The following is a 55,914-nucleotide window of genomic DNA, read 5'->3' as shown; positions in this document are numbered from 1 at the left end:
CGTTTCCGGCACCTGGGCCGCGGTCGAAAAATGGATGAATCCATCGCGCAGATCGTCCGCGCTGCCGCGGTAGACGCCCTGCCGCTCCGCCTCGCGCCAGGCCGAAGCTGAACAGATTTTGTAGATTTTGGGCACCTTCGCGCGGTCCTGGCTTGATCTTGAGTTTGCTGGTGTTTTCGGGAGGCGGCCGACCGTATCGGCAGGGGCCGGCGAACTCAAGCATCGATTGCCCTGAGGTGCCCGCAACCGGCCCGCGCAGGTTGCGTCGGTGTCATCGGGGATTCGCTGGGATGCAGACGGGTTCCTTAGCAAGGATTAACCTGATTCGGTTTCTCATGGTGCCCGCGATTCGCCCTCGCGCCGGACGCGCCGACGCGCCGCACCGATTGCATGCACCACCCTTGATTTTTGGAGATTGCCATGGACCGCCGCCACGTTTTGAAGGCTCTCGCGGGGCTCGCCCTCTGCCCCGTCTGCGCCACGCCGGGCTTCGCCGCGGAAGGCGCCCCGCATTGGAGCTATGAAGGCGGGACCGGACCGGAAAAATGGGGCGACCTCGACGCGGCCAACAAGGTCTGCGGCGTCGGCACGCAGCAATCCCCCATCGACATCGAACGGCCGACGCAGGCCCGGCTGCCGGACCTCAAGCTGTCCTGGGGCAGGACCGCCGACACCATCGTCAACAACGGTCATACGATCCAGCTCAACTTCGCCGACGGCAGCAGCACGCTGAAATTGGGCGACACCACCTACAAGCTGCTGCAGGTGCATTTCCACCGGCCGAGCGAGCATCAGATCGGCGGCAAGAACTTTCCGATGGAGGCGCATTTCGTCCACCGCGCCGCCTCGGGCGGGCTCGCCGTGGTCGGCGTCCTCATGACCACCGGCCGCCCCAATCCCGTGTTCTCCCAGATCGTATCGACGATGCCTGACAAGGAAGGTCCCGCCGTCAAGGCCGATGCGCGCATCAATCCCAATCTGATGCTGCCGGCGCGCCGCTCCTATTATCGCTACGCCGGCTCGCTGACCACGCCGCCCTGCTCGGAGGTGGTCGAATGGCTGCTGCTGAGCGAGCCGGTCTCGGTGGCGGAAGCCGACGTGGCGAAATTCGCCAAGCTGTATCCGATGAATGCCCGCCCGGTGCAGAAGCTCGACCGCCGCTTCGTGCTGCAGGGGGTGTGAGCCAAGCGGCTTCGCTCACGAAGGCCGGCCCAGTGCAGTTCGTTCGCTGCGCTGGCCGTCCTGACTTCCAGCTTGAGACGGCTCGAGTCACCGGACGGCGCCTGCGCGGCCGAGAGCACCAGCGACGATCCCGAGCCCGTCTCGGTCGCACCGCGCTGCACGCCGGTGATGTTGGCCGAAACCTGATGAGTGCCGCTCGCAGCCATGCGTCCGGTATCGATGCGAGCTTGCGTGCCCGTCATCGTGGTGGCTGCGCCAAGCAGCCGCCACCGGAGACTCATCAGAAGTTGCGGGCCCACGGCGGAGACGGCGAGAACGCGTCCTCGACGAACTGCGACAGCGCGCGGATGCGGGCCACCTGCATGCGCGCTTCGGGAATCAGCATCTTCACCCATCGCTCCGGCGGTTGATAGCTGTCCAGCACAGGCACCAGCTCGCCCGCGGCCAACTTCGGCGCCGTCAGATACTCGGACAGCAGAGCAATGCCGTTTCCGGCCAGTGCCGCGCGGAGCAGGACCTGCCCGTCATTGGCGCTGATCCTGGGATCGATCTCCACCGTGGTTGGTCCCTGCGGGCCGTTGAACGACCAGACCGATCCCGTCGGCGCGAAGTTCAGCGTATCATGTGCGATCAGGTCACGCGGATGCGCGGGCGCGCCGCGGCGAGCGACGTAGTCGGGCGATGCGCAGAGCATGGGTCGCAGCGGGCACAGTGGAATATCGACCACATCGCTGAAGGCCGCACCGAACGCCGCGATCGCAACGTCAAAACCTTCGTCCGCAGGGTTCACCGCCCGATCGGCCAGCACGATATCCATGCTGAGCTTGGGGTGCAGCGCCTGGAAGCGCGCCAGGATGTCGGCGAGATACAGCACGGTGAGCGTCGTCGGCGCCTTGACCCGGATCGGCCCCTCGAGGTCGTGCCCGGCGTCGGACACCTGCCGCATCGTGTCGTCAAAATCCGCCACCAGCGACCGGACCCGCTCGATCCAGCGCCGGCCGGCTTCGGTCAGCATCACCGTCCGGGTCGTTCGAACGAACAGCCTGGTCTTCACCGCGTGTTCGAGCTGATCGACCCGCTTGGTCAGCACCGAGGTCGCAAGTCCGCTCCGCCGGGCTGCGGCCGAAAAACTGCCGGTCTCGGCGACGGACAGGTAAGCGCGAAGATTCTGGAGCGCATCCATCGGCATCTTTCTCGAATCGCGAAAAGTGTGGCTGCACTTCGCACTATTCTTCGCAAATTGCGACTGAGCTAAGCTTGGGACAACAACAAAGCGCTCAGGGAGGCCCTCTTGGTCCATATGGCTGTTCGGGAACCGATCCGTGACACCAGCGTGCTCGGTTCCTACGATGTGGTGGTCGTAGGCGGAGGTCCTGCCGGTCTGGCCGCGGCCAGCTCGGCGGCCAGAGGTGGCGCCGACGTCCTGCTGGTGGAGCGCTACGGCTTCCTGGGGGGCATGGGCACCGCCGGCGGCGTCACCAACTTCGCCGGCCTGTTTGGCCTGGTGCATGGCGAAACCCGTCAGGTCGTGCACGGCGTGGTCGACGAACTGCTGGACCGGCTCGACCGGCTGGGCGGTCTGAACGAGCCGCAGCAGGGACTGCAGGGACGGATCACAGTCCGCTCCTACGACGTCTCCACCCTGAAATGCGCGGCCGACGATCTCCTGCTCGCCGCAGGCGTGAAGCTGTTGTTTCACGCTGTCGCCGTCGACGTCGCGATGGACGATGATCGTATCGCGGCGCTGGTCGTCGAGACCAAATCCGGCCGCCGCGCCATCCGGGCCAAGCTGTTCATCGACTGCTCCGGCGATGCCGACCTTGCAGCCCGCGCCGGCGTTCCCTTCGAGACCGGCGACGGTCATGGCGGCGGGCTGTTTCCAACCATGATGTTCCGGGTCGGCGGCGTCGATCCGGCCCGCGCGCTCGCGGCGATCGGCGAGTTCAAGGCGATCGACGGGCTGATGAGCGAGGCTGCCGGCCGCGGTTATCGGTTTCCGCGCGAAGGCGCCATCGTGCGGCCGCAGAAGAACCCGACCGAATGGCGCGTCAACGTGACCCAGATCCGCAACGCCCAAGGCAGCGTGATGGACGCCACCGACGCGCTGCAGCTCAGCGACGGAGAAATCGAAGGGCGCCGGCAGATCCAGGAATATTTTCGCTTCCTGAAGCACGAGGTCCCTGGCTTCGAGCACGCGCATATCGTCGAGATCGCCCCGCAGGTGGGCATCCGCGAGAGTCGGCGCATCGAAGGCATCTACCAGCTCTCCGGCCAGGACATCGTCGGCTGCGCAGATTTCGACGACACCATCGGCGTCAATTCCTGGCCGATGGAGCTGCATGTCGCGGGCAAGGTCGAGTGGGGCTTCTATCCCGACGGCAGCCGCGGCTTCTGCCAGCTGCCTTTTCGCATGCTGCTGCCGAAGGGCGTCTCCAATCTGCTCGTTGCCGGCCGCTGCGCCTCCATGACGCATGAAGGACAATCGGCGGCGCGCGCCAGCGGCGCCTGCTTTGCGATGGGTCAGGCCGCGGGCACCGCCGCAGCCATGGTCGCAAGCGAGTCAACCAACGCCGCGCTGCGCGAGCTCGATGTGAGCTCGCTGCAGACGAAGCTGACCGCGCAAGGCGCCTATCTCGGGACCGATTTGTAAAGCCATGGCCGCGAAAATCGAAACTGCCGAGGCACGCGCGCCGGCCGCATCCGAACATTATCGCTGGATCGTGCTGCTGATCGCATGGCTGAGCTTCCTGTTCAGCTTCATGGACCGACTGACCTGGGCGAACGTGGCCGTCTCGGCCGGCCAGTCGCTGGGCCTCTCACTGGCGCAGCTCGGCGTCTTCGTGACCGCGTTCTATGTCGGCTACGTCATCTGCAACGCGGTCGGCGGGGTCATGAGCGATGTCGTCGGCGGCCGCGCGACGCTGACGATCTCCATGCTGTCGCTCGGCGCGTCCACCTTCCTGTTCGGATTTACCTCGTCGCTGACCATGGGCATCGCCCTGCAGGCGGCGATGGGTCTCGCGGCCGGCGCCGACTACGCGTCGTGCATCAAGCTGATCGTCAACTGGTTCGATCGCCGCAGCCGCGGCCGCGCGATGGGACTGTTGCTCGTCGCCTCGTCGCTCGGCGTCACCGCCACCAATGCGATCGTGCCGACGCTGGCCGCCTGGGTCGGATGGCGCGGGGTCTACCAGGCGCTCGGCATCGCGACCGTGCTGGTCGGCGTGATCGCCTATGCTTTGTTGCGCGACCGTCCCAGCGACCAGCCGGTGGTCGCCGTCAAGCCTCCGCCGATCGGGCTACTGCTGCGCGACCGGAACGTGCTGCTGCTGACACTCAGCGGTTTCGGCGCCTTCTGGGGCACCTGGGGCTTTGCGTTCTGGGCCAACGCGCTGATGATCCGCGGCCATGGGCTGACGGCCGTGGAGGCCGGCTTGGTCATGTCGCTCGCAGGCATTGCCGCCATGATCGGAAAGCCGCTGATCGGCCTGATGGCCGACTGGCTGGGCGGAAAGGAAAAATGGCTGACGATCGGCACCCTGGCGTTATTCGCGGTGATGCTGCTGGTGTTCGGGACATTGCACGACAGGCTGGCCTTTCAGATCGCAGCGCCCCTGCTCGGCTTCGGCGCTTTTGTCTACAGCCCCCTGCTGGCCGTGATGGTCGCCGATGTCGCCGGCGCCGCTTCGGCCGGATCGGCGACGGGACTGACCGCCAGCGTCTGGCAGCTCGGAAGCACGATCGTGCCGGTCGTGGTCGGCGTGATCTATCAGGCGACCGGCTCGTTCATGGCCGCCTTCGCTACGCTTGCGGCCGGCCCTGCGCTGGCGATCCTCTGCCTGCTGTTCCTGAAGCTGCGCGAACGGACGTGAGATGCGCAACAGACGACGGCCGTCATTCCGGATCGACGCGCGTGAAGGGCGTCGATCCAGAATCTCGGGCCTATTGAGCGAATTTAGCAGCTCGAGATTCCCCGATGCGCAATTGAGCATCTGTGGTTTGCGGCGCTGCGCGCCGCGCCCCGGAATGACGGGGCGCGATCAGGCCGAACGCGCCAGCGCGCCGTCGATCATCGCGACCGCGTTGTTGACGCCGTAGACCGCGACGAAGGAGCCGAAGCGCGGGCCCTTCTCCTGGCCGAGCAGCACCTGGTAGAGCATGTTGAACCAGTCGAGCGAGACGCCGGGGCGGCCGTCCTTGCCCTTCTTGGCGTGGTCGAGGAACGGCTCGCGGCGGCCGATCTCATAGACGACGTTCTGGATGTCCTCGGCGGACGCTTCGGCAGGCAGGTTCGACAGCGCATCGCGCAGATCCTGCAGCGCCACGCGCTCGCCCTCGGTCGGCTCGCGGAACGTCTTCGTCGGCGCGACGAAATCGCGATAATAGTTGATGGCGTAGCCGACCATCGCGTCGAGCTTGGGATGCGTCTGTGGCGTCACGCCGGGACGGTAGCGGCCGATGAAGCCCCACAGCGTCTCGGCATTCTCGGCATTCGACGACGACACCAGGGTCAAGAGCAGCTGGAACGTCACCGGCATGTCGGCCTTCGGCGGCCGGCCTGAATGGATGTGCCAGACCGGGTTGCCGAGCTGCTGCTTGGGGTCCTGCTTCGGGAAGCCTTCCAGGAACTGCTGGTAGTCGTCGACGTTGCGCGGGATGACGTCGAAATACAGCCGCTTGGCCGCCTTCGGCTCGCGATACATGAACAGCGACAGCGATTCCGGCGAGGCATAGCGCAGCCATTCGTCGATGGTGAGCCCGTTGCCCTTGGACTTCGAGATCTTCTGGCCCTTCTCGTCGAGGAACAGCTCGTAGTTGAATCCCTCGGGCGGCGTGCCGCCGAGCGCCGCGCAGATCTTGCCCGACAGCTTGACCGAGTCGATCAGGTCCTTGCCGGCCATTTCATAGTCGACGCCGAGCGCGTGCCAGCGCATCGCCCAGTCCGGCTTCCATTGCAGCTTGCAATGACCGCCGGTGACCGGGACGGTCATGCGCTCCTTGGTCTCGGGATCGTCGTAGGAGATGGTGCCGGCCTTGGCATCGTGCTCGACAATCGGCACATAGAGCACGAGCCCGGTGCGCGGGCAGATCGGGAGGAACGGCGAGTAGCTCGCGGCGCGCTCCTCGCGCAGCGACGGCAGCATGATCGCCATCACCTTCTCCAGCCGCTCCAGCATGCGCAGCAGCGCGGCGTCGAACCGCCCCGATGTGTAGTACTCGGTCGAGGAGGCAAACTCGTAATCGAAGCCAAAGCGGTCGAGAAAGGCGCGCAGCCGGGCATTGTTGTGGGCCGCGAACGACGGATATTCGTTGGAGAACGGGTCGGGGACGCGCGACAGGGGCTTGCCGAGATGGGCCGCCAGCATGTCCTTGTTCGGCACGTTGTCCGGCACCTTGCGCAGGCCGTCCATGTCGTCGGAGAACGCCAGCAGGCGCGTCTTGATCTTGTCCTCGGTCAGCACGCGGAAGGCGTGGCGCACCATGGTGGTGCGCGCCACCTCGCCGAAGGTGCCGATATGCGGCAGGCCGGACGGGCCGTAGCCGGTCTCGAACAGCACCTCATCCTTCGGGTTCTTCTTCAGCCGGTTGACGATCGCTTTCGCCTGTTCGAACGGCCAGGCGTTGGATTGTTCGGCGAGCGCGCGCAGGTCGCTCGGGCTGGTCTGGACGAGATCGATCGTGGACATCTGACGTACCAATTCTTCGAAGGAGCAGAAAAACTAACACACGGCGTCATCGCGAGCGAAGCGATCCAGAATCCCGCTGCGGAAGCAGTCTGGATTGCGTCGTCGCCGCGCTCCTCGCAATGACGGTGGATGCGCAGCGATGGTGGGCACGGCGCGATGCGCCCTCGCCCACCCTACAGGTGAATTTCTAGAACGGGCTGATCGAGAAATAGCGCAGCCACAAATCAGTGTAGCGGCCTTTTTCCCAGACCCGGAACAGCGCCCAGTTCAGGGCCTGGCGCAGCAGGTCGTTGCCCTTGCGCACGCCGATCCCGACGCCCTCGCCGAAATAGCGGCTTTCGACAAAAGGTCCACCGGAAAAGGCGCAGCAATCGCCGGAATCGGTGCCATTGACCCAGAACGCCAGCGAAATGCCGTCGCCGAAGATGAAGTCGACCTCGCTGCGGCGGAGCGCCTGCCTCAGCGCTTCCTCGTTCGGATAGGTCTTGATCTCGGCGTCGGTGAACATCGCCTTGAGATAGGCCTCGTGCGCCGTCCCGGCGACGGCGCCGATCTTCTTGCCCTCGAGATATTCGGGGCGGATCTCGGTCATGACCGCATCGCGGCGGGACACGAAGCGGGCGGGCGCCCGGTAATAGGGGTCGGAGAAATCGAGCCGCGCCCGCATCTGCGGCGTGACCGCCATCGAGGCTATGATCGCATCGCCCTTGTTGGAGGACAGCGCGTCGAGCAGGGTCTCGAAGCGGCGCATCTGGACGGTGCAGGTTACCTTGATCTCGTCGCACAGGGCGCGCGCCAGGTCGACGTTGAAGCCAGCCGGATTGCCGTCGGGACCGGTGAAGTTGAACGGCGGGTAGTCGGTTTCGGTGAGGAAGCGAATCACGGTCAGGCGCGACAGGTCCGGGCGCTCGGGCCGGCGGCGCGGATCCCAGAAGCCGGGCACCGCCTGCGGCGCGGCTTCGACCGGCGGCTTCGCGGGGGTCTGGGCGCGCGCGTCCGAGCAGGCCGCAGCCAAGCCGAGGCAAACCAGCACGCCCGCGATCGCGCCGGCGGCCGATGAGAGGAATTTCACGTGCGATGACAAGGCGGTCGGCATCAGCGATCCCGATGGTCGAAAGGCCTTATAGACCATCCGACCGCAAATTCGAGGCCGGATTCGGCCCGCGCCCGAAGCCGTCCCAGGCGATCGTTAACGGGCTCAGAGATACCGTTTCAGCTCAGTGGCCGCTTCCTCGGGGGTCCGCTTCAGGTTGAACGGCGCGACGAACCGGCCATTGCGGTCCATCAGGTAGACCAGAGCAGTGTGGTCCATGGTGTAGTCGCCGTCCTTCAAAGGCACCTTCTTGGCGTAGACGCGGTATTCGGTCAGAACCTTCGCCAGCACCTCGGGATCGCCGGTCAGGCCCTTGAGATGGGGATCGAAGCTCGACAGGTAGTCCTTCATGGCGGCCGGATTGTCGCGCTCGGGATCGACCGAGATGAAATAGGCGTTCACCCCGTCGGCATCCTTGTCCATGGCGCGCAGCACCTCGGAAATCTCGAACAGCGAGGTCGGGCAAACGTCCGGACAATGGGTAAAGCCGAAGAAGATCAGGGTGGGCCGCCCCTCCAGGCTCTTCTCGGTGACGACGCCGCCGCTCTGGTCGGTGAGCTGAAACGGTCCGCCGATCGCGGCCGGTGCCGCGATGTTGCGCCCACCACCCATGATGAGGAACATCAGCGACAGCCCGACCACCAGGCTGGCGGCAAAAGCTCCAACGATCACCAGCGGACGGGTGGCATTTGACGGCATGCCGAATTCCTTCACTCTCTCTCAGAAGCAGGACCGGAGACCGGCGGCGATGGTCTCGAAGAACACCGCGGTCCCGTACTGCGCCCACAAGGTCACCGCGCCGGCCACGAGCGCAACGGCCGCAAGCCCGGCCGCCAACGCCGGCGCGGATACCGAACGACGGCCGGCGGAAGCGGACGGTATCTCTTGCGGCGCTGAAAGAGGCTGCATGATGGCGTGCTCATCCGGCGGGTGATGGCCGGGCGGCCGGCCCGCCCTCGCGCCTTCAGATAGGCCCCGCGGACGATGGAGGCAAGCGCGCCTGCCCCGAGCCGATCAAACCTATGCGAGCAGTCCGCGACGCCGTCAGTGAGAGGCGGAGGCCTTGGCGGCAGCCGGCGACATCGCCGGGGCATTCGGCGCCACCTGGGACGAGGCCGGCGAGGACGCCTGGGCGTCCATGTAGCAGGGCCTGTACATCGCCTGCAGTTCCTTGCCCTTCAGAAAGATCATCCGGGGGGTGAGACCGCCGCGCAAGGCGATCCAGCGGCGAATCTGCGAGGGGTACATCGAATACAGCATCTGGGTCGCCTCGGGATTGGTGACGGCCCGGCCGTTGGCGCCGAAGTCCCAGGCGGCGTGAAAGCCGAGATTGGCGTGCGAGGTGACGCAGATCTTGTCGTGAGGAACGGCCCCCAGCACGATCGTGCAGGCCGAGGCGCAGAGCCCGTCGATGATCACATACTCGCCAGCGGTTCGCAGGCCCTGGTACTTGTCGACATAGGTGCCGATCCGGCCGCCGCGGTCATCGGCGATCCGGACCACGGCCTGGCTGGCGCCGACCCCCGACAGCAAGAGAACGACCGTGAGCAACCCCGTCCAGAATTTCATGTCGAGCCCCAGTTCAAACCCGGCGAAACCGATCTGACCGACTGTGATGTGCTTCTTGTGATGCTTCGACTGCGGAGGACCTTGCAATCACGAGCCCTCCCCAGAACCGGAACGCGAAAGCCAAATCCAAATCGCAGGTGCAGCGTGTTGCGAGATCGTGTTTTTGTCCAGGACGGCGCAGCCGGGGAAACCAAATTCAGCGCGAGTGTTGCAAGCCCGCTGCACCATTGAGTCGCTACGACGAAAAAACGCCCAACCCTGGTTCCGGACATGGCAGCGCCGCCACGAGCAGGGCAGCAGCTCGGCATGATTCGCCCCGCCGCGCGACATCCGTGTCACGGCGGCGCGAAAAAAGCCCCGTGAAATCCCGGGGCTGTGGTGCGGCAGTATCCAGCCGGCGTCAGGCGCGCGCGTGGATGGTCACCTTGCGATTCGGCTCCGCGCTCCGCCTTGCGGGTGATGGTGGTGCGCTCGCGCGGCGCGTCTTCGCGCCGGATGACGTGATGCGGTCGCGATCGCAGGTGCGGGATTCGCCAACGGTCATACCGGCACCAACGGGTCCGAAGCCGAACTCCGATCCGCGCTTCATCCGCCTGTGCTGCCGGCACCAGCAGCCCCCACCCCGACGCTGCGGCCAACGCAACCTCAGGTTTTATGACGTTGTCCGTCGAAATCTTCCTGCTGCAAGAAATCGCATCGCGGCGGGCCAGTTCCGGCGCCGGCGCACAGCGCAGGGCCGGCCTCCCTTCATGGAGAGACGGAGCAGTGTCGTTCGGACCTGGGATGTCACAGCCGCAGGGGCGACCATCTGTCTTCGATGTCCTCCCGGCCACGTCGGTGATCTAATCGTCCGGCAGGCGAATGCGCGCGCCGAACGTGACGAGCGGCGCGTCGGTGGCGCCGAGCTGGATCTGGCGCTCCGGCACTTCCTGATAGCTGCCGTCTTCAGTCTTCCTTAACTTATATTGCCAGACCGTTAACGTCTCGCCGCGCACCAGCGCATCACGAATGCGGCTCGCGCCGCGTCCCGGCAGCTTGAGCAGATCAGCGCGCATCATGCCGATCATCGTCGGGCTCTCGCCGCGATGCAGCTCGAAGAAGACCATGCGATTGGGCTTGTCCTGCGGTTTCAGGACGGTGTCTGCCGTGAACAGGACGAGACAGATCGCGACCGCAATCCACTTCCAGGTATCGGACGTCATGCGACGCATTCCCCCGCACCGGCCCTGCGCGTTGGGTAATCCTCGCGCAAATGGTCGGCAACTTACAGTTTTGTCATGCCAAGTGAGATGACGTTCGACGTAATCGATTCGCTGCGCGGCAGGCGCAATCATCGGCTCCTCATCGTTCACAACTTGGAGAGCACCATGACCGACGCAACTGCAATCGCCGCCAGCTACATCGCACTGTGGAACGAACGCGACGCCACCGAGCGCCGCGCCCTGCTCGCACGGCACTGGACCGCCGACGCGATCTATGTCGATCCGCTGATGCGGGGCGAAGGACATCAGGCCATCGATGCCCTGGTCGCCGGCGTTCAGCAGCGCTTTCCCGACTACACGTTCCGACTGATCGGATCGGCGAACGGTCACGGCAACTACGTCCGCTTTTCCTGGGAGCTCGGCCCCGAAGGCGCTGATGGCCCGATCCAGGGCACGGATTTCGCCGAGCTGGCGGACGGCCGAATCCGGCACGTCACCGGGTTTCTCGACAGGGTGCCGAACGGCGCGTGATCCGCCGCTCACGACAGACAGCGCTCCGGTCCGGAGCGCTGTCTGTCGTGCACATCGCCGGCCAGTCGGGATGAAACCTTCCGATTGCCGGGCTCCCATGCCGAGACGGACGAGCCAGCGCCACCTGATTGCGCTACGTCAACGTCGGTCCCGATCCGCCGCGGCAAGACGCTCACATGGCGACGGAGCCCAGGACCGCCGGAGATGGGCGTGCAGCAATCAAATCCACCCGATCATCACATGAGCGCGGCCGATTCGCTGGCTGCGGTTTCGACGTTGCCGGAGCTGTGGCGCTGGCGGGTTGGGCTGAGCCCGGACAAGGCGGCCTATCGCCATTTCGACCCACAGCGCGGCGCATGGGCGAGCTTTTCCTGGCGCGAGATCGACGCCGTCGTTGATCGCTGGCGACGGGCGCTGGCGGCCGAGGGATTCGGCAGAGGTGAGCGCATCGCCATCCTGATGCCGAACGGTATAGCGCATCTCGCCATGGACCAGGCGACGCTGTCGCGCGGGCTGGTTCCAGTGCCGATGCATGCGGTCGATAATGCCGACAGCATCGCCTACATCCTCGCTGACTCCGGCGCCCGGCTGCTGCTCGTCGATTCCGACGAGCGCTGGGCTGAGATCGCGGCGGTCGGCGAAGCCCTTCCCGATATCAGGCGGATCGTCTGCGCTGACGTGCGAACGGCTCGCGCGCCTGGCGGTGATCCGCGGGTCATCGACCTCCAGGCCTGGCTGGGCGCCCACGCCGATGCCGAGCCACCCCACGACGATCCCGCCATCGATCCTCACGACCTCGCCGCGATCGTCTACACATCGGGCACGACGGGGCGGCCGAAAGGCGTGATGCTGTCGCACGACAACGTCGTGTCCAACCTCAAGGCGATCCATCAGCGGCTCGCGGCAAGCCCCGACGACGTGTTCCTGTCGTTCCTGCCGTTGTCGCACACGTTCGAGCGGACCGCAGGCTACTCCTACCCGATCGCCATCGGCGCCTGCGTCGCCTATGCGCGCTCGGTGAAGCAGCTGTCGGACGACCTGCTGGAGGTCCGTCCGACGATCCTGATTTCCGTGCCGCGCATCTACGAGCGGATCTATTCGCTGGTCATGCATCACCGCGCGATCGCAGGTCCGCTCGAACGCGCGCTGCTCGATCTGACGCTCGCAATCGGCGGCCGCCGCTTCGATGCGCAGCACGGGCGCGCGACGACGCTCCCGGCGTTCGACCGCGTGGCATGGCCGCTGCTGAAGCGGCTCGTCGCCGACAAGGTGCTGGCGCGGTTCGGCGGGCGGCTGCACGTGGCCGTCAGCGGCGGCGCGCCGATCGCCGAGCCGGTGGTGCGGCTGTTCCTCGCGCTCGGGCTCGAGGTGCTGCAGGGCTACGGCATGACCGAGACTTCGCCGGTCGTCAGCGTCAACACGCTCGACGACAACGACCCGCGCACCGTGGGCCGCGCTTTGCCCGGCATCGAGGTCCGCATCGGCACCAATGACGAGCTGATGGTGCGCGGCGCGAACGTGATGCTCGGTTACTGGCGCAAGCCGGAGGAGACCGCGCGCGTCAAGGAGCCCGATGGCTGGCTGCACACCGGCGACCAGGCCCGCATCGACCATGGCCGCATCACCATCACCGGGCGGATCAAGGACATCCTCGTCACCTCGACTGGCGAGAAGATCGCACCCGCCGATCTGGAAACCGCGATCCTGACCGATCCGCTGTTCGAGCAGGCGATCGTGATCGGCGAGAACCGTCCGTTCCTGGCCGCGATCGTCGTGCTCAACGCCAAGGGCTGGGCCGAGCAGCAGGCAAGGCTTGCGGCGCACGGCCAGCGCGGCACTGATGCCGAGGCCGCATCATTGCTGCGGCACATCGCCCGCGCCGTGAAGGCCTATCCGTCCTACGCGACGCCGAAGGCCGTGCACTGGACCTTGGAGCCATGGACGGTGCAGGAAGGCCTGATCACGCCGACCTTGAAGAACAAGCGCCCGGCGATCGAGCGCGCCTTCGCAAAGGAGATCGAGGCGATCTACGCCAAGCGGCGAGAGGCGCAAACGCCGGCAGCGGTCCGCGGCTAAGTCGGCGTCATTCTTCGATTTTTGGCAGACACTGGAGCGGGCGAAGGGAATCGAACCCTCGTATGCAGCTTGGGAAGCTAGCTGTTAGCGAGCCGAATCAAGATGATGGCTGCAAAACAGAGCTTTGGCGCATTAAGACGGATCAATTGGTTACGGGCGGAAAGCAAAACGCCGGCCAGGGGGGCGTGGCATGAAGCCCCGCTCCAAAATGGGCGCAGATGACCGCGCCCGGATCAGCATCCTGACCACGGCGCGTATGGCTGATCCCGCCGTCCGCGCACGCATCAGCGAACGCACCAAAGCCGGAATGGCCGCCGCGAGTGGCACGGTTGCTGACCTGCGGCTGCTCCGAGACGCGTGGGGCCGCGCAAGGCCGGAAGCGCGCGCCCGCTTCCTTACTGAGATCTTCGCACCCGCCTGTTCGGAAGAGCGCGAATGAGTTGGCAGGCGACAGCGTGGGCCGTCGAACAAATCGTCGGGCCGCCGGCGCGTAAGCTCCTACTCCTCGTCCTGGCGAACTATGCCGACGAACATGGGATCTGCTGGCCTTCGCAAGACACGCTTGCGGCGAATACTGGCATGTCCCTCGACACGGTTCAGCGACAGACGAAGAAACTGCAAGATGGCGGTTTCCTAACAATTAGCCGGCCACCAAAGCGCCGGGGCCAATGGCAAACCTTCGTCTATCAGCTGCACATGCCCAGTCTGACCAGGCCGCAAAATGCGGCCCGGTCGAATGCCGATATCGCCTCCCCTGACCGGGCTGAATGCGGCCCGGCCGGGCCGCAACCAGCCCGAAAACCAGGCCGCATAGCTGTGCGGCCTAAACCTTCAATAGAACCTTCAATAGAACCTCTACGCGCGCGAACGGCGAGCGAGGCAGCGGAAAGACTGCTGGCCTTCCAAGGGAAGCAAGAGGCGCCAGAGGTCGTTCAAAATCGCATAGCTCGGAGGTTGGGACCGGAAGGTTGGCTGATCTTGGGTGAGCTAAGCGAGGCCGAGCGGGATCGGCTCAGCGCATTGGAACGTCGTCACCTGCTCGACGATGACCTGCTGAGTGAAGCTGTCTCGCGTGCCCGGTTGGCGCAGCGGTCGCGTACCCGTGCTGCCGTAGCATGCGGAGGCGGCTCGTCATGACGATCAATCGTGGCCAGGGGGCCGGTCAAATCCCCAAGAAGTCTCTTTCCTTTCTACCGCATGTCCCCACATTGGAGGATTTTTTTCTTCCGTATCGAAAATTCGCACACGCGATCAGGCGGTGCGATGCCAGTAACGCGCATCGTTCAAGCGTGGACGTGGCGGGAAGCTGCATTCGCCTCGAGGCTCAAAAGCTAGCGCGATCTCCAGCGAATGCGCCAGCGCCTTCCACAGCGTCACTGAGCGCTGTTCGCGGATCAGCCAATGCGCTCATTGGCGCGACGATGATTATTTTGCTGCCAACACGGGGGGGCATCAAATCTCCGAGCGCCAGCACCTCGGGACCGGTGTCCAAACAACACGCTGTTTTTCGAGGGTTAGCAGAATCATTTTTTGTCGAGCAAAGATGTTACACGAGGGAGACGACGTGAAACGCCGGTTCATCGACGAAACTGAGCTTGCCGAGATCGACGCTGATCTCGAAGAGCTTGAAGCGTTGATGCGCAAGCGGCCGCGCCGTCGCGACGCGCCAGCCGTCGGTGGTGGAACGTTGAAGCCATCGACGCGTACCCGCGCACCTGGCCTTCGGCCGCGGCCCGCCGCATTCGCGCGCGCCATTGCGGTGTCACAACTCGAGCCGCTCGCGGCGGCTTTCCGTGCAGGCTACCGCGCTCCCAATCGAATGACCGTATGGCGTCTTCTGCGAGACGCAAAGGTGCGCGCGGAGATCGAACGCTTATCAAGCGAAATGCGGGAGGCACATAATGAGCAACATTGACGATCTGGCGGCGGCGTTCGCTCAGCAGAGCATGAATGCTTGGTCAGGGCAGGAGCTGCCGCAGGAGCCGATGGCCCGTGCGTTTGTTACGCACGGCGCGATCATGACGGCCGCGATCGTCGGCGCGAAGCAATGCGCGGCAGAACTCCGCGAGATGGCCGATCAACTCGAACTCGGCGCGTCGCCGGTCGCTGGACACGGGTGATACGAAGCATGCTTGCAACATTTCCGCGAATCGATCAGAAGCGAAATCGGCTCTCGTTTATCGGTTGCCAGCGCGATGCTGGGGCCCTCCCGAATAGCCACCTTGCGAGTGCCAGCGCGACGCTGGACAGACGAGGCGAAGGTTTCCGCCGGCAGTGGTTGCAATTCGCAGCTGCGCGTTGCGCGGAATTCCTCACGCTTTGCTGCACGGGTGGCAGATGAACGAGCCGGTTCTTCGCAAAATTCCTGAAATCGACGGCGTCCCGCTGTCAATCAAGTTTGCCGGCACTGATACGCCAGGCACGCTCGAAGGTTACGCCTCCACGTTCGGCAACGTCGACCTGGGCGGCGATGTCGTTGCGCCTGGCGCCTTCACCAAGACACTGGCGGATCACCGGGCGGCCGGCACGATGCCGGCGATGTTGTGGCATCACCGATCTGGCGAGCCGATCGGCAAATGGATCGAGATGGAGCAGGATCCAGCAGGTCTTCGCGTCAAAGGGCGTCTTACGCTCGAGGTCGCACGGGCTCGCGAGGCGTACGCCCTAGCTCGCGACGGCGTCCTCTCGATGTCGATCGGCTACCGTGCGACCGATACCGGCCGATCCAACGGCAATCGCGTCCTGAAGACCGTCCGGCTCGACGAAGTCTCGTTGCTACCGCTGCCAATGAACACGTCGGCGCGGATCATGGCCGTGAAATCGGCGGCAGAGGTTTCGAGAATCACAGATTTGAGGGCGTTCGAAGAATTCCTGCGAGATGCCGGGTTCTCTCGCGCCTTCGCGAAGGCCGTGGCGATCCACGGCTTCAAGGCCGCAGCCGGTCTGCGCGACGCAGACGGAGCGGACACGGCTCGCCACGTGCGAGATCAAGCCACAGCATTCGCAAACGCGATCAAAGGACTTTCAAAATGAAACACGTTCTTCCTCCACTCGAATTCAAGGACGGTGGCGGCGCCGGCGATGACGATGAGGTCAAGCAGGCAGTGACCACTCTGACCAAGACCATGACCGAGGCGATCACGAAGATCACGGCCGACGTCAAGGGGATCCGCGATCGCCAGGACGAGATCGAGAAGAAGACCAACCGCTCCAGGCTCGCGGGCGGCGGTGTCGTCGATGACGATGGCAAGGGTCTGGCTGCAGAGTGCAAGGCATTGGGCAGCTTCGTTCGCACTGGCGATAATTCGGTCTTCGCCGAAGTGAAAACCAACAGCATCGGTTCTGATCCCGACGGCGGCTATCTCGTGCTACCCAACATTTCGTCGACGATGACGAAGCGCATCTACGATCTGTCGCCGATGCGACGCCTGGCTCGCGTGGAGACGATCGCTAACGGCGATGCATGGGAAGAGCCGCTGGACACCGATGAAGTCGCCGGCACTTGGGTTGGCGAGCAGGAGGATCGGCCGGTCGGCAAGACGGCGCAAGTCGGAATGTTGCGGGTGCCGCTCTCTGAGATTTCCGCGAACCAACCGGTGACGCAACGGATCCTCGACGATAGTTACATCAACATTGGTGGATGGGTGACCGGCAAGATTGGTGACAAGTTCGCCCGTGCCGAAGGCATCGGCTTCACGACTGGCAATGGGATCAAGCAGCCGCGCGGCCTTTTGTCATATCCGACGTCGACCGCTACCGACTTGGTCCGGCCGTGGGGCACGTTGCAATACATCCAATCAGCTACAGGCGCCGCGATCAACGGGGACGACCTCAAGGCCTTGATGTGGGCCGTTCGCGCTGTCTATCGTCAAGGATCCTGCTGGCTCATGAACAGCAATACCGCGGCCGCGATCGACAAGCTCAAGAACGGCGACGGCGATTATATCTGGCGCGATGGTCTCACCGCCGGCGCTCAGCCGTCTTTGCTTGGCTATCCGGTCGAGTTCGATGAGAGCTACCCAGACATCGGTGCTGGCAACGCGCCCGTCGCGTTCGGCAACGTCAAGTTGGCCTACTTGATCGTTGATCGTGTGGGCATCAAGATGCTCCACGATCCCTTCACCAATAAGCCGAATGTGCTGTTCTACGCGTACAAGCGCGTCGGTGGCGGCCTCGCACATTCTGAAGCGGTGAAGCTGCTCAAGACTTGATCGCGCCACGGACGCACTGGCGAGATCCGGGCGGGAGGCAGTCTGAACCGTAGGCTGCCTCCCGATCACGGCAATACGATTCCGGGCAACGTCGCCGGCAGCACTACGGGCAGCGGTCAGGTTTCTCCCGAAGTCAGGAAGGACATTCAGCGGTGCTACATCAGGATCAAATATCAGCGGCCGAGCTGCTGAAGAACTATCTGGGCTCGGCAACGCGTGAGGCTCCGAACGTAGACGATCCATGCTTCGAATTCGTCGTTGGCTGGATCGCGCTCGCGCGTGGACAGGACGCGCGAGCGGCCTATCTCGCTGACGGCTACATATCCCCGCTGCGGCTGCAGCTCGATCGCGAGCTGTTTCTGACACGTGCTCAGATGATCGCCGATCGGCTCGGCTTGCCGCAATCCGACGGCGCGGCTGACGGGGACGTTGGACTGCTCGACGTGCTTTCTCCAGACGGCAATGGAGGAATCAGGATCGCAGGCGCCATGGCGATAAAGAGCCGCGGCCTGTGGTTCGCTCGGACCAAGCGGGGCGTGCTTGCGGGGCCGTCACCATTTATTCGGGCATGGTCGGTTCCCCATGGTTGACACGATCGGCTTTGTGATTTTGGACGCGGTCGGCATCACCGCGGTCACGGCCACCACGGCCTCGATCATCGGCACCGCGGTGATCCTCGCGACGACGGTCGGCCTGCAATATCTGCTCGGTCAGCCGAGCGCGCGCGACCTGCCAAAAGCCTCCAACGGTCATCAGCCGCTGCGCCAGCCGATTCCGCCGCATATCTACGCCTATGGCCGGGTGCGGCTGGCCGGCTACTACGCGCTGTTCGAGGTGCGCAACGGCGCAGCCTTCACGATCCAGGCGCTGCACAAGGGTCAGATCTGCAGGTTCCTCAAGGTCTACCTGCACGATGACGAGGCCAATGTGCTGCCGGATTCCTCGGTGACCGGAGCAGTCGGCACCTCCGACTTCCGCTATTCGGCGGGCGCCGATCCGTCATCGGGCGGCCATCCGCCGATCGTGATCGAATATCGCATCGGGCACGCAACCGAGACCGGTTATGACCGTCCGGTCCAGGCCATGCCCGATATCTGGACCTACAGCCATCGCGGCGACGGCATCGCCAGCCTGTTCATGTCGGCAGGGCCGGTCAGGGCGGAGAACTTCTCGGCGGTGTATCCGCAAGGCCTGCCGCAGCCGTCCGCGCTGGCGGACTGGCTGCCGGTGTGGGACCCGCGGGTGCCCGGCCAGGACCCCGACAATATCGCAACGCTGGGACCGAGCTACAATCCCGTGCTGCAGGCGATCGACTTCGTTACCAATGCCGCGCACGGCCTCGGCTTCGATCGCGCCGCCTGCATCGCGCCGGTGCTCGATGCGCTGATGACCGAGGCCTCGATCTGCGACGAGCTCGTCGGTCGCCGCGACGGCGCTACCGAGCCGCGCTATCAAGCCTCGGGATCGTGGAATTCCGAGACCGAACCGGCGGCAGTGCTCGACGGCATCATGGCCGCCTGCGACGGCTGGTACACGTTCAATGGTGACGGCACGTTGTCGATCAAGGTCGGCAAGTATCGCGAGCCGAGGGTGACCTTGCCGCAGCGTCATATCCTGGCGCTGTCGGTCGACAACGGCATCGAGGACGAGAGCAGCGTCAATACCCTGGAGTGGAATTTCACCGATCCGGACAACAAGTACAAATCCTCGCCAGGGCTCGCCTGGCGCGACGAAACCGCGATCTTCGAGAGCGGCCGCAGCCGTTCGCAGACCATCGACCTGACCTGGGTGCAGAGCCACGCGCAAGGTCGGCGGCTGATGAAGCGCAAGATCGCGCAGATCAATCCGCGGCGCAAAGGCACCATCACCACTACGCTGTACGGCATCGCGGCACTCGGAGAGCGCTGGGTGCGAATTCAGGACGACCGCCATCCGGACCTCGCCGACACCATCGTCCAGATCGGCAAGGCCGTGATCGACATCTCGGCGGCGCGGCTGACCTTCGAATGGATCACGGTCAACACCAACGAGATCGATGCCTGGGATCCGGGAACGGAGGAGGGCATGCAGCCGACCACCGGCGACGACAATCCCGGCGACACGCTGCCGGTGCCGCAGCATCTCGCGGGCACCGCCGCCGGCGGCACCATCACCTTGACCTTCGATGATCCCGCGCGCGCTGATGTTACCTATGTGGTGCAATTCCGGATCGGTGCAGGGGCCTGGGTGCAGACGCCGTCAGGCAGCGCCAGCTCCAATGGCACCACCGTGACGCTGGTCGTCTCCGGTTTCTCGACCGGCCATACGTATGAACTTCAGGTCGCGACACAGCGCTCCCTGGGGGTGCTCAGCGCGTGGTCGTCGAGCGTGATAGTCGCCGTCTAGCAAAGCCCGAAAGGTGCGCGTTCAAGATGCCTGATCGATGCCGGGATCAGCGCGCAAAACGCGATAGGTGCGCCGACGTCCCAGCGCTGCACCGAGGCCGAACAGTCCGATACCCGCCAGCAGACTCACACCTGCCTCGATGACGGGCCTTCCTCCGGCGCTCAGCTCACGTGGACGGCTTTGTCCCGGATCTCTTCGTTCTCGGAGACGCTGCAACGGTTGCAGCCGCGGCCTCCTGCTGCCGTTTCTGCTCGGCGATGGCGGCAAGCTCGGCGCCCTTCTGCGCGGCCTCTTCTTCCTTGACGAGCAAATAACCCTTCTCGGCCATGCACCCGCGCGCAACGGTATCTGCCGCGTCAGACCGCTCCACAGCGGCGACGGCACCAGCGATGCCGCCGCCGGTAAACGTGACGCCAGATAGCGCGGCCTTGTTGCGCTCGCCCAGGCATGCCGTGGCGTCGACCTCGTATTGTGTGCGCAGGACTGGATTGTCTTTCGCTGGCTGACCGTCGACGCGGACCCAGACCATTTTCGGTGCGGCAGCGCAGCCGCTGAGTGCGCAGCAGAGCGCGGCGCTCAGGATCAATCGCATGGTTGTTGCCCCCCGTTTCTCCCCACCTGCCATCCAATCTCAACCGGCGCGCGAGAGCAAGGGAGGATGCACGGCCTCCGTTCCTCGGTCGTCGCCGGCAGATTGCCTAGGAACTGGCTTCACTAACTGCTGAGACAGCAGAAATCGGGACGCGTGCCGAAGCGCCCCCGGGTAGGGGTGGATTTTTTTACCAAATCAGCGCAAGGTGTCCGTGGGCCTGATAACCCGGACCGAAATATAGCCGCACCATGCTTGGTCAGCATACCGTTTCCCGATTGGCGTCGGGACGATCGCGGCTGAATGAAGCGGCGCATTGGCGTGCGCCTCGACCTGGCATTATGATGCCGGGAGGGCCGCGCCATGTCCAGAGGGGCAACCCTTAAAAGCGCCGCCGCCTTTCTTTCGGAAGGTTATCAGCTCCCGGCTGCCGGTCCGTCACCGGCAACGGCCCTGATAAGCCGATATCCGAGAGCTCCACCCATGACCTTCCAGCGTCCGATTTTCCCGCCCTGCCTGCCGATCCTGAGTCCTGCCGACGCGCCAGAGCAGGCGCGCAATGCGACAACCGACCCGGCAGCGCCGAACGGCACTCCCGCCGACAAGGCCTGTCAGGAAGCCTTCTGCGGCTCGCTTGGCGCCACTCCCAAACCGATTTCCGGCCAGAAGCAGGGTGATGATCAAGAGCCCAATGCGGGCGCCCCCATCACTCGGAGAGTTGCCATGACCGCTATCGCTGCTGCCCCCATCGTCGTTACCGCCTCGATCGCACCGGCACTGCCCGGTCCTGCCACCGAGTTGCTTGCGCCAATTGGCGCAGGCTGCTCCGAGGACGCCGGGCTGCTTGAGCTCGGAAGGCAATTGAGGGCAGCTTGGGCGCACGAGAACGAGCAATATCGCCTCAGCGACGTCGTCCATGATGACGCAGAACTTCGGGCTTACCACCTGATTTTGAGCCCAAGAAACAGAAGCGCCGTCGACCGGAGGATTCTGCGTTGGCTTGGAGCGACGGACAGCGGCATTATCCCACGCGACATCGAACGACTGCGCAACGAGCAGCCGCATCTCGGGCGCGAGGAGATCACACGCGTTCGAGAGCTAATCAGGGCGCATGACGGATATCGTCGGCGCTCAGCCGAGCTGGAAATCGAGACGATCGATGCGCGCACCATAGCCGCAAACGAGGTAACCGGCGCGATTGTCGCTCGCATCGAGGCGACGCCTGCCCGAACGCTGGCGGGGTTGCTGGTAAAGGTCGAGGCGGTCCGCTGGTGCCGCACTGGCGACCTGACCGATGAGGAACTGGCGTGTGAGGCGACGGATACCCGGCTGTGCCAAACCATCCTGCTCGATCTGGCTGCGATGGCAAGTGGATCGCTGACCACAACCTGATCCGGAAGCCGCCATTCGGAGGCCGCTCCAATTTGCGCAGCCTCCGTCATTTCCTATTCCAAGATCGCGCCGAAAGCGCCCTATTGACAACAGTAAGGATCAATCTAGATTGCCTTTCTGTTGTAGATAGGACTCGATTCGATGGTCACTCTTACGTCCGTTCTCGAAGCAAGCCGAGCTTCGCGCAGTCAGTTCAATGATTGGATGGGTTATGCCCGTCGACCTAAGATTCTTGAGACCAAGTTCAATCCCACGGAGCCTGGCACTGCGCGCGCGCTGACGATCGAAAATGCGATCGAGATTGGCTTCGTGGCCGCTCTCATCCGAGCCGGCGTCGCGGCATCGAAGGCGGTCGAATTGTCGAGCGCATGGCGCGCCGAGCTGAAGGCGAAAAAGCTCGCACCGTTCTTTGCACTGAACCCGGTAACGCTTGAGGGCCTCAGCTTCAGTGACGGAACTATGGGTTTTTCCGATCTAAAGACGGCCTTGGCGACTGATATAGCCGGCGGCTTTGGTGACGATGACTATAGCGACGATGAGCCGGCTATTCAGATCAACATCATTGACCGGGCGCGCATCGTTCAGCAGATGGAGCGGCTAGCCAAGGAGAACGGAGATGCCTGACGAGGTCGAACTGATTAGCTGCACGCGGATGCTACGCGCCGAAGACGGTCATGTCATTCTACACTTTAGGATGGTCGGGGGCGCCGATTATTATATCGGAGCGACATTGGATAACGTGCTTGAGCTCGTTCGCCAGTGGGACGCCGATGTTAGGCGTCTCCTCGCCGAGCGATTGGCAAACTAAGATGGCGCGCGGCTCCTCATTCAAGCAACAGGACATCACGCGCGCGATGCGCGGCATGGTTGCTGCGGGCATTGCGATACAGAGCATGGAAATCTCTAATGATGGACGCATCGTAATAGTAGCCCGCGCGCCCGCAATGGCGGCGCTCGATGAGCTCGATCGCGAGTTGGCGGAATTCAAGGCGCGCAATGGTGCGGATTGACCTGAAGGGGATCGCCAAAGTTCGCTCGAAAGGGCGGACCTACTATTACGCATGGCGTGGTGGCCCATCCTTGCGCGGAGAGCCTGGCTCTCCGGAGTTTGTCAGTTCCTACAATGAAGCGATCGAGCAGCGGCGCACGCCGGACAGAAATCGATTCCGATTTGTGATTGCCGACTACAAAGCAAGCAAGGGTTATAAGAAATTGGCCCTGTCTACGCGTGACGAGTGGGGCAAGTGGCTGGATCGCATCGCGGTGCATTTCGGCGAGCTGCGCACCGCGCAATTCGACCGCCCGGAGAAAATCCGCCCCGTGATCCGCCGCTGGCGTGCGCAGTGGGTCGAAACACCACGCACTGCCGATTACGCGATGCAGGTTTTGTCGCGCGTGTGCGCTCACGCTGTCGAGCTGGGCAAGATCGCGCGCAATCCCTGCGAGGGCGTGAAGCGTCTCTACAGCAATGATCGCTCCGAAATTATCTGGACCGATTCAGACCTCGCTCAGATAAGAAACACTTGCTCAACCGAAATAGCGCACGCCGTTGATCTTGCGGGCCACACCGGTCTGCGGCTGAGCGATCTTCTTCGTTTGTCCTGGTCGCATGTCGGCGAAGACGCAATCGTGCTAACGACCGGAAAGAGCAGGCACCGCCGCGAGGCTATTATTCCTCTCTTTGGCACTCTGCGCGAGGTGCTGGCCCGCATTCCAAAGCGTGCCACCACGATCTTGACGAGCACCAAACGTCGCCCCTGGACAGCGGATGGCTTCGGAAGCTCGTTCAATAAAGCGAAGATCGAAGCCGGCATGGCGGAACTGGATCTGCACTTCAACGACCTTCGCGGAACGGCAGCGACGAAGTTCTATATCGCCGGCTTCAGCATGCGTGAGATCGCCGAGACGCTCGCGTGGGAGGAGGAATCTGTCGAGAAGATCATTCGCCGCTACGTCGGCCGCTCGGCTGCGATCAAAGCACGGATCAAGAAACTTGAGGCCAGAGAATGAACAAACCTTGCAAAACCGCCGACAAAACTGTCGGCAAAAGTTCAGCTAAGTATTGGAGCGGGCGAAGGGAATCGAACCCTCGTATGCAGCTTGGGAAGCTGCCGTTCTACCATTGAACTACGCCCGCGCTCGCCAATGCTTAGCCGAGACGATGCGTTTCGCCAAGCGGCTTGTTGCCACGGACGCGTCGCGGGCAGTGGGCGCCTCGATGCCCGGAGATCCTGGTCGCCCGATCGTGATCGGCGCAAGCAACCGGCGCTGGAACGGATTGTCCGGATTGCGCTTCTGCCAGTTCAAGGCGGTGCCTGTGCCTGCTCCAGGGCGACCGGCCCAGCTCCAGGAGCCGATATCATGCAGAGCCACGACCCCGCGCCACTCTCGTCCGTTGCGTCCCGGACCCGCTTGGTCATGGCGCGCCCCTCGGCGCTCGATCTCTACACGCTGGCGTGCGGCGCGTTCCTCGCCTGCGCACCTTGGCTGTTCGGCTTCGCCCGCCCCACCGGGAGGGTCGATTCAGAGATCGTTGGCGTGGCCGTGATGGCGTTGTCGATTGCCGGCCTTGTGGCCTTCGCAGACTGGGAAGAATGGCTGAAGGTTGCGCTCGGCCTATGGTTGATCGCAGCACCGTGGCTGCTCGGCTTCGTTCACACATCCGCGATGCATGTCAGCATCGCGGTCGGCATCGTCGTCACGTTCCTGAGCTTGCTCGAACTGTGGCTTGCGCATGATGCGGATTTCGCTGGCGATGACGCCGCGAAGTCTGACCTCTTGTGAAGGGAAAGCCACACCGCGCATTCTCGTGTCGCGTGCAGGCTGTTGCTGCGCCGCATCTCACCATCGCGATACCGTGCGGACGGGTTCGCGTCAGCACGCTTGACAACCATGACCCAAATCAGGGCAAACCCGCCCCTGTCGTGCCGCGCTGTTAACAAATTGTTAACAAAGTTGATGCGGGCGATTGTGACAGTGCTATGATCTGGCGTGGGGTTGGGGTGGCGTCATGGGGCGTGGGTATACGATGTTTGATACGGCCCTCGGCCGTTGCGGCATTGCCTGGAGCGACGCCGGCATCACCGGCGTACAGCTGCCGGAAGCACGGGAAATCGAGACCCGGCGGCGCTTATTCCGCCAGTTTCCTGAAGCACGGGAGCAGCGCCCGTGCTCGAATATCGAACTTGCCATCGAAGGCATCACCGCCATGCTGCGTGGGCAGGACGTCGACTTCTCCGATGTCGTGCTCGATCTCGGCGGCGTGACGCCGTTCAACCAGCGCGTCTACGATGTCATCCGTGGCATTCCTCGCGGCGAGACGCGCAGCGCCGACGAGCTCGCCGAAGAGTTGCACGTGCCCAAGGCGCTGAATTCGATCGCGCAGGCGCTCACCAGGAATACATTCGTGCTGATCGTGCCGTGCCACCGGGTGCGCGATGTGGGCAATGGCCTGGACAAGCCGTCCCCGAATAGCGGCACCATCTCCAAGCGGCGACTGCTGTCACTCGAAGGCGCAAGGCCTCACACGACGGGCTTCACGTTGTTCGACGCACTGCTCGTCGATCGGCCGCGCGCATCGTGATGCCGCGCCTTGGCGGTGTGCGATGATTTCGCACGCTGCCCCTCCTCTTTCGTGATCGATACGCTAGATTTACAGGATGACCGCGACCATCCTGTTCGAGAGCCGCCCCGTGACCGTGTCCGAGTTCCGCTGTGCGGCGGTTCCGGGTGAGCGGCCCTATGCCGAGCACTATGCCGGCTACTCGCTGTCCTACGTGCGCAAGGGCAGCTTCGGCTGCCACCACCGCGGCCGCTTCTTCGAGCTGGTCACCGGCTCACTGCTGGTTGGGCATCCCGGCGACGAGTTCATATGCACGCACGATCACGTGTGCGGCGACGAGTGCCTGTCGTTCTTCTTCGATGATGCCGTCATCGATGACATCGGCGGCAACAGGCAGGCCTGGCAAGCCGGAGCGATGCCACCACTGCCGGAGCTCATGGTGCTCGGCGAGCTCGCGCAGGCCGTCGCCGCCCGCGAGCAGACCCTTGGCCTCGACGAGGTCGGCCATCTCATCGCCAGCCGCTTCGTCGCGACGGTCGCCGGCCTGCAGGAGCGCCCGGCAAAGCCGAGCCTTCGCGACCGCCGGCGCGCGGTCGAGAGCGCGTTGTGGATCGACGACAATGCGCATGAAGACATCGATCTCGCGGCTGCGGCGCGCACGGCGGGCGTCAGCCCGTTCCACTTCCTGCGGCTGTTTGCGGCCACGATCGGCGTCACCCCGCATCAATATCTGATCCGCGCGCGCTTGCGGCGCGCCGCCCGGCGCCTCAGCGAAGAGGATACGTCCGTCACCGATATCGCCTACGACATAGGCTTTGCCGATCTGTCGAATTTCACCCGCACCTTCACGCGCGCCGCCGGCGTGTCGCCACTAAAATTTCGCAGGGCGTCGCGGGGCGAACGCAAGATTCTCCAAGAACGATTGAGCCGCCATTGATTGGATGATCCCAGCGCACGCGGCAGCCGCGTGCGAAGCATGGGAGATCATCGATGTACGATCATATCGGCCTCAAGGTCGGCAATCTCGACGCCAGCGTCCGCTTCTATACGGCCGCACTGGCGCCGCTTGGGCATATCCTCTGCTCCAAGGACGAGACCTCGGCAGGCATCGGCCCGAAGGGCGAACCGGCGCTGTGGCTCTATCTCGACAAGGGCGCGACCAACGGCACCGCGCATGTCGCGTTCCGCGCGGGCGACCACGCCGCCGTCGCCGGATTCCACAGCGAGGGGCTGAAGGCCGGCGGCAGCGACAATGGCGGCGCCGGGCCACGCACCGATTACAGCCCGACCTACTACGCCGCGTTCCTGATCGACCCCGACGGCAACAACATCGAAGCCGTATGCCCGTGAGATCAGCGCCATGGCATCCATTCAGAAGGACATCCCGATCGCAGCCTCGGCGGCCGCGGTGTGGGACGCCGTGCGCGATTTCGGCGCGGTTCATACCAGGCTGGCACCCGGCTTCGTTGTCGACACCAGGCTCGACGGCGACGTCCGCATCGTCAGCTTCGCCAACGGCAGCATCGTGCGCGAGCATCTGGTCGACAGCAACGATGAACGCCGGCGCCTCGTCTACGCCATCAAGAATGAGCGCATCACCCAGCACAGCGCGTCGATGCAGATCGTCCCGGACGGCGAGGCGCGCTGCCGAGTGATCTGGATCACCGACGTGCTGCCGCACGAGATCGCGCCCTATATCGAGCAGCAGATGGAGCTCGGCGCGCGCACGATGCAGGACACGTTGGGCAGGCTGCGCGCGTAGCGGCTCAGCCGATGCGAGGCGGCGGCTGCGAACCAGAGCTGCGGCCGGCCGCCAGCACGGCCCGGCGCAGCTGCAGTGCGGCCGGCTTCGGACCCCAACGGGTGAGCATGACGCTGGTCAGCGTCAGCACGCCCAGCAGGACCATAGAGGCCGCCGCCAGCATGAAGAAATCCGACTCGGTTGCGGCATGGCGCAACAGGTAGCTGCCACCCACGGCAATGAAGATGAGCCGCACTGTCTGCGCCAGCACCGGCCCGATCACCCTGGCCGCACCCTGCGAGGAAAAATACATCGAGATCGCGAGCCCGATGAACGCATACATCGGGGCTGCGACCTGCAGATAGTGCCGGCCGGCGCCGCGCGCGCTCTCGTCCTGGGTGAAGATGTCGACCCACACTTGCGGGAAGATCGCAATCAAGGTCGACAGCGCGCCCACGGAGGCAAAGGAGACGAGCCCCGCGGTCCAGGCGATCTGGCGGGCGCGCGCCGCTTTGTCAGCTCCGATCGCCATCCCGACCATCGGCACCGAGGCCATACCGATGGAGAACGCAACGGTCGTCATCATGAACTCGAGCCGCGCGCCGATGCCGTAACCGGCGAGCACGGCCGTGCCGAAGCTCGCAAGCATGTGCGTGAAGATCGCGATCGACAGCACCGATTGCAGCGGCGAGAAGCAGGCGATGGCACCGACCTTGAGAATGTCGGCGAACATCGCACGGCTGATCTTCAGTCCACGCAGCTTCGGCCTGACACCGGCGCGGCCGGAGAACAGGTACCAGCCCATCACCGAGATGCTGACGCAGAAGGCCAGCAGCGCGCCGGCCGCGACGCCGCGCATGCCAAATCCCAGACCCAGGCTCAGCGTCCCACCGAGCACGATCTGCAGCAGCGCCGAGTTCAGGATCAGGAACGACGGCAGCTTCATGTTGCCGGTACCGCGCAGGATGCCGGCCATCGAGTTCATCAGCCAGGGCAGGATGGCCCCGCCGAAGAAGATCTGCACATAGGCGACCGCGTGGCTCAGCACCGCGCCGCGGCCGCCGAGCGTTTCCAGCAGACGCGGCCCGAACACGAGCATGCCGATCATGAAGCTCGCGCCGAACACGAGCGAGATCAGCAGCGCATGCGAGGCGAGCGTCGAGGCCCGCTCGGTGTCGCCAGCGCCAAGCGCTCGCGCGATCGCGGAGGCGACGCCGCCGCCCATGGCGCCACCGGACATCGTCATGGTGAGGATCACCAGCGGGAACACCAGCGCCATCGCCGCCAGGGCCTCGATGCCGAGCCGGCCGATATAGGAGGTCTCGGCGATGACGACGCAGGTGCCAGCCGAGTTCGCGATGATGTTCGGCCAGGCCAGCGACAACAGCGTGCGCAGGATCGGTCCATCGACGAGCGCATTCCGCACCGGCTTCGCAACGTGCGGCAACGATCGCCCTTCGTCGACCGGACTATCGGCCAAGCCGATCTCGGACATGTTCACTCCCCGCCGGGCCGCGCTCGTCGTCGCAGCCGTTTATCGTTCAATCGCCTGATCGTCCGAGCCTTTCCTAGCACACTGCCGGAGCGCGCCCCGTGCGGCCTGCGCATTGGGGGTGCGCTTGGCGCGCGCAGCCGGGCTAGAGGCGGAAATGCTTGGAGAGCTTGAGGCCCTGGGCCTGGTAGTTGGAGCCGATGCGGCTGCCATACATCGCGTTCGGTCGCGCCAGCATCTTCTCATAGACGAGCCGGCCGACGATCTGGCCGTGCTCGAGGATGAACGGCACCTCGCGCGAGCGCACCTCCAGCACGGCGCGCGACCCCTGCCCGCCGGCGCCGGCGTAACCGAAACCGGGATCGAAGAAGCCGGCGTAGTGGACGCGGAATTCGCCGACCAGGGGATCGAACGGCACCATCTCCGCGGCGTAGTCCGGCGGCACCTGCACGGCTTCCTTCGAGGCCAGGATGTAGAACTCGCCGGGATCGAGAATCAGGCTGCCGTCGGAACGCGCCTTGATCGGCTCCCAGAACTCCTCGATCGGATAGCCGGCGCGACGATCGATATCGACGACACCGGTGTGGCGCTTGGCGCGGTAGCCGACGTAGCCGTTGGCATTGGCGCCGGACAGATCGACCGACAGCGCGACGCCGCCGGCGAGATCGGCGTCGTCGCGATCGACCAGCCGCTCGGCCTGATGCAGCGCGTTCAGCTCGTCCTCTGACAGCACCGCGTCGCGATAGCGGAAGCGGACTTGCGACAGGCGCGAGCCCTCGCGCAACAAGACCGGAAACGTCTTGGGGCTGATCTCCGCATAGAGCGGGCCGTGATAGCCGGCGCCGATCATGTCGAAGCGGCGGGTGCCGTCGGCGATCACGCGCGTGAACACGTCGAGCCGTCCGGTCGAGCTCTTCGGGTTCGCCGCCGCCACGATGTCCTTCGGCAGCGCCAGGCTCTCCAGCAGCGGCACGATGTAGACGCAGTTGGTCTCCAGCACCGCGCCGTCGGCGAGCGAGAACTCGTGCAGCTTCAATTCGTCGATGCGCTCGGCGACCGTCGATCCCGGCCCGGGGAGAAAGCTCGCGCGCACGCGGTAGGCGACGTCGCCGAGCCGCAGATCCAGGCTCGCGGGCTGGATCTGACTCTCGACGAAATCATAGGCGGGGATGATCAGACCGGCCTCCGCCATCGCCACGATCATGCGGTCGGGCAGGATGCCATGGGCGTCGGGGCTAAGCGAAAACGGCAAGACCTGATCCTTTGCAGGCGCCGGAACGGCGGCTGATCAGCCTATATAGGGTCTTTTTACCGGTTATCCGATGGCAGGCTTGACGGAAAGGCCGGTTGCGACTAAGAGCACGACTTATCCCGTGGTGATTTGAGCCGGCCGGCTTGCAGCCACGTTAAATAAGTCGCTAAACAGGCCGGGGACGATTGTGATCCCGGCCGTGAGGAGTTGTCCCAGGCCGGTTTTTTTGTGCCTACGTTTCTGAACGTGGTCACGATGGAGGTCACATGTCGAAGTCCCCCGCGAAGTCGCCGGCGTCGCTGAGCCACTATCGCCCCGAAACCCGCCTGGTGCATTCCGGCACGCTGCGTTCCGAATTCGGCGAGACCGCCGAAGCGCTCTACCTCACCCAAGGCTTCGTCTACGCCACCGCCGAGGAATGCGAGGCCCGCTTCAAGGGCGAGGATCCCGGCTTCATCTATTCGCGCTTCTCCAACCCGACGACGGCGATGTTCGAGCGCCGCATGATCGAGCTCGAAGGCGCTGAGGCCTGCCGCTCGGCCGCGACCGGCATGGCCGCCGTCACCACCGCGATCCTCGCACCCTTGCGCGCCGGCGATCACGTCGTCGCGGCGAAGGCGCTGTTCGGCTCGTGTCGCTACGTCGTCGAGGACCTGTTGCCGCGCTATGGCATCGAGTCGACGCTGATCGACGGGCTCGATCTCGACCAGTGGCAGAAGGCCGTCAGGCCGAACACCAAATCGTTCTTCCTGGAGAGCCCGACCAACCCGACCCTCGACGTGCTCGACATTCCCGCCATCGCCGAGATCGCGCATGCCCATGGCGCGCGGCTGATCGTCGACAACGTGTTCGCCACCCCGATCTGGCAGAGCCCGCTCGCGCTCGGCGCCGACGTCGTGGTGTATTCCGCGACCAAGCATATCGACGGCCAGGGCCGCTGCCTCGGCGGCGTGATCCTGTCGTCGGAAGCCTTCATCGCCGAGCACATCCACAACTTCATGCGCCAGACCGGCCCGTCGATCTCGCCGTTCAACGCCTGGGTCTTGCTCAAGGGACTCGAGACCTTGGCGGTGCGCGTGCGCGCGCAGACCGAGACGGCGGGCAAGGTGGCGGACTTCCTCGCTCAGCATCCGAAGATCTCGCGGCTGATCTATCCCGGGCGCGAGGACCATCCGCAGGCCGCGACCGTGCGCAAGCAGATGCGCGCCGGCTCGACCCTGGTCGGCTTCGAGGTGAAGGGCGGCAAGGCCGGCGCGTTCCGCACGCTCAACGGCCTGAAGCTCGCGCGCATCTCCAACAATCTCGGCGACGCCAAGACGCTGGTGACCCATCCCGCGACGACCACGCATCAGCGGCTGGCGCCGGAAGCGCGCGCCGAGCTCGGCATCAGCGAGGGTTTCATCCGCTTCTCCGCAGGCCTCGAGCATGCGGATGATCTGATCGCGGATCTCGACGCTGCCCTGAGGGCAGCGTAGCGAATAGGGAGTAGTTGATCTCATCCCTATTCGCTGCTCGCCACTCGCTGCACACCTCGTCGATCGAGATCCCGGGTTCGCTCGCGCTGCGAGCGCCCCGGGATGACGCCTTCGGCGTCACATCGGCCGGAAGGTCAGCAGGTCCGCCGGCGCGTTGATGCCGAGCTTGATCTGGCCGACGGAGCGAATGATGTCGTCGCCGAGCAGCTGGGCGAAGCAGGCATAGCCCCAGTCGCTCATGTGCAGCCCATCCGCGATGACGAACTCGTTCATCGGAATCTCCTGGCGCTCGTGCCAGTCGCGCATCACCTCGAAGCGCGGGAAGATGCCGGCGTGATGCAGCTCGGCGACGCGGCTGAGCAGCTTGTTCATGCGGCTGGCGTTCTCCGGCCGCTCGTTGACCCGCGGCGAATACTGCAGGTCGACCAGCACGACGTCGGACGCCGCGGCCTGAATCTTGGCGACGCCGTCGTCGACCAGCTTGGCCGTCTCAGACGGATCGAGATCGCGCAGCACGGCGTTGGTGCCGACCTGCCAGATCACCAGATCGGGATGACGGTCGATCACCGACGTCTCCAGCCGCTTCATCATCTCCGGCGCATCCTCGCCGCCGACGCCGGCATTGATGACGCTGATATCGGCCATCGGATATTGCCGGCGCAGCTGCGCAGCGAGCCGGTTCGGATAGGTGTAGTCCGGCGCGCTCGCGCCATAGCCCTGCGTGGAGGACGAGCCGAACGCGACGATCACGACCGGCAGGCCCGAGGCGAGCTTGTTTGCGACATGCGGCAGCGAGATGAAGTTCTTCTTCGCAACACCCTTCGGCGGCAGGCACGGCACGCGGTTGAAGATGTCGGAGGCGGATTTTGCGACCTGCTTGACCTTGTCGATCGCCCGCTCCGTGAAACCCTTCTGCGGCGGCGTCGCAGCGGCGGATTGCGCAGCCGCGGGCGGCGTACCGGGCCCCGACTGGGGGCTCGTCGTTGCCGGCGCAGTCGTCGTCGCCGGCTGCCCGGTCGCAGCCAGCGGACGCACGGCGGCAACCTGCCCCGGCGCCTGATTGCCCGCCTGGGCAACCGTGACGTGACCGAGTGACGGTCGCAGCTCACCGACCGACAGGGCCTGCGTGTCGGGAAGCGTGGCCGGCACAGCCGGGGCGGCGCTCTGTGCATGCACCATGTGCGGGCTTAACGAGAGAGCGAACGCCATTGCAGCAACAGCCGACAGCTTCTCCCATGTTTCAGATACGCGGTGACACCCGTTGAAAGTCATGAACCCAACAAACCTTAGTTCTGCGCGGGGCCGATATGCGCTGCGTCGATGACGAACTTCGACAGCGCCCGGCCGAGACAGTCATGAACCTGCCTGGCCAGCTCGATCCCATGCGTCGGATTGAACAGATCGAAATCACCCTGCTCGTTCCACTGCCGCATGATCGCAAAGCGATCGAACAGCGGGATGTCGCGCTGTTGCGCCACCACCCGCATGTTGTCGATGTAGGGCGGCACGGAGATCAGCGTCTCCGTTCGCGGGCTGTATTGCAGGTTCATCAAGATGACGTCAGCCCCCGCATTCTGTAGCGTCACGACACCGTCATTGACGGCCTGGCGAAACTCATCAGGATCGATCGATCTCATGGCGTCGACAGTCCCGGTTTGCCAGATGACCAAATTAGGCCTTTTTCCTTCCACCAGTTTAACAAGATTGCCAGCGATTTCCTCGGCGGTCTTCTTCGGCTGCAGCTCGACGCTGAGATTGACGGTGACGGACGGCAGCTTCTCTTTCAGAGATGCCTGCAACCGGGCGGGGTAGGCATTGGTGTCGGACGTATTGATGATGGCCGATGACCGGCTTCCGACCACCAGAATATCCAGCGTCCGGCCGTTCTTGACGGCCTCAGCAACTTTCGGCAGCGAGCTCTCGGTAGTCAGCAGGTAGGCCGGCACCTCGCAGTTCTGCGGCGCGTCTTCGGCGCGCGCCGACACCGCCAGCGAAACAGCCAGCGCCGCGATACCAAACCTTAACCACGAGACGGACTTCATCAGCCCCCTCCAGCCAGATCAGCGTTGCTGCGCGCACCCTTTCGCGCTGCACCCTTATCGGCCTCACGCTTGTACCACGAAATCAACGAGGCAACTCCCCACATGGCGAGGATGCCGCAAAGGCTGATCATCGCGTGCATCATGGCGCCGCCGGACACTTCGGCAAGCACGAAGTGGCCCGCAAACGCCAGAAACACGCCGAGACAGAAAATCTCCAGCGAGTGTTGCCCGCAAACAATCAACGGGCGCAGCCAGCGCGATTTCAGCAGCGGCCAATCCTTGGGCAGATAGTGCACGGTGAGTGCTGCGAGTGCGAGGAAATGCGCGAAGCGCAACACGTCAAGGTCGGTCTTGTCGATCGGATACATCCATTGCTCGATTTTCCGCGGCATCAGATGACCGAGCTGCGGGATGTACCAGGTCAAGGTCACGCAGAACGCGGCGACCAGATAGGCGACGCAGAGCCCGAGGGTGATCGGCGAGTTGAGGATGCGCGACATCCGCTTGGCGCCGCCGAGCGCGCACCAGGCGCCGAACACGAACAGGAGCTGCCAGGCGAACGGGTTGAACGCCCAGAAGCCGTTCGGATACGCCGTCAGATAGAGATCGAACTCCCAGGTCACCGCGTAGAGCACGACCGAGAGCGCGAGCGTCACATCGGGGCGCCAGCGCATCAGCCACAGGATCAGCGGCAGGAACAGCATCAGCACGATATAGAGCGGCAGCACATCCATGTTGACGGGACGGAAGCGCAGGATCAGCGCCTGCACGATGGTCACGTCCGGCTGCTTCAGGAAGTCCATGATCCCCATCTCTTCGGTGTAGAGCGGGTTCTCGAAGCTGGTCGCAACGTAGGATATTTCGGCGAGAAAGATCGTGAACAGGAAGACGTGCGCGACATAGATCTGCCAGACCCGGCGCAGGATGCGCGCGGTCGCCACGATGAAGCCGGCATCCTGCATCGCCCGCCCGTAGACGAACGCGGCCGTGTAGCCGGAGATGAAGATGAATATCTCGGTGGCGTCGGAGAAGCCGTAGTTGCGGATGGTGAACCAGGTCAGGAGGTTCGGCGGCAGATGATCGATGAAGATCAGCCACAGTGCCAATCCGCGGAACAGGTCGAGCCGCAGCTCGCGCTCGCCCACCGCCGGGAAGGTGATCGCAGGCGCAGCAGAGCTGGCGGCCGCACCGGCATCCGCCGCCTGCGCAGGCGCGGCAGCTCCGGAAACGGGTGGTCCAGCAAGGCGATCGGCAATCGACGTCATCAGGCACCACGTCAAGGCTGCCGGCCCCGGGGGGCCCCGGCAGGGGGAATGTAGGGCTGCGCATTTTTTGCGCAAGCGACGAAGGACTTATGAGCTGGGCCGTGCCCAGCTTTTCGACGTAGGCTCAAGCATTCGGCCGACGGGCCGGCGACGACCGCATGACGCACAACCCGGCCGCTTCGCCATCCACGTGCTCCCCGCCGCTCTAGGCAGATGCGGCGGAGAAGGATCGCGCGTGCGGACGGCGGAGTCCGCGATTCTGGTGCCATAATCTGGAACTGTGTTGAAAGCACGATGGCGTTACGATTGGTTCCCAGACAAGTTTCCGCTACAATGCAATCATGTACCGCGCCGTGACTCGCCAGATCGAAGTGACCGTCGAACCGAACTTCTTGCCCGAGAAGTCGTCGGCCGCGGATGGCCGCTGGTTCTGGTCCTATACGGTGGTGATCACCAACAGCAGCGAGCAGACCGTGCAGCTGCGCAGCCGGCGCTGGATCATCACCGATGGCGTCGGCCGCCAGCAGGAAGTCCGCGGCGAGGGTGTGGTGGGCGAGCAGCCGGTGCTCGCGCCCGGCGAGCGCTTCGAATACACCTCCGGTGTGCCGCTCACGACCGCCTCCGGCTTCATGGCCGGCTCCTACCAGATGAAGAGCGAGAGCGGCGAACAGTTCGACATCGAGGTCCCCGCGTTCTCGCTCGACAGCCCCGACGGCGGCAAGCGGGTGTTGAACTAGCCGCGCCGGCATTCGTTTTCGATCGGCCCGGTGGGCCATTTGTTCGATCCTTCGCTGTCGTCGCCCGGCTTGACCGGGCGATCCAGTATTCCGGGAAAGCAGTGATCGACCGCGAGGTCTCGGCGTACTGGATACCCCGCCTGCGCGGGGCATGACGGCAGAACGAGGTGCAGCATCACAGCCTCTCGCTGGCACACTAACAGTCGTGCCATCGCGCTCTCGCGACGCATCCGCGCCCGAGCTTTGTCCATTCGTTCGCCCTCTTCAAAGCTGAGGGCGCAGGGAAGGCCAGGCCTCGGCTGAGGCCTGCGGCCCGCCTGCAGAAAAAAATGCAGGCGGCAGGTACCACAGGTTCAGCCGGAACGACCCGGCCCTCCCTGCGCGACGGTTTTCACGATTATACGCAGTCTCCCTGGTGCGCCGGGCTTTCTGGCCACCATCATCCACGCGAAGCGAAGCTTCATCGTGGACTTGACACCAGCGTCGGGGTGTCAGGACGCTGCGACTTCACGTCCGCACGCTGCCGTTCGTCGGCGCATCCGAAGACACGCTGCGGCAAGACGCGGCCATCGCTCCCCGCCTCGCGTGTCGTGACGATCGCGCGCAACGCCCCTTGTGTTCAGAAAGTCTGTCAGAATATGCGAACGGGCGGTTCTCGCAAAACCGCCCGTCGCTGGATCTGAGCCCGTAACGCCCCAAACGCAGCAGAGCCTGTTTCAGAGCGAGGGACAGCTCCGGTGATCTTCCTCAACCCGAACAGTTGCAAGGGCCTCGAGCCCATACAAGGCAAGGAAGGGAGTGGATGATGACACAAATCGCAAACGGTGTCGCTGGCATCGATGTGGCCAAGGACAAGGTGGACGGCTGCATTCGCAGCCTCGGACTACGGCAGACGTTCCCGAGCACTCCGCACGGGCACCGCCAGCTGTTGACCTTGCTTCGCAAGCACAAGGTGAACAAGGCCGTCATGGAGGCCAGCGGCGGTTATGAGCGCGAGTGGGCCAAGGTGTTGCGCCAGGCCGGGATAGAGGTGCGGATCGTCGATCCCAAGCGGGTTCGCAACTTTGCCCTATCGGCCGGTCGACTGGCGAAGAACGACACGATCGATGCGGAGATGATCGCCTGGTTCGCCGAGACGTTCAACGACGCACCGAGCCAGACCTACGATGCTGCCCGCGAGGAACTGGCGGGACTGGTGAAAGCACGCAAGAACCTGATGGATCTGAAAACCCGTCTGCAGAACCAGAACGAACATGTCGTGCCGGGATTGGCGCAGAAGGCCCATTCCCAGGTGTTGAAGACGCTCGCTGCACAGATTGCGAAGCTCGAGGCTGCGATCTCGGCCAAGGTCAAGGCCACACCGGAGTTTGCCGAGCGCGCCGAGATCATCGAAACTGTGCCAGGGCTTGCCGGCACGACCTCCGCGATCCTCATTGCAGGAGCGCCGGAGCTCGGCAAGGTGAGCGACGAGATCGCCGCCGCCCTGATCGGGGTCGCTCCTTACGACGATGACAGCGGCAAGCGCCGAGGCGAGCGCCACATCAAGGGGGGCCGGCGCTGGGTGAGAAACGGCCTGTTTCTTCCCTGCCTTGGCGCAGCGACCCAGCATAATCCGGTGCTCAAGGCCTACTATGAGCGCCTCACCGCCAAGGGCAAGGAGCCGAAAGTTGCGCTCATCGCCTGCATGCGCAAGCTGATCATCATCCTCAACACGATGATCGCCCGCGGTGAGAAGTGGAATCCTAAGCCACCACGCGTTGCGGTGAGCTGATCGAGCGCCATGCCGCGCTCGGTCCACGACCGAGCGCATGCCAAGCCAACAGGACGGCGAGCGGACGGGGTCAAGGCCTTCAGCCGCCGAAGGCGGGGGCGCGTCTCGCGCCAGCCTTGAGGCCGGCCGCTCGCCGGCCTACCTCAACAGCACAGTTGCTCATGCGGCAACAGGACGCGCGGAAATGTGAGGCTGATTTGCCCGACGGCACAAGCTATTTGTTGCTGCGACAAAGTAACCCGACGGGCAGCGCAATCCGCGCGCAACGAACAGAACGCTGTTTGATCCCCATTGGCTCGGCGGCTCGGCTGCATCGAGCCGCCGCACGGCCTGATCGACAGCTGATACAGAACAACTCACACGACGCGAATGGCGATCGTCACGCGCTTGGCGCTGCCGTTCGGGAAGAAGACTTCGAGCACGACGAGATCGTCGCCGGCATAGCCGCGTTGCGAGACATAGGTCGCCATGATGCCCGGCACACGGCGGGTGTTGCACGCACTGCGGGGATTGCCGGCCGCGAAGGTCGGAAAGACGCCGCCCCTGCGAATGGACACCCTGCCGTGCTCGGGCCCCTGCACGACCCGCAACTCCACCGTGCCAAGCGACGTACAATCGGGGTTGGTCGACGACGCACTGAACAACAGCAACGGCTTGCCGGACGGAATGACCTTTTCGGCCCGGGCCGCTCCCATCGACGACAACAGCAGACCAAACACAACCAACAACACGCGCATGCGAGTGCCCCCAGCACCTGAAACGCCGTGGAACTTAACCGCAGAGGTTGAATACGTCGAGATGCCGTCCCACCAATGAACAGCCTTGTTTCAAGGCTCGTCCGGCGTTCGGACGACGAACGATGATGCACGGCGGGGCCACCCGCCGCTCCGCCGTCATCGCGAGGAGCGAAGCGACGACGCGATCCAGAGCGACGGCAAAGAGTCTGGATTGCTTCGCTTCGCTCGCAATGACGTGGAGAGATTCTTGCCACGCTCGCAGGAAGCGCAGAGCGCGCGGCTTGCCTCAGTTCTCCGTCACGCCGGCTTCATGCGGCGTGAAGTGATAGACCGATGAGCAGAACTCGCAGGTGACGACGACCTTGTCGTCCTGCACCATGTCGGCGCGGTCCTGGGGCGAGAAGCTCTTCAGCATGTTGGCGACCGCGTCGCGCGAGCAGGAGCAGCGCGCCTGCAGCGGGACGAGGTCGAACACGCGCACGCCGCGCTCATGAAACAGGCGATAGAGCAGCCGCTCGCCCGACAGCGCGGGATCGATCAGCTCGATGTCCTCGACGGTCGCGACCAGCGACTGGCCCTCGACCCAGGCCTCGTCCTCTTCAATCGTGTGCGGCTCGGTGCCTTCCGGGGCGTCGCCCGGATCCAGGTCGGCCTGACGGGCGCGTTCCGGCGCCTTGGGCAGGAACTGTGTCAGCAGACCGCCGGCGCGCCAGCGATGCTGGCCACCGCTCCACTCCTCGCCGACGGCGAGGCGCACGCGGGTCGGGATCTGCTCGGAGCGCAGAAAGTATTCGTGCGCCGCCTCCTCCAGGCTGCCGCCTGTGAGCGCGACGAGGCCCTGGTAGCGGCTCATCTCCGGACCCTGGTCGATGGTCATCGCCAGATGGCCCTTGCCGAGCAGGCCGCCGGAGTCCTTGGCCGAATCCTTCAGCTCTTGCAGCCGCGCCTCGTCGTAGCGCGCATAGGCGCGCAGGCGATCGGGCGCCTGGAAGTCGACCACCAGGAACGACACCGGGCCGTCGGTCTGGGTCTGCAGGATGAAGCGGCCGTCGAACTTTAGCGAAGAGCCGAGCAGGGTGGTCAGCACGATGGCTTCGCCCAGCAGCTTGCCGACCGGCGCCGGGTAGGCGTGCTTGGTCAGGATGTCGTCCAGCGCCGGGCCCATGCGGGTGAGGCGACCGCGCAGATCGAGCGCAGCGACCTCGAACGGCAGCACGGCGTCGTCGACCGGCACGGCCGAGGGCGCACGGCTGGTGGTATCGAGATTGATCTCGTTGTCGGGGGAAGAGGCTGTCATGGCGCCTATTTGGGGACGATGCGGGGAAAGTGAAGGGGGTACGGAACCAGCTTATGCCGCAGGCTCGGTATACCCTCTCCCCAGCGCGATCGTGAAGCGATCGTGCGATGTGGGAGAGGGTGGCTCGCATCGACAGATGCGAGCCGGGTGAGGGGTTGGTGCCGCAGACATCGCATCATCGGCCGACAAACAACCGCATCCGCAACTTCGCGAAAGCGATGCGCCGGGCTCCCACCGATGCCGAAGCTGCGATGTGGCACTTGCTGCGCGACCGGCGCCTTTCGCAGTTCAGGTTTCGACGCCAAATGCCATTCCAGAGCTACATCCTCGACTTCGTCTGCTTCGAGCGGCGGCTGGTCATCGAGATCGATGGAAGTCAGCACGCCGATGCAGCCGGCGATCGGACGAGAGACGAAGTGCTCGCCCGAGAAGGATTTAGGGTGGCGCGGTACTGGAACAACGATGTTCTCCAACGACGGACAGCCATTTTGGAGGACATCCTCGTGCAGCTCGCCGAGCGGTGAGAGACCCCTCACCCGGTATGATCGAGCTACGCTCGATCATACCACCCTCTCCCACAAGGGGAGAGGGTGCACCGAACACGCTGCTCGATCTCGAACAAGCATTGAACTAATTCTATCGGCCTATGACGACCGAACGATCAGCCCCATCACAGTGCCCATGACTGCGCCCTCTCCCCTTGTGGGAGAGGGCTACGCAGTCAGCAGCCACAAGCTCACTCGGGTGAGGGGTTGGTGCCACAGATCGAACTCTCAGCTCGGGGCACCCCCTCACCTGAATACGCGGCCCGCTTTTCCCGCGATCAGCGTTTCACGCTCGCTCGCCGAAGCACCAGGCCAAAATGCCCTTCTGCGCGTGCAGGCGGTTCTCGGCTTCGTCGAACACCACCGATTGCGGGCCGTCGATGACCTCGTCGGTGACTTCCTCACCGCGATGCGCCGGCAGGCAGTGCATGAAGATCGCTTCGGGCTTGGCGCGCGCCATCAACTGCGCATTGACCTGATAGGGCTTGAGCAGATTGTGGCGGTGCTCGCCGTCCTTGTCGCCCATCGACACCCAGGTGTCGGTGACGACGCAGTCGGCGTCGGCCACCGCCTCTTCCGCATCATGGCCGAGCTTGATGTCGGCCTTGGTCGCGCGAATGAAGTCCTTCATCACTTTGCCCGGCGACAATTGCGGCGGCGTGGCGACGTTGAGCCTGAACTTGAAGCGCTCGGCCGCATGCGCCCACGACGCCAGCACGTTGTTGTCGTCGCCGGTCCAGGCCACGGTGCGGCCCTCGATCGGCCCGCGATGTTCCTCGAAAGTCATCACGTCGGCCATCACCTGGCACGGATGCGAGCGCCGCGTCAGGCCGTTGATGACCGGCACGGTGGCATGAGCGGCGAGCTCGAGCAGCGCCTCATGGCTGAGGATGCGGATCATGATCGCATCGACATAGCGCGACAGCACGCGCGCGGTGTCGGCGATGGTCTCGCCACGGCCGAGCTGCATCTCGGTGCCGGTCAGCATGATCGCCTCGCCGCCGAGCTGGCGCATGCCGACGTCGAACGACACGCGGGTGCGCGTCGACGGCTTGTCGAAGATCATCGCCAGCACCTTGCCTTCGAGCGGCTTCTTCGCCGGCTGATGTGCCTTCAATGTCTTCTTCATCGCGCTGGACAGCGCCAGCACGTTGCGCAGCTCCTCGACCGGCATTTCGGCGAGATCAAGGAAATGGCGCGGAGTGTTGACCATGGTCTTGCTCATGATGTGGCCGCCTGCTTCGCAGGACCGCCCGATAGCGCGACGCAGGCGCGCTCGAGCATCTCCACCGATTGTTCGATCTCGGATTCATTGACGATCAGCGGCGGCAGGAAACGCACGACGTTGTCGCCGGCGCCGACCGTAAGCAGCTTCTGGTCGCGCAGTGCCGCCACCAGATCGGTCGACGGCACCACCGCCTTGACACCGATCAGCAGGCCCTCACCGCGGATCTCCGAGATCACGTCGGGATGGCGGTCGACGACGGAGGCGAGCTTCTGCTTCAGAAGCAGCGACATCCTGCGGACGTGCTCGAAGAAGCCGGGCGCCAGCATCACGTCGAGCACCGCATTGGCCGCGGACACCGCCAAGGGATTGCCGCCGAAGGTCGAGCCATGCGAGCCCGGCGTCATGCCGGAGGCAGCCTCGGCGGTGGCGAGGCATGCCCCGATCGGGAACCCGCCGCCGAGCGCCTTCGCCAATGACATCACGTCGGGCGTGACGCCGAGCCAGCGATGCGCGAACAGATCGCCGGTGCGACCCATGCCGGTCTGGACCTCGTCGACGACGAGCAGGAGACCATTGTCGTCGCAGAGCTGGCGCAGCGCCTTGTAGAAAGACAGCGGCGCGGTGCGAACACCGCCTTCGCCCTGCACCGGCTCGACCAGGATGCCGGCCGTGTGTGGCCCGATCGCCTTCTTCACCGCCTCGAGGTCGCCGAGCGGGACCTGATCGAAGCCATCCATCGGCGGGCCGAAGCCGTCGAGATATTTGGCCGAGCCGGTGGCCGCGAGCGTCGCCAAGGTGCGGCCGTGGAACGCGCCTTCGAACGTAATGATACGGTAGCGTTCGGGATGGCCCTTGGCGGCGTGATATTTGCGCGTGACCTTGATCGCGCATTCCATCGCCTCGGCGCCCGAATTGGCGAAGAACACGTAGTCGGCGAAGCTCTGCTCGCACAGCCGCGCCGCCAGGCGCTCGCCGTCCGGGCTCTTGAACAGGTTCGACATGTGCCAGAGCTTGGTCGCCTGCTCCTGCAGCGCCTTCACCAGGTGCGGATGCGCATGGCCGAGCGAATTGACGGCAACGCCGGAGGTGAAGTCGAGATAGCGATCGCCATTGGTCGCAATCAGCCACGCGCCTTCGCCGCGATCGAAAGAAAGATCGATCCGGGCGAATACGGGGAGGAGATGCGTAGCGGCAACAGTGGTCATGGCGGATCACATGAGCTTACGGGCTGGCCGAGACACGCGCCGAACGGCGCCGTCGCGCATCAGGGACCCCACCCTGGAAAACAAAATGTGCCGCCTTTTCAAGGCGGCACGTGGAGCCATTGTATGCGGGCGGCGATCGGAGTCAACTACGCGCCAGCTGATCGGCCGCCATGCAGACCCGTGGGATTGCGGACACATGACACAGCTCAAGACCTGCCACATGGAACCACGGAATGTGTGGACTGTGGCCGCCGACTCTTGCGCGAGAGTCACGCCATATTGTAGCGTTTTCAACGTCGAGTACGACATCTCGTGCGGCAGTTCTGATCCCTCTAGCAGTTCGTTGTTGGCGTAACGTCCGGGCGCTTCGCGCGTGCCCGGCGAGGGATAAGGGATTCTGCCGCCAGGGATTTTCTTGAGAAAGGCATCGCAGCGCCGTCCCAGAATTGGCCGGCGCAACGCGAAGGGAAAGGTTCGATGACGGTATTGACCTGGTCTGACGATCGCGTCGAGCAGTTGAAAAAGCTCTGGGAGGCCGGACTATCGGCCAGCCAGATCGCCGCGGAACTCGGAAATGTGACGCGCAACGCCGTGATCGGCAAGGTGCACCGGCTCGGTCTCTCGGGCCGCGCCAAGAGCCCGGCGACCGCGGCACCGCGCCAGCGCAAGGCAGCCCGCCCGGCTCAGCCCATGATGCGGGTGACCCGTCCGGTCGCGCGCGGCAACACGGCACTCGCACAGGTTTTCGAGATCGAGGCGGAGCCCGATCCGGTTGCGTTCGACAACGTCGTGCCGATGAACCAGCGGCTGTCGCTCCTGGAACTCAACGAGGCGACCTGTCACTGGCCGGTCGGCGATCCGTCGAGCCCCGATTTCTTCTTCTGCGGCGGCAGAGCGCTCGCCGGCCTGCCCTATTGCGCGCAGCATTCGCGCGTGGCCTATCAGCCCGCGGCCGACCGCCGCCGCCAGCAGGCCAAGCCGACGCGCTGAACGCGTTGCAAAGGCGGGCGATGAGGATACTCCGCATCGCCCCGCCACCCCGGCCGGCTTCGAGCTTCAGCTGATGACTTCGCCTGATGATGCGCCCGGCTTGCCGCCGGGCCGCATGCGCGCTTGCTGATCAAGCCCCGCGCGCGGGTCTGGACTGGGGAAAGCAGGCCGTGAAGGCCGCGCCATGCCGCGGCACGCTTTCGATCAGCAGCCGGCCGCGATGGCGGTTGAGGATGTGCTTCACCAGCGACAGGCCGAGCCCGGTGCCGCCCTGCGCGCGGCTGTCGCCGACGTCGACGCGATAGAAGCGTTCGGTCAGGCGCGGCAGATGCTCGGGCGCGATGCCGGGACCGAAATCGCGCACCTTGACCCGGATCTCGGGGGTGCCCTCGCCGGAGACGGCCTGCTCCAGCGAGACGATCACGCGCCCGCCCGAGGCGCCGTATTTGAGCGCATTCTCGATCAGGTTCTCGAACACGCGCAGGAGCTCCTCGCGGTCGCCGGCGATGGTGACCGGCGCCTCCGGCAGACTGGTCTCGATCACCACCTGACGCTCGCGCGCCAGCGACTCCAGCCCGTCGGTGACCTGGCGGATGATGGCGACGACGTCGACCAGCGTGTCGGGACGGACATGCGCCGACAGCTCGACCCGCGATAGCGACAGCAGATCGTCGATCAGCCGGGCCATGCGCGTGGCCTGGGTATGCATGATGCCGAGGAAGCGCTCGCGCGCCTTGGGATCGTCCTTCGCGGGCCCCTGCAAGGTGTCGATGAAGCCGGAGAGCGCCGCGAGCGGCGTGCGCAGCTCGTGGCTGGCATTGGCGACGAAATCGGCCCGCATCTCCTCCACGCGGCGCAGCGGGGTCAGGTCGTGGAAGGTCATCAGCATGCATTTGTCGATGCCGCCGAAGGCGGTCGGCACCGGAACGGGGGTGATGACCAGCTCCATCCAGCGGTCGACCGGGACATGGTCGTGATAGGTGGCGCGGCGGGTCTCGGTGGCGGCGATCGCCTCGCGCAGCGCCGTGATGATCTCCGGCGTGCGCAGCGCGAACTGGGCGAGCTCGCCCTTGCGCAATGCGGGTGCGAGCTGCGCCGCCGCCGCATTGAGATGGATGACGCGGCCGGCGCGGTCGAGCAGCACGGCGGGATCCGCGATGCCGTCCACCACGGCGCTCACGGCCGGCGCCTCGACCGGATTGGCGTGACGCTCGTCCTCCCGCTTGGCGACCGTGCCATGCAGCTGCCACGGCACCAAAGCGGCGGCAGCGATGCACAGAAACACCGCGAGCGCGCGCAACGGCAGCAACTCGTCGAGCAGCACCAAGCCTGCCAGCGCCAGCGCCGCCGCCAGCAGAATGATGGCGGAATGCCGCAGCCGGTCCGGCCAGGGGGTGAAGATCGTCAGAGGAGAGTGGGAGGGAGCGTCGAGGGCCATCGAGTCCTACTCTTCCTCTTCTGGAAAAACCGCATCAGGCGCCGGAATCGCTGCGCTTCCTCACATAAGCGGCTTCGGGCGGAGGGCTTGGATCGAGGCTGAGGGCGGCCTGGCGCAGCCGCTTCGACCGCGTGCTGATGATAACCTCGCGAAACGTCAGCAAGATTACAGAAATGAGGAACGGCGCCAAATAATACAGCATGCGGAACAGCAGCATCCCGGCCAGCAGCTCCTCCCGGTCCATCTGCCAGAGCCCGACCAGCATCGCGGCATCGAACACGCCGAGGCCGCCCGGCGAATGGCTGGCGAAGCCGAGCAGGGTGGCCGAAACGAAGATCACGGCGACCACGACAAAGCCGAGATTGGGCTCGTCGGGCACCAGAACGTACATCGCGAGCGCGCAGAAGCCGAGGTCGACGATGCCGATCACGATCTGCAGCAGGGTCAGCGGCCCGCCCGGCAGCACCACGGTCCAAGGCCCGCGGCCGACCACCCGCGGCTTGGTCCAGACCCAGGCCACGTAGCCCATCAGCCCGATCAGGATGCCGATCGCGGCCATCCGGTTCAGCCATGGCGGCAGCTGATCGATGGCGGCCGCCGCTTCCGGATGATAGCTGATGCCGAGCCCAAGCACGGCGGCATTGCCGAGCCAGAACGTCAGGCCGGCGAGAAAGCAGATCTTGGCGACGTCGATCGCGTTCAGCCCATAGGCCGAATAGATGCGGTACCTTACGGCCCCGCCCGTGAACACGCTGGCGCCGACATTGTGGCCGATCGAATAGCTGGTGAAGGCCGCCAGCGCATTGATGCGGTACGGAATGTGGTCGTTCCCGATCGTACGGACAGCGAACAGATCGTAGAAGGTGAGCGTGAAATAGCCGGCCGCGACGAACAAGGCCGCGAGCGCAATCTGGTGCGGCTCCGTGCTCTTGATGGCCTCGAGCACCTCGTAAGTGTCGATGCCCCGCAGCATGTGGTAGAGGACGTAGCAGGCAATCGCGATCACCGCGATGCTGACCAGCACACCGAGCTTGTGCAGGACTTGCTTCTCGCGCAGGAACGTAGCCGCTCTGCGTATGGCTTCAAGCATCTACACCTCTAACCGTGATCCGGTCACGACCGCTCGACGACAGGGCGCCCCGGAGGTCGCCACGTCATCTGCGCATACAACGCCGTCGTAGCGCGTTTCGGCGCATTGTGGAACACGGGCGGTGTGAACAAAGATCATACACATGGGATATACTTAGCAGGCTTCACGGAAATGCGATGCACCGTTTTGCCGCATATGGGGCAGACGCATGGTCCCGACCAGCCTGCGCGCGCCCCGGTTAAACTTCGGTGAGGGGAGCCGGCTCCCGGAGCTTGCCGGGAGGCGCGGCCGAGAAGAGGGAGCGGCATCACCAAACGATAGTCGTCCGATCCGGCTTTGACAGGTTCCGGCGTCGTCAAACCTTCGTGTCTCGGGCCGCGATCCCGCGCCAGGCATCGGCGATGTTGCTCCGCAGTACGAACAGCGCCCCGTCCTGCCGGACCCGCGCAGCCCATGGAGCTCGGATCAAGCGGGAAACCGAGCGGACGGCGCGGGACGATGGCGCCGGCCGGCGGCTCAGGCCGCCGATCGCTGCCGCATGCTGCGCATGACCACCAGCGCCCGCAGCCAGGTCCCGATGGCGCAGCCCACGAGATAGGGCACGAACAGAAGCAGCAGCAGCTCGAGCCAATAGCCGGCACGGCCCGGCACCAGACAGGCCACGGCCGCCGCGACCAGAAGCGCGGCCAGGGCCGACAGCAGCAGCGTCAGCAGGCGCGATAGGCCGGGCGCCCTGTGCACCACGGCGACCCACCCCATGGCGAGCCCGATGACGAAGGCGCCCGCCAGCCAGGCCCAATGAAACGCGACGAGATAGGCCATGTCGTTACCTCACCACGAAATCGATGCGCCGGTTCTGGGCCCGGCCGTCGCCGGTATCGTTCGACGCCACCGGCTGGGTGCTGCCATAGCCGACCGCGGCGAAACGGTCGACCGGCAGGCCGGCCCTGACCAGATAATCGACCACCGCCTGGGCCCGCTTTTCCGACAAGGTCTGATTGGCCGCTTCGTCGCCCTCGGCGTCGGTGTGACCGGCGATCTCGACATTGGCTCCGGGACAGCGCATCGCGATCTCGACCAGCCGGTCCAGAAGGCCGGTGGAGTCGCGGTCGAGGTCGCTCCGCCCGGTCTCGAAGCGGATCCTGGCCTTGCCGAGCAGTTCGGAGAACAGCTGCTGGCACACCGTCGGATCGACGGGGGCGGCCGCAGGCTTGACGGTGATGTCGGCCTTCACCTGCCAGCCCTGGGGCACATCTTTGGCAAGCCCGGTCCGGATCTGGACGGCCGCAGCATCATAGAGGGCATCGCCGGACAGCTTGATGTCGCGATCGGAGACCACCAGCGTGCCCGTCGACAGCCGCGACAATGCGCCGAGCGCTGGCACCACCGCGTTCACGAAGTTCGACGGCGCGCCGATGCTGTTCTTGAGATTGTCGACGACCTTCTCGTTGAAGAACTTGCGGGATGAAGACCCGACCACGACGGCATGGATGTTCTCGTCAGGCGCGTTGCCCGACAGGGTCACGGTGACCGCGACTGGATCCTTGTAGGCCTGGAAGATGTAGGGCGGCGCCTTGACCTCGTTGCTGGCGACCTTGAAGCCGTCGGGCAGCTTGGCCAGCGCCGCGGCCACGGCTTCGCGGCCGCCGAGCTCGCGCGCCATGCCGGTCAGCGTGACATCGCCGTCGGAGATGGTGAATTTGCCGTCCTTCAGCCTGCCGATCTGGCCGATCATGAGCAGCGCGGCATCTTCGAAGTGGGGCGGCGCGCCGCGCGCAAGAGCCATCTGGTCCGCCACCTCGACACCCTGCAGCGCAGCGCGCGTCGCCTCCACGAGCTTGGATTTGAGTGCGGGCAGCGGCGCAGTGCCGCCCAGCGTCACCCTGACGACGTCCCGTTCGGCAGACCACACGAACGGCTTGGCCTCGGGCACCAGCCGGGTCTGGTCGTTGACGAGACGCACGCCGGCCACGGCATCGACGGCGGCCACCGCATCGCGGCGCCCAGCCTCGGAGAAGGCATCGGCGCGCAAGTAGACGTCGCGACCGTCGACCACAATGTTCGTCTTGTCGAGGACGGCGCCCTTGAGTGCGGCCGAACTGCGGCCGGCGAGATCATTTTCGAGAGGAACGGTGCTGGTCCACGCCGCGAAGCCCCAAAGCACGATCAGCGGGATGACGCCGGGCCACCATTTGCCGCTCCACTTGAAAAGTCCACGCATTCGCCATCCGTCGTATCGAGGAAGCAGAGAGAAAACAAACCCTTGCATGCCTGTCAAACCGGAAATGAACAGCACCTTCCGGTACGTTGCGACCTCCGGGCTAAGGTTTTCTTCAGCGATGGTCGGTAACCTTGTCCCGACACCCACCGGGCCGCATATTTCACATGAGGCGATTTCGCAAAACCTTTATTCGCGCCGGCCTGGAAGCGCTTTACCTGAGCGGCGCGCATGTCTGGCTGCGTCCGATCTTTTCAGGCGTCGGGGCGATCTACACGCTGCATCACGTGCGGCCGCGCCGCGACGCGGATTTTCAGCCCAATGGTCATCTCGAGGTCACGCCCGACTTCCTGCGCGAGATGCTGTCGCATCTGCACGACCATGACATCGAGATCATCACGCTCGACGAAATGCACCACCGGCTGGTGGAGCAGAACTTCACGCGCCGCTTCGCCTGCTTCACCTTCGATGACGGCTATCGCGACAATCGCGACTTCGCGCTGCCGATCATGCGCGAATTCGGCGCGCCGTTCACGATCTATGTCACCAGCGATTTCGCCGCAGGCCGCGGCAGGCTGTGGTGGGTCACGCTGGAGCTCCTGATTGCGCGGACGCAGGAGATCGAAGTCGAGATCGGCGGCCTCGCGCTGAAGCTCGACACATCGACGCCTTCAGCCAAATGCGTGACGTTTCAGCGCCTGCACGACTGGCTGCGCACGTTGCCGGGCGAGCATGACCTCCGGCGCGAGATCAGCACATTATGCGCGCGGCACGGCATCGACGAAGCATCGATCTGCCGCGAGCTCTGCATGTCCTGGGACGAGCTGCGGGCGCTCTCGGCCGAGCCGCTGGTCACGATCGGCGCCCACTCGATCAGTCACTGCAATCTCGCCAAGCAGACCGAGGAGACCGCGACAGCCGAGATCGCCGGAAGCCGCGCCCTCATCGAGAATGAGCTGCAGCGACCCGTGCTGCACATGGCCTACCCTTACGGCGATCGCGCGGCCGCATCGCAGCGCGAGTTCGTGCTCGCCGCCGCCAGCGGCTTCAAGACCGCCGTCACCACGCGTCCCGGCATGATCTTCGCCGAGAGCGCCGAGCATCTCACCGCACTGTCGCGCGTCTCGCTCAACGGCCACTATCAGGACGCCCGGGTGCTGCCCGTCCTGACCTCCGGCGCGGCCACCGCGATGTGGAACGGCTTCCGCCGCATCGACGCGGCGTAAGCGATCCTCCGTCACGATTACGCCCCACCTCGGCACTGCCCGCCGTCGTACGACCGCGTCTCACTTGACAGCACCGATGTGCCCCGCTCACAACCGCAATCGATAAAAGAAACGGGAGGCGTCATGCTCAGAAATCTGTTTTCACTCGAGGGGCGCATCGCGCTCGTCACCGGCGGCTCGCGCGGCATCGGCAAGATGATCGCGACCGGCCTGCTCGCGCACGGCGCGGCGCGGGTCTACATCACCGCGCGCAAGGCCGGCCCCTGCGAGGAGACCGCCAAGGCGCTGTCGGCCGAGTATGAGGGCGAATGCATCGCGCTGCCGATCGACATCTCGACGATGGCCGGCATCGACATGCTCGCGGCTGAGATCAAGAAGCGCGAACCGAAGCTCGACATTCTCGTCAACAATGCGGGGGCGGCTTGGGGCGCCGACTTCGACGAGTTTCCCGAGAGCGGTTGGGACAAGGTAATGAACCTCAACCTGAAGACGCCGTTCTTCCTGACCAAGGCGCTTGCAGCTCCCTTGCGCGCGGCGGCCAGCGCCGAGCGGCCCGCGAAGGTGATCAACATCGCCTCGATCGACGGCATCTTCGTCAACCCGCTGGAGACGTATTCCTACGCCGCGAGCAAGTCCGGGCTGATTCATCTGACGCGGCGGATGGCGGCGAAGCTGATCCACGACCACATCGTGGTGACGGCGATTGCGCCGGGTCCGTTCAAGTCCGACATGAACAAGGCCGCGCGCGACAATGCCGATGAGGTCGCCGCGCGCGTGCCGGCGGGCAGGGTCGGCACCGACGAGGACATGGCGGGTACGGCGATCTTCCTCGCCTCACGCGCGGGAGACTACGTTGTGGGCAATACGATCGCCGTCGATGGCGGCATCGTCTACGCGAACCCGGGGATTCCGGGCGCGGGATGGGATAGCTGAGGCCGAGACGGCAACTCCACAAATAGTGTCGTCCCTGCGAACGCAGGGACCCATAACCACCGCCGGCAATCGTAGCGCACGACGACTGCCACGGTGCTCTCACCGCGACATCACGCGGTATGGGTCCCGGCTCAAGGCCGGGACGACACCGATGTTGGGACTACGCGCTTGCGATCGCGGCAGAGCGCGCGCGGATGCAAACCTTGGGATACTCGACGCCGCACGTGATAATTGAGGTCGATACGTAGCCGCACCAACGGCGGCGTCCCTGCGAAAGCAGGGACCCATAACCACCACCGTCAATTGTAGCGCACGGCGACTGCCAAGGTGCTCTTAACCGCGACATCACGCGGTATGGGTCCCGGGTCGGCGCCCGACGCCGCTGCGCGGCGTCAGGCTTGTCCGGGACGACACCGGGGTTGGGGATCAGGTCTCGATCTTCACATACTCGAAGTCACCCGGCTTGTTGTCGATGCCGACCTTGGGCGCGGCGATCCACGAGGCGTATTCACCGATCTCGGTGACGGGCTGCATCAGCGAGGCGATGTAGGCGCCGTCGTCGGTCGACGGCAGCCAGTCGCCCTTGCGCTTCTGCCAGGTGCCCTCGTCGATCAGGATGCCGTCGGGCGTGGCATTGACGTCCTTGAACTCGCCGATCGCGCGGTGGAAGGCGGTATGCGGCAGCTTGAGCTCGAACTCATAGCCGGCCGTGGTGATGATCTTGTTCCAGCGCAGCAGGCCCTTGATGCAGTCCTGCGAGTAGTCGTCGCGCAGCCGCATGTTGAGCGCGGTCAGCGCCGGCTCGTCGACCCGCTTGATCTCGCCGTCGACGAACTTCAGCACCGGATAGGTGGCGTTCTTGAGCTGGTGGTCGTCCTGGATCTGGGTCTCGTGATAGCGGCCCTTGATGCCGGAATTGAAGGCGTTGGCGGCGTTGGTCGAGACCTCCGAGCCGAACAGGTCGAGCGACAGCGTGTAGTGCAGGTTCAGCTTCTTCTGGATCGTCGGCAGGTCGATCACGCCGAGCGCACGCACGCGTGCGATATCGGTGGGATCATCGATGCCGGCGGCGCGCATCGCTTCCACGGTGCGCTGGATGACACGGCCGACGCCGGTCTCGCCGACGAACATGTGGTGCGCCTCCTCCGTCAGCATGAAGCGGCAGGTGCGCGACAGCGGATCGAAGCCGGACTGCGCGAGGCTGTGCAGCTGCATCTTGCCGTCGCGGTCGGTGAAGTAGGTGAACATGAAGAACGACAGCCAGTCCGGCGTCTTCTCGTTGAAGGCGCCGAGCATGCGTGGGCTGTCCGCATCGCCCGAGCGGCGGCGCAGCAGCTCATCGGCCTCCTCGCGGCCGTCGCGGCCGAAATACTTCTGCAACAGGTACACCATCGCCCAGAGGTGACGGCCCTCCTCGACGTTGACCTGGAACAAATTGCGCATGTCGTAGAGCGACGGCGCGGTCTTGCCGAGATGGCGCTGCTGCTCGACCGAGGCCGGCTCGGTGTCGCCCTGGATCACGATCAGGCGGCGCATCAGCGCGCGATATTCGCCGGGGACCTCCTGCCAGGCCGGCTCGCCAAAATGCTCGCCGAACGGAATCTTGCGGTCTTCCTCCTGCGGAGCAAGCAGGATGCCCCAGCGATAATCCGGCATCTTGACGTAGTCGAACTTGGCCCAGCCGCGCGGATCGACCGAATAGGCCGTGCGCAGATACACCAGCGACTGCTGGAATCCCTCGGGGCCCATGTCGTTCCACCAGTCGACATAGCCGGGATGCCAGCCCTCCAACGCCTTCAGGACCTGACGGTCCTCGGCGAGATTCACGTTGTTCGGAATCTTGGTCGAGTAGTCGACGTTCATGATGTTCATGTTCATGGAGACCTCCCGGGTGGCATTGGTTGTTGGAGGCGAGTAGCGAATGGAGAGTAGCGAATAGGGATTCTCGACATCCGTCCCTATTCGCTATTCGGCACTCGCCATTCGCTCCCTTACACTCGCGTCATGTCGTACTGCGGCCGCTCGCCGGTGCCGTAGCGCCGGAGCGCACCCTCCTCGCCGACCGCGTTGGGCCGCTGGAAGATCCAGTTCTGCCAGGCGGTGAGGCGCGCGAAGATCTTCGATTCCATCGTCTCGGGACCGGCGAAGCGCAGATTGGCTTCGAGGCCGGTCAGGCTGTCCGGCGAGAAGCTGGCGCGCTCCTCGAGGAACACGCGGATCTCGTCTTCCCAATCGATGTCGTCGAGCGCGAAGGTGACGAGCCCGAGCTCCTCGGCCTCGTCGGCCTCGATCGGCCGGCCGACCTGCTCGCGCACGCGCTCCAGCTCGGCAGGGTCGGCGAGGAAACGCGACTGCAGCCGTGTCAGGCCGTGGCTCATCGGATAGGGGCCGAAGTTCATCGCCGACAATTCGATCGACGGCGCCGGACGGTTGTCGCCCTGGATGGTGCCGATCAGCATGTAGGAGCGGTCGGATGCGAACACGAGTTCGGCCAGCGTGCCGGCGAAGCACGAGCCGGGCTCGACCAGGGTGACCAGCGTGCGCGAGGTGACGTCGACGCGCTTCAGCACGCGCTTCCAATAATGTCGGATCTCGTTGACCAGCCAATGCGCCTTGTTGGCTTCCAGAAAGGCGTCATGGGCGAGCACCTGGGTGCGGTCGCCATGCGACTTGAACACCAGCATGGCGATGCCGAGCTCGTTGATGCGCAGATGCAGGATGGCATCGTCGAGCTCACGCGCGACCTGCAGCGGCCAGAACGAGGCGCCCAATGCGATCATGCCGTCGATATCGGCCGGCGGCGCGACTTCCGGGGCCGTGATCGTGATGGTGGCGATGCGAGCCTCGCGGTCGAGGTCGACATTGACGAAGCCGTAGCGCACGCTGGTGGCGTCGATCACGCGCTTGAGCGGCGTGAGCTGAACACCCTTGCCGCTGCCGTTGCGCTTGGAGGCAGCCGCGAACTCCTTGGCGCGCTCGGCGACCTTGGCGTCGACCTTGGAGTTCGGCGCGATCTCATCGACCAGCCGCCACTGCACCGCGCGCTTGCCCTTGACGCCCTCTTCCGTCGTGCAGAACGCGTCGGCACGGTCGCGCCGCACCTTGCGCTTGTCGACGACGCGCGTCAGGCCGCCGGTGCCGGGCAGCACGGCCAGCAACGGCACCTCCGGCAGCGACACCGACGACGAGCCGTCATCGGCGAGGACGATGTGGTCGGTGGCGAGCGCGAGCTCATAGCCGCCGCCGGCCGCCGTGCCGTTCACCACCGTGATGAAGCGCTGGCCGGAATTCTCGGATGAATCCTCGAAGCCGTTGCGGGTCTCGTTGGTGAACTTGCAGAAGTTGACCTTGTGGGCATGGGTGGCGCCCGCGAGCATGCGGATGTTGGCGCCGGCGCAGAACACGCGCGGCTTGGCCGAGCGCAGCACCACGACCTTGACCTCGGGGTGCTCGAAGCGCAGCCGCTGCACGGCGTCGGCGAGCTCGATGTCGACACCGAGATCATAGGAATTGAGCTTGAGCTGGTAGCCCTCGAACAGGCCGCCATTCTCGTCGACGTCCATGGCGAGCGTCGCCACGTCACCGTCGATCGAGAGCTTCCAATGCCGATAGCGAGAGGGATCGGTCTGGAAATCGATGAACGTCTTGCCTCCCGCGAGCACGCGGTCTTCCCCGGCCATGAGTCACCCTTACGTTGGAGTGCTTATCGTTGAGATGCACAATAATTCATGTTATGGTCGGCGTCTATCAAAAAACGCCGGAACATGCACTTTGTTTCATGTTCGTGATATCGGGGCAGGCAGAGTTGCCGCTGCGAACTCGGCGATGACCCGCAAGGTGGCGTCCGGCGCTTCGCGGTGCGGGGAATGGCCGGTCTTGGGCAGCATCGTCACCTCGACCGGGCAGTAGCACTCCTCCCGGATGATCTCGACCTGGCGGACAGTGCCGTACTGGTCGTCGAGGCCCTGGATGACGGCGACGGGCACGCGGATGTAGGCGAGAAAGTCGGTGATGTCCCAAGTCCGGAACGCCGGGTCGAGCCAGGCACCGTTCCAGCCATGGAACGCGTTGTCGACGTCTTTGTGCCAACGCCCGAGCTTGGCGCGCAGCTCCGTGGTCTCATAGACCGTCTTGATCGTGGCTATGGACGAGACCGAGACGTCCTCGACGATGACATGCGGCGCGATCAGCACGATGCCGTCGAGGCGATGATCCGCACGGCTGCCGGCGTAGATGGCGGCGATCGAGGCGCCGTCGGAATGGCCGACCAGAAGCCCGCGCCGGAAGCCGATTTGATCCAGCAGCTTCGGCAGCACCTCGCGCGCCTCGCGCTGCATGTAGTCGAGCGGACGCGGCAAGGTCACCGGCGTCGACGCGCCGTAGCCGGCGCGCGAATAGGCGAACACCGAGGCGCCGGTTTGCTGCTGCAGCTTGTCCGGAAAGTCGCCCCACAGGCCGACAGAGCCGAGGCCTTCATGCAAGAGCACGATGCACGGCGCGTCGGAGGGCTGTGGGCCGATCAGGCGATATTCGAGAGCGGTGGAGTCGATGGTGAGGAAGCCTGCTGCAGCCAAGGTCATCGCGATCTCCGCGCGGAACTAATGATGGAAGATGCCCTCTCGGCACGCTCCGTGCTCACCTCACCCCGCTTGCGGGGAGAGGTAGGATTGCATCGAAGATGCAATCCGGGTGAGGGGGTACAGGTCTCACCATCCGCACCACCCGCGCGGCTGCCCCTCACCCCAACCCTCTCCCCGTAAGAACGGGGCGAGGGAGCGCACTAACACTGTGTTGAGAGATCGAATCCAACTCCTAAGACTCGTAGGGCGACCCCGCCCGAATAATAGCTAATGCGCCCCCTCGCGCAGCTTGAAGCGCTGGATCTTTCCGGTCGCGGTCTTCGGCAAAGCGTCCACCACCTCGATCCAGCGCGGATATTTCCACGGCCCGATCTTCTGCTTGACGTGCTCCTTGAGCGCCTCGTGCAAGGTCGAGCGATCGACGCTCGGGCGCAGCACGACATAGGCCTTTGGCTTCAACAGCCCTTCCGGGTCGGCTTCCGGCACGACGGCGGCTTCCAACACGGAGGGATGGGTGATCAGCGCGCTCTCGACCTCGAACGGCGACACCCAGATGCCGGACACCTTGAACATGTCATCGGATCGGCCGCAGAAGGTGTAGCGGCCCTCGGCATCGCGGACATATTTGTCGCCGGTGCGGGTCCAATAGCCCTCGAAGGTCGAGCGGGTCTTGTGGCGCTGATTCCAGTAGCCCTCGCCGGCCGACGGCGCATGCACCAGCATCTCGCCGACCTCGCCGTCCGGCACGCCCTCGCCGGCCTCGTTGACGAGCCGCACCTGATAGCCCGGCACGGGACGGCCGGAGGAGCCGTATTTGATGTCGCCGGGCACGTTCGACAGGAAGATGTGCAGCAGCTCGGTCGAGCCGACACCATCGAGGATGTCGACGCCGAAGCGAGTCTTCCAGGCATTGCCGACCGATTCCGGCAGCGCCTCGCCGGCCGAGGTGCAGATGCGCAGACGCGTGCCCGCCGTCTCGTGGCGCAACGATTCGTCGTGCAGCATCGCCGCGAACAAGGTCGGCACGCCGTAGAAGATGGTCGGGTTGTAGCGGTTGAGCAGCTTGAACATCAGCGCCGGCGTCGGACGCTCGGAATTGAGGATGGTGGTGGCGCCGACCGACAGCGGAAAGGTGAGCGCATTGCCGAGCCCATAGGCGAAGAACAGTTTTGC

The 55,914-nt window shown here is 64.7% G+C and carries 55 protein-coding genes, 1 tRNA gene and 1 riboswitch (2 of these 57 running past the window's edge); of the genes, 29 read left to right on the top strand and 27 right to left on the bottom strand.

Annotated features, from left to right (window positions below; genetic code table 11):
* A protein-coding gene (locus LQG66_RS27340; RefSeq protein WP_231318732.1) for a DUF952 domain-containing protein crosses the window boundary here: on the bottom strand, nt 1–135 show its 5' portion. Its footprint begins 210 nt before the window's first position; the window shows 135 of its 345 coding nt (coding positions 1–135); the start codon lies at nt 133–135; the stop codon falls past the left edge of the window.
* Nucleotides 136–420: 285 nt separating this feature from the next.
* On the opposite strand from LQG66_RS27340, the gene LQG66_RS27335 reads away from it, so the two are divergent.
* Nucleotides 421–1,182, top strand: coding sequence for a carbonic anhydrase (locus tag LQG66_RS27335; RefSeq protein ID WP_231318730.1), 762 nt, complete (start codon nt 421–423; stop codon nt 1,180–1,182).
* Nucleotides 1,183–1,462: 280 nt separating this feature from the next.
* Here the strand turns inward: LQG66_RS27335 and LQG66_RS27330 are convergent, their stop codons facing one another.
* Nucleotides 1,463–2,365 carry a LysR family transcriptional regulator gene (locus LQG66_RS27330; protein WP_231318729.1) on the bottom strand — a complete coding sequence of 301 codons (903 nt, stop codon included), beginning with the start codon at nt 2,363–2,365 and terminating at the stop codon, nt 1,463–1,465.
* A gap of 108 nt (nt 2,366–2,473) precedes the next feature.
* Between LQG66_RS27330 and LQG66_RS27325 the strand changes: the two genes are divergently transcribed.
* Both LQG66_RS27325 and LQG66_RS27320 read left to right on the top strand, forming a co-directional pair.
* Nucleotides 2,474–3,832, top strand: a complete 1,359-nt coding sequence (locus tag LQG66_RS27325) for an FAD-dependent oxidoreductase (RefSeq protein ID WP_425601251.1) — start codon at nt 2,474–2,476, stop codon at nt 3,830–3,832.
* Nucleotides 3,833–3,836: 4 nt separating this feature from the next.
* On the top strand, nt 3,837–5,054 hold the full coding sequence (locus tag LQG66_RS27320; RefSeq protein WP_231318727.1) for an MFS transporter: 1,218 nt from the start codon (nt 3,837–3,839) through the stop codon (nt 5,052–5,054).
* Nucleotides 5,055–5,222: 168 nt separating this feature from the next.
* Here the strand turns inward: LQG66_RS27320 and LQG66_RS27315 are convergent, their stop codons facing one another.
* The 6 genes from LQG66_RS27315 to LQG66_RS27290 all read right to left on the bottom strand — a co-directional run bounded on the left by LQG66_RS27315 (nt 5,223) and on the right by LQG66_RS27290 (nt 10,865).
* Nucleotides 5,223–6,869 carry a lysine--tRNA ligase gene (locus tag LQG66_RS27315; RefSeq protein WP_231318726.1) on the bottom strand — a complete coding sequence of 549 codons (1,647 nt, stop codon included), beginning with the start codon at nt 6,867–6,869 and terminating at the stop codon, nt 5,223–5,225.
* Nucleotides 6,870–7,056: 187 nt separating this feature from the next.
* Nucleotides 7,057–7,965: an ABC transporter substrate-binding protein gene (locus LQG66_RS27310; RefSeq protein WP_231318725.1), complete on the bottom strand. Its 909-nt coding sequence runs from the start codon at nt 7,963–7,965 to the stop codon at nt 7,057–7,059.
* 102 nt (nt 7,966–8,067) lie between these two features.
* Nucleotides 8,068–8,661, bottom strand: a complete 594-nt coding sequence (locus LQG66_RS27305) for an SCO family protein (protein WP_231318724.1) — start codon at nt 8,659–8,661, stop codon at nt 8,068–8,070.
* 21 nt (nt 8,662–8,682) lie between these two features.
* Nucleotides 8,683–8,871, bottom strand: a complete 189-nt coding sequence (locus tag LQG66_RS27300; protein ID WP_231318723.1) for a hypothetical protein — start codon at nt 8,869–8,871, stop codon at nt 8,683–8,685.
* A gap of 135 nt (nt 8,872–9,006) precedes the next feature.
* Nucleotides 9,007–9,531, bottom strand: a complete 525-nt coding sequence (locus tag LQG66_RS27295) for a hypothetical protein (RefSeq protein ID WP_231327967.1) — start codon at nt 9,529–9,531, stop codon at nt 9,007–9,009.
* 842 nt (nt 9,532–10,373) lie between these two features.
* A complete protein-coding gene (locus LQG66_RS27290) occupies nt 10,374–10,865 on the bottom strand; it encodes a hypothetical protein (protein ID WP_231318722.1) in 492 nt (163 codons plus the stop codon).
* A gap of 33 nt (nt 10,866–10,898) precedes the next feature.
* Between LQG66_RS27290 and LQG66_RS27285 the strand changes: the two genes are divergently transcribed.
* The 10 genes from LQG66_RS27285 to LQG66_RS27240 all read left to right on the top strand — a co-directional run bounded on the left by LQG66_RS27285 (nt 10,899) and on the right by LQG66_RS27240 (nt 19,936).
* The gene (locus tag LQG66_RS27285; protein WP_231318720.1) at nt 10,899–11,264 is read left to right on the top strand and encodes a nuclear transport factor 2 family protein; all 366 of its coding nucleotides are present in this window, start codon (nt 10,899–10,901) and stop codon (nt 11,262–11,264) included.
* 240 nt (nt 11,265–11,504) lie between these two features.
* On the top strand, nt 11,505–13,340 hold the full coding sequence (locus tag LQG66_RS27280) for an AMP-dependent synthetase/ligase (protein WP_345778918.1): 1,836 nt from the start codon (nt 11,505–11,507) through the stop codon (nt 13,338–13,340).
* A 190-nt stretch (nt 13,341–13,530) separates the two neighbouring features.
* Nucleotides 13,531–13,779, top strand: a complete 249-nt coding sequence (locus LQG66_RS27275) for a hypothetical protein (RefSeq protein ID WP_231318717.1) — start codon at nt 13,531–13,533, stop codon at nt 13,777–13,779.
* The gene (locus LQG66_RS27270; protein ID WP_231318716.1) at nt 13,776–14,477 is read left to right on the top strand and encodes a helix-turn-helix domain-containing protein; all 702 of its coding nucleotides are present in this window, start codon (nt 13,776–13,778) and stop codon (nt 14,475–14,477) included. The genes LQG66_RS27275 and LQG66_RS27270 overlap by 4 nt, the downstream gene beginning before the upstream one ends.
* A gap of 427 nt (nt 14,478–14,904) precedes the next feature.
* Nucleotides 14,905–15,255, top strand: coding sequence for a hypothetical protein (locus LQG66_RS27265; RefSeq protein WP_231318715.1), 351 nt, complete (start codon nt 14,905–14,907; stop codon nt 15,253–15,255).
* Nucleotides 15,242–15,460, top strand: a complete 219-nt coding sequence (locus LQG66_RS27260) for a hypothetical protein (RefSeq protein WP_231318714.1) — start codon at nt 15,242–15,244, stop codon at nt 15,458–15,460. The genes LQG66_RS27265 and LQG66_RS27260 overlap by 14 nt, the downstream gene beginning before the upstream one ends.
* A 217-nt stretch (nt 15,461–15,677) precedes the next feature.
* The gene (locus LQG66_RS27255) at nt 15,678–16,373 is read left to right on the top strand and encodes an HK97 family phage prohead protease (RefSeq protein WP_231318713.1); all 696 of its coding nucleotides are present in this window, start codon (nt 15,678–15,680) and stop codon (nt 16,371–16,373) included.
* The gene (locus tag LQG66_RS27250; RefSeq protein ID WP_231318712.1) at nt 16,370–17,551 is read left to right on the top strand and encodes a phage major capsid protein; all 1,182 of its coding nucleotides are present in this window, start codon (nt 16,370–16,372) and stop codon (nt 17,549–17,551) included. The genes LQG66_RS27255 and LQG66_RS27250 overlap by 4 nt, the downstream gene beginning before the upstream one ends.
* Before the next feature lie 152 nt (nt 17,552–17,703).
* Entirely contained in the window at nt 17,704–18,141 is a 438-nt protein-coding gene (locus tag LQG66_RS27245; RefSeq protein ID WP_231318711.1) for a hypothetical protein, read from the top strand.
* Entirely contained in the window at nt 18,134–19,936 is a 1,803-nt protein-coding gene (locus LQG66_RS27240; protein WP_231318710.1) for a phage tail protein, read from the top strand. Before LQG66_RS27245 ends, LQG66_RS27240 begins: the two co-directional genes overlap by 8 nt.
* Before the next feature lie 166 nt (nt 19,937–20,102).
* Here the strand turns inward: LQG66_RS27240 and LQG66_RS27235 are convergent, their stop codons facing one another.
* Nucleotides 20,103–20,528: a hypothetical protein gene (locus LQG66_RS27235; RefSeq protein WP_231318709.1), complete on the bottom strand. Its 426-nt coding sequence runs from the start codon at nt 20,526–20,528 to the stop codon at nt 20,103–20,105.
* Between the two features lie 480 nt (nt 20,529–21,008).
* On the opposite strand from LQG66_RS27235, the gene LQG66_RS27230 reads away from it, so the two are divergent.
* The 4 genes from LQG66_RS27230 to LQG66_RS27215 all read left to right on the top strand — a co-directional run bounded on the left by LQG66_RS27230 (nt 21,009) and on the right by LQG66_RS27215 (nt 23,927).
* A complete protein-coding gene (locus LQG66_RS27230; protein WP_231318708.1) occupies nt 21,009–21,917 on the top strand; it encodes a hypothetical protein in 909 nt (302 codons plus the stop codon).
* Between the two features lie 141 nt (nt 21,918–22,058).
* A complete protein-coding gene (locus tag LQG66_RS27225; RefSeq protein WP_231318707.1) occupies nt 22,059–22,541 on the top strand; it encodes a hypothetical protein in 483 nt (160 codons plus the stop codon).
* Between the two features lie 119 nt (nt 22,542–22,660).
* A complete protein-coding gene (locus LQG66_RS27220) occupies nt 22,661–22,927 on the top strand; it encodes a hypothetical protein (protein WP_231318706.1) in 267 nt (88 codons plus the stop codon).
* Entirely contained in the window at nt 22,914–23,927 is a 1,014-nt protein-coding gene (locus LQG66_RS27215) for a site-specific integrase (protein ID WP_231318705.1), read from the top strand. Before LQG66_RS27220 ends, LQG66_RS27215 begins: the two co-directional genes overlap by 14 nt.
* A gap of 53 nt (nt 23,928–23,980) precedes the next feature.
* Here the strand turns inward: LQG66_RS27215 and LQG66_RS27210 are convergent.
* Nucleotides 23,981–24,054 (bottom strand) — tRNA-Gly (locus LQG66_RS27210).
* Nucleotides 24,055–24,278: 224 nt separating this feature from the next.
* On the opposite strand from LQG66_RS27210, the gene LQG66_RS27205 reads away from it, so the two are divergent.
* The 5 genes from LQG66_RS27205 to LQG66_RS27185 all read left to right on the top strand — a co-directional run bounded on the left by LQG66_RS27205 (nt 24,279) and on the right by LQG66_RS27185 (nt 27,241).
* Nucleotides 24,279–24,701 (top strand): SPW repeat protein, encoded by a 423-nt coding sequence (locus LQG66_RS27205; protein WP_231318704.1) that lies wholly within the window; start codon nt 24,279–24,281, stop codon nt 24,699–24,701.
* Between the two features lie 226 nt (nt 24,702–24,927).
* Nucleotides 24,928–25,500 (top strand): methylated-DNA--[protein]-cysteine S-methyltransferase, encoded by a 573-nt coding sequence (locus tag LQG66_RS27200; protein ID WP_231318703.1) that lies wholly within the window; start codon nt 24,928–24,930, stop codon nt 25,498–25,500.
* Nucleotides 25,501–25,576: 76 nt separating this feature from the next.
* On the top strand, nt 25,577–26,416 hold the full coding sequence (locus LQG66_RS27195) for a helix-turn-helix transcriptional regulator (RefSeq protein ID WP_231318702.1): 840 nt from the start codon (nt 25,577–25,579) through the stop codon (nt 26,414–26,416).
* 53 nt (nt 26,417–26,469) lie between these two features.
* Nucleotides 26,470–26,829 carry a VOC family protein gene (locus tag LQG66_RS27190; RefSeq protein ID WP_231318701.1) on the top strand — a complete coding sequence of 120 codons (360 nt, stop codon included), beginning with the start codon at nt 26,470–26,472 and terminating at the stop codon, nt 26,827–26,829.
* 10 nt (nt 26,830–26,839) lie between these two features.
* The gene (locus LQG66_RS27185; protein ID WP_231318700.1) at nt 26,840–27,241 is read left to right on the top strand and encodes an SRPBCC family protein; all 402 of its coding nucleotides are present in this window, start codon (nt 26,840–26,842) and stop codon (nt 27,239–27,241) included.
* Between the two features lie 4 nt (nt 27,242–27,245).
* Here the strand turns inward: LQG66_RS27185 and LQG66_RS27180 are convergent, their stop codons facing one another.
* Nucleotides 27,246–28,715, bottom strand: coding sequence for an MATE family efflux transporter (locus LQG66_RS27180; RefSeq protein WP_231318699.1), 1,470 nt, complete (start codon nt 28,713–28,715; stop codon nt 27,246–27,248).
* A gap of 142 nt (nt 28,716–28,857) precedes the next feature.
* Nucleotides 28,858–29,964 (bottom strand): 2'-deoxycytidine 5'-triphosphate deaminase, encoded by a 1,107-nt coding sequence (locus LQG66_RS27175; RefSeq protein WP_231318698.1) that lies wholly within the window; start codon nt 29,962–29,964, stop codon nt 28,858–28,860.
* A 111-nt stretch (nt 29,965–30,075) separates the two neighbouring features.
* A riboswitch (SAM riboswitch) is annotated at nt 30,076–30,155 on the top strand.
* 75 nt (nt 30,156–30,230) lie between these two features.
* Between LQG66_RS27175 and LQG66_RS27170 the strand changes: the two genes are divergently transcribed.
* Nucleotides 30,231–31,439, top strand: coding sequence for an O-succinylhomoserine sulfhydrylase (locus LQG66_RS27170; RefSeq protein ID WP_231318697.1), 1,209 nt, complete (start codon nt 30,231–30,233; stop codon nt 31,437–31,439).
* A 117-nt stretch (nt 31,440–31,556) separates the two neighbouring features.
* Here LQG66_RS27170 and LQG66_RS27165 read toward each other — a convergent pair whose 3' ends face one another.
* The 3 genes from LQG66_RS27165 to LQG66_RS27155 are packed head-to-tail and all read right to left on the bottom strand — an operon-like array spanning nt 31,557 to nt 34,746.
* Nucleotides 31,557–32,711: an SGNH/GDSL hydrolase family protein gene (locus LQG66_RS27165; RefSeq protein WP_231318696.1), complete on the bottom strand. Its 1,155-nt coding sequence runs from the start codon at nt 32,709–32,711 to the stop codon at nt 31,557–31,559.
* Nucleotides 32,712–32,725: 14 nt separating this feature from the next.
* On the bottom strand, nt 32,726–33,481 hold the full coding sequence (locus tag LQG66_RS27160) for an SGNH/GDSL hydrolase family protein (RefSeq protein ID WP_231318695.1): 756 nt from the start codon (nt 33,479–33,481) through the stop codon (nt 32,726–32,728).
* On the bottom strand, nt 33,481–34,746 hold the full coding sequence (locus LQG66_RS27155; protein ID WP_231318694.1) for an OpgC domain-containing protein: 1,266 nt from the start codon (nt 34,744–34,746) through the stop codon (nt 33,481–33,483). Before LQG66_RS27155 ends, LQG66_RS27160 begins: the two co-directional genes overlap by 1 nt.
* Nucleotides 34,747–35,087: 341 nt before the next feature.
* Between LQG66_RS27155 and apaG the strand changes: the two genes are divergently transcribed.
* Nucleotides 35,088–35,483, top strand: coding sequence for a Co2+/Mg2+ efflux protein ApaG (apaG, locus tag LQG66_RS27150; RefSeq protein WP_231318693.1), 396 nt, complete (start codon nt 35,088–35,090; stop codon nt 35,481–35,483).
* Nucleotides 35,484–36,288: 805 nt separating this feature from the next.
* Entirely contained in the window at nt 36,289–37,254 is a 966-nt protein-coding gene (locus LQG66_RS27145) for an IS110 family RNA-guided transposase (RefSeq protein ID WP_231318692.1), read from the top strand.
* Nucleotides 37,255–37,610: 356 nt separating this feature from the next.
* On the opposite strand, the gene LQG66_RS27140 is transcribed toward LQG66_RS27145, so the two are convergent.
* Together LQG66_RS27140 and LQG66_RS27135 are read right to left on the bottom strand one after the other, a co-directional pair.
* Nucleotides 37,611–37,991: a hypothetical protein gene (locus LQG66_RS27140; RefSeq protein ID WP_231318691.1), complete on the bottom strand. Its 381-nt coding sequence runs from the start codon at nt 37,989–37,991 to the stop codon at nt 37,611–37,613.
* A gap of 286 nt (nt 37,992–38,277) precedes the next feature.
* Nucleotides 38,278–39,288, bottom strand: coding sequence for an Hsp33 family molecular chaperone (locus LQG66_RS27135; RefSeq protein ID WP_231318690.1), 1,011 nt, complete (start codon nt 39,286–39,288; stop codon nt 38,278–38,280).
* Nucleotides 39,289–39,446: 158 nt separating this feature from the next.
* On the opposite strand from LQG66_RS27135, the gene LQG66_RS27130 reads away from it, so the two are divergent.
* Nucleotides 39,447–39,812: an endonuclease domain-containing protein gene (locus tag LQG66_RS27130; protein WP_231318689.1), complete on the top strand. Its 366-nt coding sequence runs from the start codon at nt 39,447–39,449 to the stop codon at nt 39,810–39,812.
* 307 nt (nt 39,813–40,119) lie between these two features.
* Here LQG66_RS27130 and argF read toward each other — a convergent pair whose 3' ends face one another.
* Both argF and LQG66_RS27120 read right to left on the bottom strand, forming a co-directional pair.
* The gene (argF, locus tag LQG66_RS27125; RefSeq protein ID WP_231327966.1) at nt 40,120–41,046 is read right to left on the bottom strand and encodes an ornithine carbamoyltransferase; all 927 of its coding nucleotides are present in this window, start codon (nt 41,044–41,046) and stop codon (nt 40,120–40,122) included.
* A gap of 8 nt (nt 41,047–41,054) precedes the next feature.
* Entirely contained in the window at nt 41,055–42,266 is a 1,212-nt protein-coding gene (locus LQG66_RS27120) for an aspartate aminotransferase family protein (RefSeq protein WP_231318688.1), read from the bottom strand.
* Nucleotides 42,267–42,743: 477 nt separating this feature from the next.
* Here LQG66_RS27120 and LQG66_RS27115 point away from each other — a divergent pair, with 477 nt between their 5' ends.
* Nucleotides 42,744–43,256, top strand: coding sequence for a GcrA family cell cycle regulator (locus LQG66_RS27115; RefSeq protein ID WP_231318687.1), 513 nt, complete (start codon nt 42,744–42,746; stop codon nt 43,254–43,256).
* Between the two features lie 130 nt (nt 43,257–43,386).
* Here the strand turns inward: LQG66_RS27115 and LQG66_RS27110 are convergent, their stop codons facing one another.
* The 4 genes from LQG66_RS27110 to LQG66_RS27095 all read right to left on the bottom strand — a co-directional run bounded on the left by LQG66_RS27110 (nt 43,387) and on the right by LQG66_RS27095 (nt 48,005).
* Nucleotides 43,387–44,694, bottom strand: a complete 1,308-nt coding sequence (locus LQG66_RS27110) for an ATP-binding protein (protein ID WP_231318686.1) — start codon at nt 44,692–44,694, stop codon at nt 43,387–43,389.
* A gap of 34 nt (nt 44,695–44,728) precedes the next feature.
* Nucleotides 44,729–45,784: a lysylphosphatidylglycerol synthase domain-containing protein gene (locus tag LQG66_RS27105; protein ID WP_231318685.1), complete on the bottom strand. Its 1,056-nt coding sequence runs from the start codon at nt 45,782–45,784 to the stop codon at nt 44,729–44,731.
* Between the two features lie 516 nt (nt 45,785–46,300).
* Nucleotides 46,301–46,606 (bottom strand): hypothetical protein, encoded by a 306-nt coding sequence (locus LQG66_RS27100; protein WP_231318684.1) that lies wholly within the window; start codon nt 46,604–46,606, stop codon nt 46,301–46,303.
* A gap of 4 nt (nt 46,607–46,610) precedes the next feature.
* Nucleotides 46,611–48,005, bottom strand: a complete 1,395-nt coding sequence (locus LQG66_RS27095; RefSeq protein WP_231318683.1) for an OmpA family protein — start codon at nt 48,003–48,005, stop codon at nt 46,611–46,613.
* A 164-nt stretch (nt 48,006–48,169) separates the two neighbouring features.
* Here LQG66_RS27095 and LQG66_RS27090 point away from each other — a divergent pair, with 164 nt between their 5' ends.
* Together LQG66_RS27090 and LQG66_RS27085 are read left to right on the top strand one after the other, a co-directional pair.
* Nucleotides 48,170–49,228 carry a polysaccharide deacetylase family protein gene (locus LQG66_RS27090; RefSeq protein WP_231318682.1) on the top strand — a complete coding sequence of 353 codons (1,059 nt, stop codon included), beginning with the start codon at nt 48,170–48,172 and terminating at the stop codon, nt 49,226–49,228.
* A gap of 123 nt (nt 49,229–49,351) precedes the next feature.
* Complete coding sequence (locus LQG66_RS27085; RefSeq protein ID WP_231318681.1) at nt 49,352–50,161, top strand: SDR family oxidoreductase; 810 nt, start codon at nt 49,352–49,354, stop codon at nt 50,159–50,161.
* Nucleotides 50,162–50,587: 426 nt separating this feature from the next.
* Here the strand turns inward: LQG66_RS27085 and boxB are convergent, their stop codons facing one another.
* The 4 genes from boxB to LQG66_RS27065 all read right to left on the bottom strand — a co-directional run.
* Complete coding sequence (gene boxB, locus LQG66_RS27080) at nt 50,588–52,039, bottom strand: benzoyl-CoA 2,3-epoxidase subunit BoxB (RefSeq protein ID WP_231318680.1); 1,452 nt, start codon at nt 52,037–52,039, stop codon at nt 50,588–50,590.
* Between the two features lie 113 nt (nt 52,040–52,152).
* Nucleotides 52,153–53,841 (bottom strand): 2,3-epoxybenzoyl-CoA dihydrolase, encoded by a 1,689-nt coding sequence (gene boxC, locus LQG66_RS27075; protein ID WP_231318679.1) that lies wholly within the window; start codon nt 53,839–53,841, stop codon nt 52,153–52,155.
* A gap of 96 nt (nt 53,842–53,937) precedes the next feature.
* Nucleotides 53,938–54,741, bottom strand: a complete 804-nt coding sequence (locus tag LQG66_RS27070; protein ID WP_231318678.1) for an alpha/beta fold hydrolase — start codon at nt 54,739–54,741, stop codon at nt 53,938–53,940.
* Nucleotides 54,742–55,008: 267 nt separating this feature from the next.
* Nucleotides 55,009–55,914: the 3' portion of a benzoate-CoA ligase family protein gene (locus LQG66_RS27065; RefSeq protein WP_231327965.1), read on the bottom strand. Its footprint extends 612 nt past the window's final position; the window shows 906 of its 1,518 coding nt (coding positions 613–1,518); its start codon lies beyond the right edge, outside the window; its stop codon occupies nt 55,009–55,011.

The sequence above is a fragment of the Bradyrhizobium ontarionense genome (assembly GCF_021088345.1).
GTDB lineage: Bacteria > Pseudomonadota > Alphaproteobacteria > Rhizobiales > Xanthobacteraceae > Bradyrhizobium > Bradyrhizobium ontarionense.
Note: the sequence above shows the minus strand (reverse complement) of the source record. Positions and strands in the feature narration are given on the sequence as shown.

Bases quoted from the DNA above. Each gene is read 5' to 3' on its own strand.
- LQG66_RS27165 (WP_231318696.1), bottom strand. From the start codon at position 32,711: ATGACTTTCAACGGGTGTCACCGCGTATCTGAAACATGGGAGAAGCTG.
- LQG66_RS27240 (WP_231318710.1), top strand. From the start codon at position 18,134: ATGGTTGACACGATCGGCTTTGTGATTTTGGACGCGGTCGGCATCACC.
- LQG66_RS27300 (WP_231318723.1), bottom strand. From the start codon at position 8,871: ATGCAGCCTCTTTCAGCGCCGCAAGAGATACCGTCCGCTTCCGCCGGC.
- LQG66_RS27095 (WP_231318683.1), bottom strand. From the start codon at position 48,005: ATGCGTGGACTTTTCAAGTGGAGCGGCAAATGGTGGCCCGGCGTCATC.
- LQG66_RS27205 (WP_231318704.1), top strand. From the start codon at position 24,279: ATGCAGAGCCACGACCCCGCGCCACTCTCGTCCGTTGCGTCCCGGACC.
- LQG66_RS27330 (WP_231318729.1), bottom strand. From the start codon at position 2,365: ATGGATGCGCTCCAGAATCTTCGCGCTTACCTGTCCGTCGCCGAGACC.
- boxB (WP_231318680.1), bottom strand. From the start codon at position 52,039: ATGAACATGAACATCATGAACGTCGACTACTCGACCAAGATTCCGAAC.
- LQG66_RS27270 (WP_231318716.1), top strand. From the start codon at position 13,776: ATGAGTTGGCAGGCGACAGCGTGGGCCGTCGAACAAATCGTCGGGCCG.
- LQG66_RS27285 (WP_231318720.1), top strand. From the start codon at position 10,899: ATGACCGACGCAACTGCAATCGCCGCCAGCTACATCGCACTGTGGAAC.
- LQG66_RS27190 (WP_231318701.1), top strand. From the start codon at position 26,470: ATGTACGATCATATCGGCCTCAAGGTCGGCAATCTCGACGCCAGCGTC.
- LQG66_RS27295 (WP_231327967.1), bottom strand. From the start codon at position 9,531: ATGAAATTCTGGACGGGGTTGCTCACGGTCGTTCTCTTGCTGTCGGGG.
- LQG66_RS27230 (WP_231318708.1), top strand. From the start codon at position 21,009: ATGACCTTCCAGCGTCCGATTTTCCCGCCCTGCCTGCCGATCCTGAGT.
- LQG66_RS27160 (WP_231318695.1), bottom strand. From the start codon at position 33,481: ATGAAGTCCGTCTCGTGGTTAAGGTTTGGTATCGCGGCGCTGGCTGTT.
- LQG66_RS27305 (WP_231318724.1), bottom strand. From the start codon at position 8,661: ATGCCGTCAAATGCCACCCGTCCGCTGGTGATCGTTGGAGCTTTTGCC.
- LQG66_RS27120 (WP_231318688.1), bottom strand. From the start codon at position 42,266: ATGACCACTGTTGCCGCTACGCATCTCCTCCCCGTATTCGCCCGGATC.
- LQG66_RS27290 (WP_231318722.1), bottom strand. From the start codon at position 10,865: ATGATTGCGCCTGCCGCGCAGCGAATCGATTACGTCGAACGTCATCTC.
- LQG66_RS27280 (WP_345778918.1), top strand. From the start codon at position 11,505: ATGAGCGCGGCCGATTCGCTGGCTGCGGTTTCGACGTTGCCGGAGCTG.
- LQG66_RS27315 (WP_231318726.1), bottom strand. From the start codon at position 6,869: ATGTCCACGATCGATCTCGTCCAGACCAGCCCGAGCGACCTGCGCGCG.
- LQG66_RS27145 (WP_231318692.1), top strand. From the start codon at position 36,289: ATGACACAAATCGCAAACGGTGTCGCTGGCATCGATGTGGCCAAGGAC.
- LQG66_RS27100 (WP_231318684.1), bottom strand. From the start codon at position 46,606: ATGGCCTATCTCGTCGCGTTTCATTGGGCCTGGCTGGCGGGCGCCTTC.
- LQG66_RS27320 (WP_231318727.1), top strand. From the start codon at position 3,837: ATGGCCGCGAAAATCGAAACTGCCGAGGCACGCGCGCCGGCCGCATCC.
- LQG66_RS27185 (WP_231318700.1), top strand. From the start codon at position 26,840: ATGGCATCCATTCAGAAGGACATCCCGATCGCAGCCTCGGCGGCCGCG.
- LQG66_RS27255 (WP_231318713.1), top strand. From the start codon at position 15,678: ATGAACGAGCCGGTTCTTCGCAAAATTCCTGAAATCGACGGCGTCCCG.
- LQG66_RS27115 (WP_231318687.1), top strand. From the start codon at position 42,744: ATGACGGTATTGACCTGGTCTGACGATCGCGTCGAGCAGTTGAAAAAG.
- LQG66_RS27260 (WP_231318714.1), top strand. From the start codon at position 15,242: ATGAGCAACATTGACGATCTGGCGGCGGCGTTCGCTCAGCAGAGCATG.
- LQG66_RS27250 (WP_231318712.1), top strand. From the start codon at position 16,370: ATGAAACACGTTCTTCCTCCACTCGAATTCAAGGACGGTGGCGGCGCC.
- boxC (WP_231318679.1), bottom strand. From the start codon at position 53,841: ATGGCCGGGGAAGACCGCGTGCTCGCGGGAGGCAAGACGTTCATCGAT.
- apaG (WP_231318693.1), top strand. From the start codon at position 35,088: ATGTACCGCGCCGTGACTCGCCAGATCGAAGTGACCGTCGAACCGAAC.
- argF (WP_231327966.1), bottom strand. From the start codon at position 41,046: ATGGTCAACACTCCGCGCCATTTCCTTGATCTCGCCGAAATGCCGGTC.
- LQG66_RS27225 (WP_231318707.1), top strand. From the start codon at position 22,059: ATGGTCACTCTTACGTCCGTTCTCGAAGCAAGCCGAGCTTCGCGCAGT.
- LQG66_RS27335 (WP_231318730.1), top strand. From the start codon at position 421: ATGGACCGCCGCCACGTTTTGAAGGCTCTCGCGGGGCTCGCCCTCTGC.
- LQG66_RS27215 (WP_231318705.1), top strand. From the start codon at position 22,914: ATGGTGCGGATTGACCTGAAGGGGATCGCCAAAGTTCGCTCGAAAGGG.
- LQG66_RS27195 (WP_231318702.1), top strand. From the start codon at position 25,577: ATGACCGCGACCATCCTGTTCGAGAGCCGCCCCGTGACCGTGTCCGAG.
- LQG66_RS27135 (WP_231318690.1), bottom strand. From the start codon at position 39,288: ATGACAGCCTCTTCCCCCGACAACGAGATCAATCTCGATACCACCAGC.
- LQG66_RS27090 (WP_231318682.1), top strand. From the start codon at position 48,170: ATGAGGCGATTTCGCAAAACCTTTATTCGCGCCGGCCTGGAAGCGCTT.
- LQG66_RS27235 (WP_231318709.1), bottom strand. From the start codon at position 20,528: ATGCGATTGATCCTGAGCGCCGCGCTCTGCTGCGCACTCAGCGGCTGC.
- LQG66_RS27140 (WP_231318691.1), bottom strand. From the start codon at position 37,991: ATGCGCGTGTTGTTGGTTGTGTTTGGTCTGCTGTTGTCGTCGATGGGA.
- LQG66_RS27155 (WP_231318694.1), bottom strand. From the start codon at position 34,746: ATGACGTCGATTGCCGATCGCCTTGCTGGACCACCCGTTTCCGGAGCT.
- LQG66_RS27105 (WP_231318685.1), bottom strand. From the start codon at position 45,784: ATGCTTGAAGCCATACGCAGAGCGGCTACGTTCCTGCGCGAGAAGCAA.
- LQG66_RS27310 (WP_231318725.1), bottom strand. From the start codon at position 7,965: ATGCCGACCGCCTTGTCATCGCACGTGAAATTCCTCTCATCGGCCGCC.
- LQG66_RS27180 (WP_231318699.1), bottom strand. From the start codon at position 28,715: ATGTCCGAGATCGGCTTGGCCGATAGTCCGGTCGACGAAGGGCGATCG.
- LQG66_RS27070 (WP_231318678.1), bottom strand. From the start codon at position 54,741: ATGACCTTGGCTGCAGCAGGCTTCCTCACCATCGACTCCACCGCTCTC.
- LQG66_RS27110 (WP_231318686.1), bottom strand. From the start codon at position 44,694: ATGGCCCTCGACGCTCCCTCCCACTCTCCTCTGACGATCTTCACCCCC.
- LQG66_RS27200 (WP_231318703.1), top strand. From the start codon at position 24,928: ATGGGGCGTGGGTATACGATGTTTGATACGGCCCTCGGCCGTTGCGGC.
- LQG66_RS27275 (WP_231318717.1), top strand. From the start codon at position 13,531: ATGAAGCCCCGCTCCAAAATGGGCGCAGATGACCGCGCCCGGATCAGC.
- LQG66_RS27085 (WP_231318681.1), top strand. From the start codon at position 49,352: ATGCTCAGAAATCTGTTTTCACTCGAGGGGCGCATCGCGCTCGTCACC.
- LQG66_RS27170 (WP_231318697.1), top strand. From the start codon at position 30,231: ATGTCGAAGTCCCCCGCGAAGTCGCCGGCGTCGCTGAGCCACTATCGC.